The organism is Niallia taxi, from assembly GCF_032818155.1.
In the GTDB taxonomy this organism is placed as follows: Bacteria; Bacillota; Bacilli; order Bacillales; family Cytobacillaceae; genus Niallia; species Niallia taxi_A.
On sequence record NZ_CP102589.1, the window covers coordinates 535343 to 593013 of the forward strand.

At 39.0% G+C, this 57671-nt stretch carries 51 protein-coding genes and 2 riboswitches (2 of these 53 running past the window's edge); of the genes, 35 read left to right on the forward strand and 16 right to left on the reverse strand.

Annotated elements, in window-relative coordinates:
• Positions 1-2207, forward strand: the 3' portion of a protein-coding gene (locus NQZ71_RS02730; protein WP_317011256.1) for a DEAD/DEAH box helicase. 271 nt of this gene lie to the left of the window's left edge; the window shows 2207 of its 2478 coding nt (coding positions 272-2478); its start codon lies beyond the left edge, outside the window; the stop codon is at positions 2205-2207.
• Positions 2208-2251: 44 nt separating this feature from the next.
• Here the strand turns inward: NQZ71_RS02730 and NQZ71_RS02735 are convergent, their stop codons facing one another.
• The gene (locus tag NQZ71_RS02735) at positions 2252-3688 is read right to left on the reverse strand and encodes an NAD(P)-binding domain-containing protein (protein WP_317011257.1); all 1437 of its coding nucleotides are present in this window, start codon (positions 3686-3688) and stop codon (positions 2252-2254) included.
• Between the two features lie 502 nt (positions 3689-4190).
• Between NQZ71_RS02735 and NQZ71_RS02740 the strand changes: the two genes are divergently transcribed.
• On the forward strand, positions 4191-4634 hold the full coding sequence (locus NQZ71_RS02740) for a hypothetical protein (protein ID WP_144455164.1): 444 nt from the start codon (positions 4191-4193) through the stop codon (positions 4632-4634).
• Positions 4622-4909, forward strand: a complete 288-nt coding sequence (locus tag NQZ71_RS02745; protein WP_144455023.1) for a YxcD family protein — start codon at positions 4622-4624, stop codon at positions 4907-4909. The genes NQZ71_RS02740 and NQZ71_RS02745 overlap by 13 nt, the downstream gene beginning before the upstream one ends.
• A gap of 43 nt (positions 4910-4952) precedes the next feature.
• On the opposite strand, the gene NQZ71_RS02750 is transcribed toward NQZ71_RS02745, so the two are convergent.
• Complete coding sequence (locus tag NQZ71_RS02750) at positions 4953-5990, reverse strand: PTS sugar transporter subunit IIC (protein WP_260055210.1); 1038 nt, start codon at positions 5988-5990, stop codon at positions 4953-4955.
• Positions 5991-6220: 230 nt separating this feature from the next.
• Between NQZ71_RS02750 and NQZ71_RS02755 the strand changes: the two genes are divergently transcribed.
• Positions 6221-7441: a sensor histidine kinase gene (locus tag NQZ71_RS02755; protein ID WP_144455025.1), complete on the forward strand. Its 1221-nt coding sequence runs from the start codon at positions 6221-6223 to the stop codon at positions 7439-7441.
• Between the two features lie 131 nt (positions 7442-7572).
• Positions 7573-9131, forward strand: a protein-coding gene (locus NQZ71_RS02760; RefSeq protein WP_317010862.1) for an IS3 family transposase whose coding sequence is annotated in 2 segments (ribosomal slippage) — positions 7573-8224 and positions 8224-9131 — 1560 coding nt in all. Because the reading frame shifts where the segments join, the coding sequence is not laid out codon by codon here.
• Positions 9132-9576: 445 nt separating this feature from the next.
• Here the strand turns inward: NQZ71_RS02760 and NQZ71_RS02765 are convergent.
• From NQZ71_RS02765 to NQZ71_RS02785, 5 genes are all read right to left on the reverse strand, one after another.
• Positions 9577-10701: a 5-methyltetrahydropteroyltriglutamate--homocysteine S-methyltransferase gene (locus NQZ71_RS02765; protein WP_275008209.1), complete on the reverse strand. Its 1125-nt coding sequence runs from the start codon at positions 10699-10701 to the stop codon at positions 9577-9579.
• Positions 10702-10812: 111 nt separating this feature from the next.
• Positions 10813-10916: riboswitch (SAM riboswitch) on the reverse strand.
• Positions 10917-11018: 102 nt separating this feature from the next.
• Positions 11019-12029, reverse strand: coding sequence for a FecCD family ABC transporter permease (locus NQZ71_RS02770; RefSeq protein WP_127738877.1), 1011 nt, complete (start codon positions 12027-12029; stop codon positions 11019-11021).
• On the reverse strand, positions 12026-13024 hold the full coding sequence (locus tag NQZ71_RS02775; RefSeq protein ID WP_317011258.1) for a FecCD family ABC transporter permease: 999 nt from the start codon (positions 13022-13024) through the stop codon (positions 12026-12028). Before NQZ71_RS02775 ends, NQZ71_RS02770 begins: the two co-directional genes overlap by 4 nt.
• Before the next feature lie 83 nt (positions 13025-13107).
• Positions 13108-14031, reverse strand: a complete 924-nt coding sequence (locus tag NQZ71_RS02780) for an iron-hydroxamate ABC transporter substrate-binding protein (protein WP_317011259.1) — start codon at positions 14029-14031, stop codon at positions 13108-13110.
• The gene (locus NQZ71_RS02785) at positions 13982-14827 is read right to left on the reverse strand and encodes an ABC transporter ATP-binding protein (RefSeq protein WP_317011260.1); all 846 of its coding nucleotides are present in this window, start codon (positions 14825-14827) and stop codon (positions 13982-13984) included. The genes NQZ71_RS02780 and NQZ71_RS02785 overlap by 50 nt, the downstream gene beginning before the upstream one ends.
• A gap of 188 nt (positions 14828-15015) precedes the next feature.
• Between NQZ71_RS02785 and NQZ71_RS02790 the strand changes: the two genes are divergently transcribed.
• The gene (locus NQZ71_RS02790) at positions 15016-16098 is read left to right on the forward strand and encodes an NAD(P)/FAD-dependent oxidoreductase (RefSeq protein ID WP_317011261.1); all 1083 of its coding nucleotides are present in this window, start codon (positions 15016-15018) and stop codon (positions 16096-16098) included.
• Between the two features lie 42 nt (positions 16099-16140).
• Here the strand turns inward: NQZ71_RS02790 and NQZ71_RS02795 are convergent, their stop codons facing one another.
• Positions 16141-16920: a hypothetical protein gene (locus tag NQZ71_RS02795; protein ID WP_317011262.1), complete on the reverse strand. Its 780-nt coding sequence runs from the start codon at positions 16918-16920 to the stop codon at positions 16141-16143.
• Between the two features lie 700 nt (positions 16921-17620).
• Here NQZ71_RS02795 and NQZ71_RS02800 point away from each other — a divergent pair.
• The 6 genes from NQZ71_RS02800 to rfbB all read left to right on the forward strand — a co-directional run bounded on the left by NQZ71_RS02800 (position 17621) and on the right by rfbB (position 23429).
• Positions 17621-18790 carry an ABC transporter substrate-binding protein gene (locus NQZ71_RS02800; protein WP_186304052.1) on the forward strand — a complete coding sequence of 390 codons (1170 nt, stop codon included), beginning with the start codon at positions 17621-17623 and terminating at the stop codon, positions 18788-18790.
• A gap of 87 nt (positions 18791-18877) precedes the next feature.
• The gene (locus NQZ71_RS02805) at positions 18878-19753 is read left to right on the forward strand and encodes a branched-chain amino acid ABC transporter permease (protein ID WP_144455033.1); all 876 of its coding nucleotides are present in this window, start codon (positions 18878-18880) and stop codon (positions 19751-19753) included.
• A 9-nt stretch (positions 19754-19762) separates the two neighbouring features.
• Positions 19763-20701, forward strand: a complete 939-nt coding sequence (locus tag NQZ71_RS02810; RefSeq protein WP_127738884.1) for a branched-chain amino acid ABC transporter permease — start codon at positions 19763-19765, stop codon at positions 20699-20701.
• A complete protein-coding gene (locus NQZ71_RS02815) occupies positions 20691-21473 on the forward strand; it encodes an ABC transporter ATP-binding protein (protein WP_127738885.1) in 783 nt (260 codons plus the stop codon). Before NQZ71_RS02810 ends, NQZ71_RS02815 begins: the two co-directional genes overlap by 11 nt.
• On the forward strand, positions 21473-22180 hold the full coding sequence (locus tag NQZ71_RS02820) for an ABC transporter ATP-binding protein (protein ID WP_144455034.1): 708 nt from the start codon (positions 21473-21475) through the stop codon (positions 22178-22180). Before NQZ71_RS02815 ends, NQZ71_RS02820 begins: the two co-directional genes overlap by 1 nt.
• Before the next feature lie 256 nt (positions 22181-22436).
• On the forward strand, positions 22437-23429 hold the full coding sequence (gene rfbB, locus NQZ71_RS02825) for a dTDP-glucose 4,6-dehydratase (RefSeq protein WP_317011263.1): 993 nt from the start codon (positions 22437-22439) through the stop codon (positions 23427-23429).
• 78 nt (positions 23430-23507) lie between these two features.
• Here the strand turns inward: rfbB and NQZ71_RS02830 are convergent, their stop codons facing one another.
• Positions 23508-24704: an NAD(P)/FAD-dependent oxidoreductase gene (locus tag NQZ71_RS02830; protein WP_275008229.1), complete on the reverse strand. Its 1197-nt coding sequence runs from the start codon at positions 24702-24704 to the stop codon at positions 23508-23510.
• Between the two features lie 111 nt (positions 24705-24815).
• Here NQZ71_RS02830 and NQZ71_RS02835 point away from each other — a divergent pair, with 111 nt between their 5' ends.
• Positions 24816-25154 (forward strand): MGMT family protein, encoded by a 339-nt coding sequence (locus NQZ71_RS02835; RefSeq protein WP_144455037.1) that lies wholly within the window; start codon positions 24816-24818, stop codon positions 25152-25154.
• 40 nt (positions 25155-25194) lie between these two features.
• Here NQZ71_RS02835 and NQZ71_RS02840 read toward each other — a convergent pair whose 3' ends face one another.
• The 3 genes from NQZ71_RS02840 to NQZ71_RS02850 form a co-directional block, all read right to left on the reverse strand.
• A complete protein-coding gene (locus tag NQZ71_RS02840; RefSeq protein WP_144455038.1) occupies positions 25195-26286 on the reverse strand; it encodes an alpha/beta fold hydrolase in 1092 nt (363 codons plus the stop codon).
• Between the two features lie 211 nt (positions 26287-26497).
• Entirely contained in the window at positions 26498-27445 is a 948-nt protein-coding gene (locus NQZ71_RS02845) for an L-lactate dehydrogenase (RefSeq protein ID WP_260055750.1), read from the reverse strand.
• Positions 27446-27472: 27 nt separating this feature from the next.
• Positions 27473-29089, reverse strand: a complete 1617-nt coding sequence (locus NQZ71_RS02850; RefSeq protein WP_317011265.1) for a lactate permease LctP family transporter — start codon at positions 29087-29089, stop codon at positions 27473-27475.
• Positions 29090-29400: 311 nt separating this feature from the next.
• Positions 29401-29502: riboswitch (TPP riboswitch) on the forward strand.
• 125 nt (positions 29503-29627) lie between these two features.
• On the opposite strand from NQZ71_RS02850, the gene tenA reads away from it, so the two are divergent.
• From tenA to treP, 5 genes are all read left to right on the forward strand, one after another.
• Complete coding sequence (gene tenA / locus NQZ71_RS02855; protein WP_317011266.1) at positions 29628-30311, forward strand: thiaminase II; 684 nt, start codon at positions 29628-29630, stop codon at positions 30309-30311.
• Positions 30311-30907 (forward strand): ECF transporter S component, encoded by a 597-nt coding sequence (locus NQZ71_RS02860; RefSeq protein ID WP_275008236.1) that lies wholly within the window; start codon positions 30311-30313, stop codon positions 30905-30907. Before tenA ends, NQZ71_RS02860 begins: the two co-directional genes overlap by 1 nt.
• Entirely contained in the window at positions 30885-32504 is a 1620-nt protein-coding gene (locus NQZ71_RS02865; protein WP_317011267.1) for an ABC transporter ATP-binding protein, read from the forward strand. The genes NQZ71_RS02860 and NQZ71_RS02865 overlap by 23 nt, the downstream gene beginning before the upstream one ends.
• Positions 32470-33201: an energy-coupling factor transporter transmembrane component T family protein gene (locus NQZ71_RS02870; protein ID WP_275008240.1), complete on the forward strand. Its 732-nt coding sequence runs from the start codon at positions 32470-32472 to the stop codon at positions 33199-33201. The genes NQZ71_RS02865 and NQZ71_RS02870 overlap by 35 nt, the downstream gene beginning before the upstream one ends.
• 289 nt (positions 33202-33490) lie before the next feature.
• Positions 33491-34924 carry a PTS system trehalose-specific EIIBC component gene (gene treP / locus NQZ71_RS02875; RefSeq protein WP_144455045.1) on the forward strand — a complete coding sequence of 478 codons (1434 nt, stop codon included), beginning with the start codon at positions 33491-33493 and terminating at the stop codon, positions 34922-34924.
• A 41-nt stretch (positions 34925-34965) separates the two neighbouring features.
• Here treP and NQZ71_RS02880 read toward each other — a convergent pair whose 3' ends face one another.
• A complete protein-coding gene (locus NQZ71_RS02880; protein WP_260055746.1) occupies positions 34966-35904 on the reverse strand; it encodes a Gfo/Idh/MocA family protein in 939 nt (312 codons plus the stop codon).
• Between the two features lie 138 nt (positions 35905-36042).
• Between NQZ71_RS02880 and NQZ71_RS02885 the strand changes: the two genes are divergently transcribed.
• On the forward strand, positions 36043-37374 hold the full coding sequence (locus NQZ71_RS02885) for an MATE family efflux transporter (protein ID WP_317011268.1): 1332 nt from the start codon (positions 36043-36045) through the stop codon (positions 37372-37374).
• Positions 37375-37410: 36 nt separating this feature from the next.
• Here the strand turns inward: NQZ71_RS02885 and NQZ71_RS02890 are convergent, their stop codons facing one another.
• Entirely contained in the window at positions 37411-38754 is a 1344-nt protein-coding gene (locus tag NQZ71_RS02890) for an MATE family efflux transporter (RefSeq protein WP_260055755.1), read from the reverse strand.
• Positions 38755-39107: 353 nt separating this feature from the next.
• Here NQZ71_RS02890 and NQZ71_RS02895 point away from each other — a divergent pair, with 353 nt between their 5' ends.
• From NQZ71_RS02895 to NQZ71_RS02945, 11 genes are all read left to right on the forward strand, one after another.
• Positions 39108-40313 carry an MFS transporter gene (locus tag NQZ71_RS02895; protein ID WP_144455048.1) on the forward strand — a complete coding sequence of 402 codons (1206 nt, stop codon included), beginning with the start codon at positions 39108-39110 and terminating at the stop codon, positions 40311-40313.
• A gap of 481 nt (positions 40314-40794) precedes the next feature.
• Positions 40795-41811, forward strand: coding sequence for a PTS sugar transporter subunit IIC (locus NQZ71_RS02900; RefSeq protein WP_144455049.1), 1017 nt, complete (start codon positions 40795-40797; stop codon positions 41809-41811).
• 282 nt (positions 41812-42093) lie between these two features.
• Positions 42094-43464, forward strand: coding sequence for an FAD-dependent oxidoreductase (locus NQZ71_RS02905; RefSeq protein ID WP_317011269.1), 1371 nt, complete (start codon positions 42094-42096; stop codon positions 43462-43464).
• 434 nt (positions 43465-43898) lie between these two features.
• Positions 43899-44294, forward strand: coding sequence for a helix-turn-helix domain-containing protein (locus NQZ71_RS02910; protein ID WP_144455051.1), 396 nt, complete (start codon positions 43899-43901; stop codon positions 44292-44294).
• Positions 44295-44524: 230 nt separating this feature from the next.
• Complete coding sequence (locus tag NQZ71_RS02915) at positions 44525-45133, forward strand: DNA-3-methyladenine glycosylase (RefSeq protein ID WP_186304061.1); 609 nt, start codon at positions 44525-44527, stop codon at positions 45131-45133.
• 158 nt (positions 45134-45291) lie between these two features.
• Positions 45292-47205, forward strand: a complete 1914-nt coding sequence (locus tag NQZ71_RS02920; protein ID WP_317011270.1) for a BglG family transcription antiterminator — start codon at positions 45292-45294, stop codon at positions 47203-47205.
• A 190-nt stretch (positions 47206-47395) separates the two neighbouring features.
• A complete protein-coding gene (locus tag NQZ71_RS02925; RefSeq protein ID WP_144455167.1) occupies positions 47396-48727 on the forward strand; it encodes a PTS sugar transporter subunit IIC in 1332 nt (443 codons plus the stop codon).
• A 2-nt stretch (positions 48728-48729) separates the two neighbouring features.
• Positions 48730-49779 carry a mannonate dehydratase gene (uxuA, locus tag NQZ71_RS02930; protein ID WP_260055741.1) on the forward strand — a complete coding sequence of 350 codons (1050 nt, stop codon included), beginning with the start codon at positions 48730-48732 and terminating at the stop codon, positions 49777-49779.
• Entirely contained in the window at positions 49779-51221 is a 1443-nt protein-coding gene (locus NQZ71_RS02935; RefSeq protein WP_317011271.1) for a glycoside hydrolase family 1 protein, read from the forward strand. The genes uxuA and NQZ71_RS02935 overlap by 1 nt, the downstream gene beginning before the upstream one ends.
• Before the next feature lie 18 nt (positions 51222-51239).
• Positions 51240-51560, forward strand: coding sequence for a PTS sugar transporter subunit IIB (locus NQZ71_RS02940; protein ID WP_144455056.1), 321 nt, complete (start codon positions 51240-51242; stop codon positions 51558-51560).
• Between the two features lie 17 nt (positions 51561-51577).
• Positions 51578-51916, forward strand: coding sequence for a PTS sugar transporter subunit IIA (locus NQZ71_RS02945; RefSeq protein WP_144455057.1), 339 nt, complete (start codon positions 51578-51580; stop codon positions 51914-51916).
• Positions 51917-51978: 62 nt separating this feature from the next.
• Here the strand turns inward: NQZ71_RS02945 and NQZ71_RS02950 are convergent, their stop codons facing one another.
• Both NQZ71_RS02950 and NQZ71_RS02955 read right to left on the reverse strand, forming a co-directional pair.
• Entirely contained in the window at positions 51979-52947 is a 969-nt protein-coding gene (locus NQZ71_RS02950; RefSeq protein WP_260055739.1) for a bile acid:sodium symporter family protein, read from the reverse strand.
• Between the two features lie 33 nt (positions 52948-52980).
• Positions 52981-53655 carry an NAD-dependent epimerase/dehydratase family protein gene (locus NQZ71_RS02955; RefSeq protein ID WP_144455059.1) on the reverse strand — a complete coding sequence of 225 codons (675 nt, stop codon included), beginning with the start codon at positions 53653-53655 and terminating at the stop codon, positions 52981-52983.
• 171 nt (positions 53656-53826) lie between these two features.
• On the opposite strand from NQZ71_RS02955, the gene NQZ71_RS02960 reads away from it, so the two are divergent.
• The 5 genes from NQZ71_RS02960 to NQZ71_RS02980 form a co-directional block, all read left to right on the forward strand.
• Entirely contained in the window at positions 53827-54585 is a 759-nt protein-coding gene (locus NQZ71_RS02960) for an ABC transporter ATP-binding protein (protein ID WP_260055737.1), read from the forward strand.
• Between the two features lie 20 nt (positions 54586-54605).
• Complete coding sequence (locus NQZ71_RS02965) at positions 54606-55424, forward strand: ABC transporter permease (RefSeq protein ID WP_144455061.1); 819 nt, start codon at positions 54606-54608, stop codon at positions 55422-55424.
• A 212-nt stretch (positions 55425-55636) separates the two neighbouring features.
• Positions 55637-56614, forward strand: a complete 978-nt coding sequence (locus NQZ71_RS02970) for an ABC transporter substrate-binding protein (protein WP_317011719.1) — start codon at positions 55637-55639, stop codon at positions 56612-56614.
• Positions 56615-56768: 154 nt separating this feature from the next.
• Positions 56769-57473 (forward strand): chitin disaccharide deacetylase, encoded by a 705-nt coding sequence (gene chbG / locus NQZ71_RS02975; protein ID WP_144455062.1) that lies wholly within the window; start codon positions 56769-56771, stop codon positions 57471-57473.
• Positions 57474-57645: 172 nt separating this feature from the next.
• Positions 57646-57671, forward strand: the beginning of a protein-coding gene (locus tag NQZ71_RS02980) for a PucR family transcriptional regulator (protein ID WP_317011272.1). Its footprint extends 1216 nt past the window's final position; 26 of the gene's 1242 nt are visible here — the first part of the coding sequence; it begins with the start codon at positions 57646-57648; the stop codon falls past the right edge of the window.

Consider the following 57671-nt stretch of genomic DNA (forward strand, 5'->3'; position numbering starts at 1 on the left):
TGTTCAGGCAGGAATCAAGAGACGTAAAGCCATATAATTTTGAAGGATGGCTGGACAGTCTTTATGCAAGGAAAGAGGAAGAATGGCAGGCTTTTTATGCAAATGTTAGAGCTAAATATCTTGAATGGAAAGAAAATGCAGAAATTCGTGAAAAAAACCGAAAGCTTAACAGTAAGTTTGCTTATAATATCGAGCAGATTTTAGGAGAACATTACGAGGATCTATATGTATATGTGCGTTATTTAATCGGTTGTCATTTGGAGATAGAAATAGAGGGGAATGGCATTGTTTTATCATCAGATGATGTTTCATTTGAGGAGTATTTATATAATGAGTTAGATATGCCTTATAATCAGTTTTATTTTGTGGAGGACAGGACAGCGGCATATGAAGATATGATTGCTGCTTACTTAGATGATTTTGGACCAAATTGGCTTAAACAAAATTTGCCACAGCATTTGTTGGAGGAATATCAGCAGGTCACAAATAAGCCTGTACACTTAACCTACTTAAGAGAAATTGCCGCAGATTTTAGTCGGGATATTGCTTCAGACTTTTTCGCTGATCTTCTTGAGGAAAGGCTTGAGGATCTTACAAAATTAATTGATGTTCCCTTTGATTTAGAACATCATCGTAATATTTATATAAAAGACAGGACAACGAGAGAGCAGCGCGAACGAGAAGATAGAGAAGAGAAAAGAAAGCGCAAAGAGAAGGAAAAAAAGATGCTCGAGGATATATTCGGATCTGAATATAGCCCACCTGCTGGCCGGGACATTCAATATAAGCTGCATGTTGGAGAAACAAATACTGGAAAAACCTTTCAAGCGATACAAAGGATGAAGGAGGCGGCCAGCGGTCTGTATCTTGCACCATTGAGATTGTTAGCACTGGAAATATATGAGAGGCTCAACAGAGATGGTGTGCCTTGTTCTTTAATTACAGGAGAAGAGGAAAAGCTGGAAGAGGGTGGAAACCACCTTTCATGTACAGTCGAAATGCTTCGAGAGAAGGATTTTTATGAAGTAGTAGTTATTGATGAGGCCCAAATGATCGCTGATAAGGACAGGGGCTTTTCCTGGTACAGAGCAATTACTAAGGCTAATGCAAAGGAAGTTCATATTATCTGCAGCTTTCATGCGAAAACGATGATAATAGATCTGCTAGGCGATTCTGATGTAGAAGTGAAGGAGTATGAAAGGGAAACGCCGTTACAAGTAGAAACAGCTTCATTCAAGTTAAATGACACACGAAAAGGCGATGCCCTTGTCTGCTTCTCAAGAAGAGGCGTTCTTGAAACTGCATCGCAGATTCAAAAGATGGGAAGACAGACGAGCATGATATATGGAAGCATGCCGCCTGAAACGAGAAAAAAACAGATGCATCGCTTTATCAATGGAGAAACGTCTGTTATTGTTTGTACGGATGCAATTGGAATGGGGTTAAATCTCCCAATCAAACGGGTGGTTTTTTTGGAAAATGATAAATTTGATGGTACGAAACGAAGAACCCTTACTTCTCAAGAGGTCAAACAAATTGCAGGAAGGGCAGGCAGAAGAGGTCTATACGAAGTAGGGAAAGTAGCCTTTGCGAGTGAGACTAAGATGATGAAGGGCTTGCTGGAGAAAAAAGACGAGGAAATCCATGGCTTCACAATCGCCCCGACATCTGCAGTTTTAAAAAGATTTCAAAAGTATTCAAGCAGTTTAAGTTTGTTTTTCTACCTATGGGAGAACTTTAAAAATCCAGAAGGAACGAAAAAGGCAACCTTAGCAGATGAAATGCTATTATACGATATAATCAAGGATACTATGGTGGAAGCAAGGTTTTCAATGGATGATCTATTTGCCTTTTTGCGGCTTCCATTTTCTGCGAACGAGCCTTTGCTAAGAGCACAGTGGAAAGCGAAGATGCTGTCTATTGTTGAAGATAGTGAATTGCCAGAGCCGGTCATTAATAAGTCCAGTTTAGAGGAGTTGGAATTGTCCTACAAATCAGTTGGTCTCCATTTGCTCTTTTTATATAAGATAGGAAAAACAACGGAGGCCCATTATTGGGAAAGAATACGGGAGGAGATAAGCGATCTTATCCATGAGCAATTAAAATCTGGGGTAAAATTGCGCCGTAATGTATGTGAAAATTGTGGGAAGGAGCTCCCGCATCGCTTTAAGCATAAGATATGTAATGAATGTTTTTTCATAAGATAAACAGAGCCAAAGGATGGGCCAGTAACCACCCTTGGCTCTTTCCTTTATTTCATTGGAGAGGCTGACTCCTTTCTTGGCCATTCCCCTACAAATTCTTCCACATGATAAGATAAGAAATCATGGAGCTTCTCACTTCGGTCATCTAAAAACAACTGATCCGCTATAGCTGTGACAATTCTTGGTATGCCATAGCGCATGCCAGAAAGAGCGGATGCAGCCAAACCACAGCTGATGAGAGCAGAATAATTAAAAGAAAAAAGACCGTAAAGCATTGCTTCTCCAGCTTTGTCCTTACTTATAAAGGAAAAACCGTTAGAGAGATAAGGATGTGCATCAATTAAAGAATTAGCAATATCATCAGGTGCTTTGTAGTAATCCTTCCAGCGAGCGATATACTTTTCTACTGATTTCAGCTCGGGCCGTAGGGCAGGATCAGTGATTAATCCAGTACTAACTATTAAGAAGTCAAAGCTGTCCTTTTCATACGGTGTGGTTACACTAGCACGTCCCTGGTCTTCTTCAACATGCAGCCAAGGAGCCCCTAAATGAAGACGGAAACCTGGCCAATTGCTGGCTCTTTCAAAAATGTCATTAGTAGGAGGCTGATTATGTTTGAAAAAATGTGCCATACTAGCATATTTTTCTTCATCAGAAAAGGCGGGAAAGCGTTCAATCATGCCTGACACTTCCATTTGTCTAATTGGATTAATGCGCGGCAGCTCCTTTCTGCGAACGAATACATGCACTTCACTTGCCCCTTTTGAAAGTGCATAGTTAGCATTATCGAAGGCTGATGCACCTCCTCCTAAAATGGCAAGTTTTTTTCCTTTGAGCTTATTGAAATCGATGGATTCGGAAGTATGGGAGTAAAGGCTTTTCGGTAAAGACTCTGAAATGAAGCGAGGAACATGCCATTCACCTCCTCCTTGAATTCCTGTTGCAAGGATAACCTTTCGTGCTAAAAGCTTTTCTTTAGTAGCTCCATTATTACAAACATGAAGACAATGAAGACCTTCATTAAGTGGTTCAATGTGCTGAAGTTTTGTGTTATTAATGACAGGCAAATTTAAAATATTACGATACCAGCGTAAGTAATCCATCCAGCTTCCTCGTGGTATTTTATCTAGCTGCTCCCATCCTTGTAATCCAACCTGTGCTTCCCACCAAGCACGGAAGGTTAAGGAAGGAACGCCAAGGTCTATTGATGTTAGATGTTTAGGTGTGCGCAATGTAACCATTCTTGCATAAGTATCCCAAGGTCCTTCATAGCCTTCCGGATTTTCATCGATGACAAGAATATTGCTGATACGTTCCCGCAAAAGACCAAATGCAATTCCTAAGCCAGATTGTCCACCGCCAACAATGATTGCATCATATACATGCCCATCTGTATGAGAACGAGGTTGTATCCAATCTGTTCCACCAAAGTTTATATAAGATAGGTCTGTTTTCACTCGTTCATTTAAAGCCTCTAAGCTCATTCTATCCTCATCCTTCCTTAATCATGTCAATTGTATAGTCATGTGAGGTTTTATAACATGAGTTACCTTGAAAATATATTATCATCTTTGTTTGTTTATTGTATTGATAATATATCTAAAATTTCACTCTTTTTTTAGTCAATCCGCCACTAATCCCAAAAATAAGGAAAGAATTTGACGTTAGCCTAACTTTTTAGTAAAATAAAATCATCATAGAGCTAATGCTCATGAACATTTTCATACTCCAAAGGGGAGTAGCTAACAGTTACGTCGTCAATACGTGGCAGTATTTATGCCACCGGCCAAACTGGCAACATGAATTGTTGTTTGCGAGACCTTTGCCGAAATGGTAAAGGGATAAATATGTCTATTATTCAAACCTTTACCGCAAAAGCTGGTAGAGGTTTTTTGTTTTTCTTAAAAGGGGGAATAATAAAAAGAACGTTAAATGGAAAGACCAAACAACACAATACAATACAAAAATGGAGGAATTAAAATAATGATGAAAAAACTTTTAACTGCGGTGTTAACACTAGGTCTTATCTTTTCACCTGTTGGAAACGTTGTATTTCATGATCAGACAACAACAGTAGAGGCGAAATCTTATAAATCAGGAAAGAGAAGCTTTAACACAAATAACAGCAATACAAATACAAACACAAACACAAACTCTTTTTTCCAGAAAAAGCAAACGAACAATACAACAGCAAATACTAAATCTAATCGAGGATTCTTCTCCGGTGGAGGCTTGATGAGAGGGTTAATGATCGGTGGTTTGGCAGGATTGCTGTTTGGGGGGCTCTTCGCAAACATGGGAGTATTAGGCTCTATTTTAGGCCTGATTGTCAATGTGCTTGCAATTGTTATCTTAATTAGTGTCATCAGAAAAATCTTTGTTTACTTCAAAAAGAAAAAAAGAGAGGAAGCAGATAATTGGAGAAGCTAATTATTCCAGAGCAGGATATAATAAATGCGCTCTGTGTTTATATCTCGAGGAAAAAACAAGTCCGTCCAGAAGAGGTGGAAGTGGAGTTAATGTATGATGATGATTATGGCTTTTCAGCAGAGTCCTATGTAAATGGACGAAAACAAGTGCTGATTGCCCAAAACATCATTGAAGCATTACGATTATGGATGGAAGAATATATGAATATCGATCCTTACATTGGCATTAAATTAGTGCTTGATGATGAGGAAGGGATTATTGCTGTAACAAGATAATAAAGCTAAAGAGTCGTCAAGGAAATCTTGACGACTCTTTTTATTAATCAAAATGAAGTTTATAGTCATCTGCTTTTATAAGCTTCAGCTTTTTTGCAAATAAATAGATAAGAGCGATATTAAGAAAAATCGGAATGATAAAAAATACGCCGATCATAATGGTAATATTTTTGGAGGTCCATCCACCATCTGCAAGGTGCATATAATTTAACGGGCCTACAAGTCCGGATAGTCCAAAGCCTGCACTGTATGGTGTTCCTTGGATATTAAGGAAACCTGCAAGTGCGCCTAATACTGCTGAAGTGATGAGCATTGGCACCAATATTTTTGGTTTCATAAAAAAATTTCTCATCTGAATTTTGGGCGAGCCGAGCACATGGGCGAGTGCTGTTCCCAGTGCATTCGCTTTGTAGCTTGCAATAGCAAGACCAACACCTGCTGCGACAATTCCAAGATTAGCAGCACCGGAACCAATGCCGGATAAAGAAATGACGGTCGCAAGTCCAACTGTCGATACTGGTGACAAAATGATTACACAGAAGATGACAGCAATGACAGCGCCCATTAGGACTGGCTGGAGGGTTGTGACATGCTGGACACCAACACCGATAAGTCCTGTTGAGTTTTTTATGTATGGCAATATGAGATAACCAGCCATGCCTGGGATTAAAATACTCAAGGTTGGGAGAAGCAGAATGGCATAAGCTTTTAACCTGTCCCCCACTAGCTGGACAAAAATAACAGTTAAAGCAGCCGTCAGTCCTGTGTTAATAACAACCCCGATTCCGTTTAAGGTAAATAATCCGTCAGCTGTCTTTTGCACGACACCACTTCCAACCATTGCGGCAATCCCAACACTTGCTGTTTGAATGGATGTTAGTTTAAAGGAGATACCAACCATTACACCGATAAGCACAGGCAATAGGCTCATGACGAATGCGGTAATATCATAAACATGCTGAAGGAATGGCATATATGGTATTAAGAGTTTTAGAATCTCTCCTAATAATGCATTTGGAATTAGTGAAACAACAATCCCAATGCTAATACCAGTCAATAACTTATTGAAAAATTCTTTCATTCCTGTATTCTCCCATCCCTTGTTTTTTTGTGTAATTATATGAAAAATCTGGATATGCGTCAATAAAAATTTTTAATGCTTCAACGCATAAATGTATAAAAGTAACAAAAGTGAAAATAACGTGAATAATAGTAGAAAAATCAAAAAGAAATATTTGGAAAGACGTATTCAAGCTCTTCCCAGTTTGGTAGACTATGTATGTACAGAAATTAACTAAAAGGTGCATAAACATGAATTCATACAAGGATTTTAATGTAAAGGTTTATTATGGAGTTATAGCTTTTATCATCATGTTCATGGTTTCAGGAATGGTTGCAAGCTTCTTCATGGAAACAGCAGGGCTGCGTGTTGGAAATTATTTTAATGCAGTGGAAGTTGTTTTATTATCTGTGCTTTTGCTGTTGTATCCAAAGATTTCCGGATGGTGGCTTAATTTCTTGATCATCATTGTAGGAACTTCCTATTTTTATACGATTTTTTATGTGTATCCTGACACATGGTCATCATTTATATTTGTGTGTTTTATACCGGCTATTTCTATTTTGTTTTTTGATAAACAGCTGTTCATCTTTTCCATGGTAATGAATATTTGCCTTTACTTTTTAGGCTATGCCTATATTCTATTTATGGATAAGGCAGAGACATTTGGGCTGTTAGGAGTAAATGTGCCAGGTAATATCATTAACTTCCTCGGAAGCCAAGCACTTTTATATTGTATATTTTTATTGACATATGAACGGATTAAGAAACAGCAATTATATTATAAACAGCTACAGCAATCGGAAAGGCTTAAGACTACAGGTCAATTGGCAGCGGCAGTTGCCCATGAGATCAGAAACCCATTGACGGTTGTTAAAGGCTTCCTGCAGCTATACCAGCAGGAGGAGAAAATGGACGAAGGTTCAAAACGCAATTACAGTCTTATGATTGATGAGTTAAATACAGCTGAGCATGTCCTTTCACAGTTCTTAATGCTGGCAAAGCCAGATAATGATATAAAATTGGAAAAGGTCGAAGTAGAATCTTTGCTTCAAAGTGTGACAGATCTCGTGAAATCGTATGGGATTCTTCGAGATAATAATATCTTTCTCCGTCATGTAGAGAAGGATTGCTACATTCTTGTTAATATAATTGAGTTTAAACAGCTTATGATTAATTTATTGAAAAATGCGATGGAGGCATCGCCATATGGTGAGCCAATTTTCATTGAATCAGAAATTCAAAAGGATATGGTGGAAATAAAGGTGACTGACCATGGCTGTGGAATGTCAGAGGAGGAAGTCCAATCATTAGGAACACCATTTTATTCTTTAAAAAGCAAAGGGACAGGCTTGGGCATGATGATATGCTTCAATATTGTTGAGAAATACAACGGCAAAATTAACATTGAAAGTAAAAAAGGGGAAGGAACAGCTGTGAAGATACAGTTTCCGATTGTGAAGAACCCTTAAATGGAAAAGAGGCTGGGACATAAGTATGTGAACCAGCGTAGAGACCGAACTGCTTAATCAACCATGATAAGCTCCCCTATAGGTAGACAGGTTAAAAAATAAAATCTGGATACTATGGGGGAGTATTTTTTATGTCTCGAAAGTTTTACTCTGCAGAAGAAAAATATGAAATAGTGAAGGCGTTTGATGAATCACTTTCTTCACTTAAAGTGGCATCCATTTATAAAGTACATCATGCCACCGTTTTGGAATGGAAATATAAGTTTGATACCTTTGGCTTAGAAGGATTAAAGGAGTCTTCCGCATGGAAAAAATATTCGGAAGAACTAAAGTTATCCGCCATAAAAGAGTATTTGTCCGGTGGTTCTTCGATTCGTGAGGTTTCTAGAATGTATGAAATATCCCATCCCTCTGTCCTCAGAAGTTGGATTAGGAAGTATAATAGTCATAGTGAATTAAAAGATGCGTCACAAGGAAGGACGGGCTCTATGACTAATGAAAGCAAACTAACTTGGGAAGAACGATTACATATTGTACTTGATTGCTTGGGGAACGGAAAAAATTATCAAGAAGCAGCGGATACGTATCAAGTTTCTTATCAACAAGTTTATCACTGGGTAAAGAAGTATGAAGATGGCGGAGAAGAAGCGTTGAAAGATAGACGTGGTAAAAGGAAAGAGGAATCAAAGCTAACTCCAGAAGAAAAATTCAAGCTTCAAATGAAAAAGCTAGAAAGAGAAAATGAACGGTTACGTGCGGAGAATTTGTATTTAAAAAAGTTGGAGGAGATAGAAAGGAGGAGAAAATAAAGCCTATCCGATTCGAGGATAAATATATCGCTATCCAGGAGCTTCACAGGGAAGAAAACATAAGTATTTCTTTACTTTGTGAAATAGTCAAAATAGCACGATCCGCCTATTATAAATGGCTGAATCGTCTCCCTACTTCCCAGGATTTACTGAATGAAAAAATCATAAAAGAAATGAAGATTCTTCATGAAAAAGTGGATAGTACCTTCGGTTATCGTCAGATGACGCTTCACATGAATAGACAGTTTAAAGAGAAACTTAATCATAAAAGAATCTATCGACTAATGAAAGTGGCTGGCTTACGCTCGATTATCCGCATCAAGAAGAAACGTTATAAACACTTTACTCCTAAACAGGTGGCGGAAAATAGACTAAATCGAGAATTTACTGCGGAAAAACCAAATGAAAAATGGGTTACAGATGTAACGGAATTTAAGTATGGCCAATCAAGGAAGGCTTATTTAAGTGCGATTCGTGACCTTTATGATGGCTCCATTGTAAGTTTTGTTATAGGACATTCCAATAATAATAGACTTGTATTTAAGACGCTAGACCAAGCAACTGCACTATTATTAGAGGAGGAACATCCACTTATCCATAGTGATCGTGGGTATCAATATACCTCCAAAGGATTTAAGCAAAGGATAGATGCGGCGAAAATGACGCAGAGTATGTCAAGAGTTGGTCGATGTATTGATAATGGACCGATGGAATCTTTTTGGGGAACACTGAAATGTGAGAAGTATTATATACATAAATATAAGACATTTGAGGAACTTGAACATGCGATAGAGGAGTATATTCATTTTTATAATTATGAAAGATATCAAAAACGATTAAACGGCTTAAGCCCTATGGAATATAGAGCTCAAGCTGTTTAAATCTTTTTTATTATTTCAACTGTCTACTTGACAGGGGGCATTTCACCAATGATTAAATAGTTCGGTTTTTTGTGTTTTTTAGTTTTAATACAATGTTTAGAAATCTTAGTGGAATGGAGCGGAGGCCACTCGACTCCTGCGGGAAATAGAGGAAAGGATGAGACCCCGCAGGCGAAGACGAGGAGGCTCATCTTCCTCCCCGCGGAAAGCGAGTGGGTGCAGCGCAAAGAAACGAACAAACTTTAACTCGAAATTCTATTTAGACACAACCTTCATTTTTCAAATTTAGTTGTAATTCTATATTCGTGTTTAGAAAGCTTATCTTTTGTTTTGTCCCAGCCTCTTTTTATGATTTCACTCATTTTATTCTGGACTGTCATACAATAAATAGGTCATATGCTTTAGCAAAAAGAAAGGAGGCAAATGATTGCCCCCTTAAGCCTTATTATTTTGTAACAGGTTCTTTCGCATTCCATAGCTCTTCTGCTACTTCTACGACTAATCTTAGTTTTTCCCATTGCTGTTCCTCTGTCAGCTTGTTTCCGTGATGTGTGGAAGCAAAACCACATTGTGGGCTTAAGCAAAGCTGCTCTAAAGGCACATGGTTTGCTGCATCGAGAATCCGTGATTTTAAAGCTTCTTTATCTTCAAGCTCACCGAATTTGGATGTAACAACACCTAAAACTACCTTTGCTCCGTCATGAGGGATATGCTCAAGTGGTTTAAAGTCGCCAGAGCGCTCATCATCGTATTCAAGGAAAAAGCCGTCCACTTTCTCTTTTGCAAGCAGTGTTGGTGCGATTAATGAATAGCTGCCCTCAAAAGCCCATGTAGATTGGTAATTACCTCTACATAAATGTGTTGTAACAATAAGGTCTTCTGGTTTATCCTCAAGAATGCTGTTAATCACGAAAAGTGCTAATTCAATCCAATGCTCTCTGCTGTACTCGCCATCATTGAATATATGCTCAGGAGAAGAAAGTCTGGCAATATAAACATCATCCAATTGCAAATAGCGAACGCCGGCATCATAAAATGCTTTAATTGCATCACGATAAGTTTGGATTACATCCTTTGTGAAATCTTCCAGATTCGGATAAATGGACTCATCACGGATTGTGCCATAGAAAAGCTGGTTTGGGCTAGGAATTGTTTGTTTTGCAACAGCACGGTCTCCAACAATTTCAGTAAATACTTTAAAATCCTCAATGAATGGATGATTTGGATTAAAAGAAATTTTTCCGTTGTTACGAATATTGTATCTTTCTGTTTCCACTCCATCAAACTTGTAACCAGTCTCTGGTACATAGCCCTCAATTCCGTTCAAGTGCTCCAGAAAGTCTAGGTGCCACCATGTACGTCTGAATTCTCCGTCTGTGACAGCTTTTAGACCAACTTCAATTTGTTTATCAACAATCCTTTTAATTTCTGCTGTTTCGACAGCGCGAAGTTCATCGCTTGTAATTGTACCCTCTTTATATTCTCGTCTTGCTTTATGTAGGCTTTCAGGTCGTAATAGGCTGCCAACGTGATCTGCTCTGAATGGTCCTTTGTTAAGTAGGTTTGTCATAATTAATTCCCGCTTTCGTTAAGTATTTTTCTAAATGAAAGAAGATAAGCCTCTAAGACGCAGAAAGCCCCTTCTTTGTAAATAAGAAGAGGCGAACATTCACATTGGCTCTTCTTATCTCCAAGCATTAAGCTTCTGGAATTAGCACAGTATTCTTGTTAGAATCTGTTGCTGAGGTATCGCAGGGCCAGTCCCTCCACCTCTCTCGATAAGAAATGAAATTATTTGTTAGGTTTTGAAATATCTGTTTACTAGATTAATTGGAAAAATAGAAATAGTCAAGAAAAATAAATTATTATATTAAGATATCATTTTACCTACTTTTTCTTAAAGAGCAGATACATGAAATATGGTGCACCAATAATAGCTGCCATAATTCCTGCTGGAATTCCGTCAGGATCAAGGATGTTTTTGCCGATTGTATCCGCTGCAAGCAAAAATAATCCTCCTACCAAAAGTGCGATAGGTAAGTATAGCTTATGTCTCGGCCCAACTAAAGCTTTAGCAATATGCGGTCCCATCAGTCCGATAAAAGAGATGCTTCCAGTTGCAGAAACTGCAGCAGCAGCCATAGCAACCGCTACAATGGCTAAACTGATTCTTTCCTTTTGGATAGATGCGCCAATACCGACTGCAACAGGCTCGCTGAAAGTAAGAACATCGAGCTTATTTGCTTTGTATAAAGTAAAGGGAATGCATATGATCAGCCATGGAAGCATTGCAATAATATATGGCCAGTCTGTGCCCCACACATTGCCTGCAAGCCATTTTGAAATAAATTCTACCTTTTCTCTTTCGGCAGAGTTAATTAAAACTACCATGATTCCTGATAAAGCCATGGAAAAGCCGACACCAACTAGCACAAGGCGAGTCGGTTGGAAGCCAAGATTTTTATCATATGAAAAAATATAAATAAGCAGGGCTGAACCAACAGCACCAATGAATGCACAGACAGGAATCATATAAATAAATGATCCAGCATCAATTGGGAAAAACAAGAAGAAGATAGCAACGGCTACACCAGCACCAGCATTTATGCCAATGATGCCTGGGTCTGCCAAATCATTTCTCGTGATTCCCTGCAGGATTGCTCCAGACAGGGAAAGTGCAATACCTGCCAAAAGTGTAACAATAATTCTCGGAAGTCTGACAGAATAAAGAATAAATTCCTCTGTGAACGAGCCATTACCAAACAAGGTTGGCAGCAGCCGGGATGGCGCAAAAGCTGCAGAGCCCACACTCAAGCTGATTCCAATTGTTAAGAAAATAAGCACCGCAAGCACTACAATAGTCCATTTTTGTTTTCTCAGCAAAGCAGTCGATATCATGCGAATTTATTCCCTCCTTTTTTAATGATTAATAAAAAGAAAGGTAAGCCTAAAATACTGATTATTGCTGCTACAGGAGTTTCATATGGAGCATTCAGTGTTCTGGCAACAGTATCTGCTAACAGCATAAATATCCCGCCGGCTATAGCAGTAATAGGAAGGAGGAAGCGGTAATCTGTTCCTGCAGCCCAACGGACCATATGTGGCACCATCAGCCCAATGAATGCCATATTTCCGACTAATGCTACAGCAGCACCAGCAAGAATAGTGATGACAATGAAAAGTAATGTTTTGACTAGAGCAGTTTTCTGTCCGAGCCCGACAGCAACATCCTCACTTAAACTCAAGATAGTAACCTGGCGTGACAAAAGGAAGGAGATAATAATTCCAATTATAATTGCCGGAAGAATCACTTTTAATTGCCCCCAGGATGTTCCGATAAGTCCGCCAGAAGTCCACATAGACACATTTTTGTTAATGTGAAAAAACAGACTAATTCCTTCAGCAATAGCTGTGAGAAAAGCTGTTACGGCAGACCCTGCAAGTACAAGCTTCAGCGGGGAATTGCCGCCCTTTCGAAGCATACCAATGCCAACAACTAAAATGGTGCCGATAGCAGCACCGACAAAGCAAATTAACATTATACTGAAATAATTTAACGAAGGAATAAGTGCCATAGACAGTGCCAATGCAAAATTTGCGCCTGCAGTTAGTCCAAGCAAACCAGGATCTGCAAGTGGGTTCTTCGTTATGCCCTGCATAATAGCTCCTGAAACGGCTAAGGCAGCACCAACTGCCATTGCGGCAATTTCCCTAGGAAGGCGAATCTCCCGTAAAATACTGCTGTTTTGATTGGCATGTTCTGAAGTCATGGCAATCCATAAGTCTTTTAATGATGTATCAGCAGCTCCAAAAACCATGGAGATAATAAATGCTATAAGCAACAGAGAAATACCTATTATAAGTTTCCATACAAAAGAAATAGATTTGGTCATGTTATATCATCTTTCCTGTTTAGATTTGGATAAACAATATGCTGCGCACAAGGTGCACAGCATTCAAAGTTAGCATGAAATGTTTAGTTTGCTAGAAAATGCTCTTTGAAGAATTCCAATTGATAATCCAATGTTAGAGGATCATTGAAGTAGAATTCATTTGCATTTGCTGTAAACACATGATTATTTTTAACTGCTGGTATATTTTTATAGGAGTCTGTTTCTTGATAGGAGTTATCTTGGTCTGCGTATTCGCTAATAATCAAGTAATCTCCAACATATTCAGGCAGTACTTCTGTTGATAAAGCATAGTAACCATCAGTAAGTGCCATTTCTTTTACTTTTTCCGGCATTTTCAGCTTCATTGCTTGATAGAGGATTTCTGTTCCACGACCCCAATTGTCGCCGAATACATACATTTGCTTATTAAAGTTCTCGATGACAGAGACTGTTGCATCTTCTCCTATTTTTTCCTTTATTTCTGTTCCAGCTTTTTCAGCTCGTTGCTTAAAATCATCAATCCAAGCTTGCGCTTCTTTTTCTTTATTTAGCACCTTTCCAATTTCAAGATGCTGTGTTAAATAGTCTACCTTTCCATATGTAAAGGTTACAGTAGGTGCTATTTCTTTTAATTTATCGGCGTTTTTAATAGTAGATAATCCAATTATTAAGTCAGGCTTTAATTCAATTATTTTTTCCAGATTCTCATCTGATACTTCTGCCACATCTTTTAGTTTGGAATCAAATCTTGGGTTGAGCTTTGACCAGGAATCGACGCCAACGACGTTAACTCCTAATGACATTACGCTTCCAGCAAAGGAGGACAATACAACTACACGTTGCGGGTCTGCTGGAACCTCAACAGGTCCATTTTCTGATTGGTACGTAATCGTTTCTGATTTTTTGTCCGCTTCTTTAGTATTACTGCTAGTTTCAGCTGCTTTATTTCCACAAGCACTAACTAGTAGCAACAAGATTAGAATCATTGGCATTAAGAACTTCTTCATTATTCTGTTCTCCTTTTATTAGGTGGTAAGTTAAGCAAATCGGTTTGTTTGTGCGAGGGTCTTCCCCTATTTCTGCATCAATTTGAAAAACTTTTCTTAAAATATCCTTTGTCAGGATATCAGTTGGGCTCCCTGCCTTAACTACCTCGCCATCTTTCATTGCGATAATATAGTCAGCAAACCTTGCTGCTTGATTCAAATCATGGAGAACCATTACAATTGTTCTGCCCTGTTCTTCATTAAGCTTTTGCAATAATTCAAGCACTTCTAACTGATGTGCCATATCTAGGTAAGTTGTCGGTTCATCAAGAAAAATAATATCTGTTTCCTGTGCTAGAGCCATGGCAATCCAAGCACGCTGCCTTTGACCACCAGATAGTGCATCGACAGATCTGTCTTTAAATTCCATCGTGTTGGTGGATTCTAATGCCCAGTCAATCGCTTCAATATCATGCTTTGTTAGTTTCCCGAATCCTTTTTGATGGGGAAAACGTCCGTAGGATACTAGCTCCCCGACTGTTAAGCCTGCAACACTCTCAGGTGTTTGGGGAAGGATTGCCATTTCTTTTGCAAGCTGTTTCGTATGTATTTTGCTAATATGCTTGCCATCCAATAAGACAGAACCCGATTGGTGTGGGATAATCCTTGTCATTGCTTTTAATAATGTGGATTTTCCACATCCGTTCGATCCGATAATTGTGGTGATTTTGCCATCTGGAATAACTACATCAAGATTTTTTACTATTAGTCTTTCGCCATAACTGATGCTTATATCCTCTGTATATAAACGCCCCATCGTATCCTCCCGTGATATTTTTTATGATAAATAAGTGAGAATGATAATCATTTTTGAACAAGTAAATCTTATTATCGTTTCATATTTCTGTCAATATTCCATTGTAAAAAATTTAAAAACAGGTTATGATACTAATTGAGAATGAGAATCAATTTAAATTTAATCCCAAACCATAGGAGTGAAGTGATATGGAAAATACAGAAATATTCGATGTGACGATTATTGGTGGTGGACCAGCAGGACTTTACTCTGCTTTTTATAGTGGTTTAAGAGAAATGAAGACAAAAATCGTTGAATTTTTGCCGCATTTGGGAGGAAAGCTCCATCTGTATCCTGAAAAGATGATTTGGGATGTAGGCGGCGTTACGCCACTTCCAGGAGAAAAGCTAAGAGAACAACTTGTGCAGCAAGGGTTGACATTTAATCCGGAAGTTGCCTTAAATACAAAGATTACATCTATACGCAAAAACGCGGAAGGATGTTTTATATTAGAATCAACCAATGGTGAGCTGCACTATTCGAAAACAGTAATTGTTGCGGTGGGCAGCGGCATACTTACCCCTCAAAAAATAAAAATAGAAGGTGCTGAAAGATTCGAGGTTTCTAACCTGAACTATACTGTTAAATCACTGCTGCAATTCAGGGATAAAACTGTAGTTATCTCAGGTGGAGGCAATTCAGCGATAGATTGGGCACTTGAACTAGAGCCAGTTGCGAAAAAAGTATATATAACATGCCGAAAAGACAGCTTTAGAGGACATGAGGCTAAAGCGACACAGCTTATGGAAAGTAAGGTAGAAATCTTGTTCCATACTTCCATCACGAAGCTTATCGCGAAGGATGGTCATGATACAATTGATTCAGTTGAAGTAACAAATGATCAAACAGAAGAAATAGCACTGATCGATGTTGATGAAGTTGTCATTAATCATGGCTACGAAATGGATTCCTCTTTATTGAAGAACAGTGAATTGGATATAGAGATGCGCGAAGAATATTATATTTCAGGTACGGCTAATAGTGAGACATCTGTTGCAGGACTTTTTGCTGCTGGAGATATTTTGAAGCATGATGGAAAAGTTCATTTAATTGCAGGTGCTTTCCAAGATGCAGCGAACGCAGTAAATAAGGCAAAGTTGTTTATTCAGCCTGAGGCTAATACAAGCGGAATGGTTTCTTCTCATAACGAGGTATTTAAAGAACGCAATAAAGATATTGTTAAAAATATGATGCAGTGTGATGATTGTACACAAATGAAGGTAAAAATATAAATAAAAATAGAAAATCCACTGTCAGTGACAGCGGATTTTTTTCTATTCTGCAGAAACGGCCATTTTTAATGCATCAACAGGCTTTCCTGTTGTCGATAGTTCGTAAATAGTGTCTCCGTCTTCCCAAATTATCCTTGTTTCAGCATTGTCTTCTCCAGCTGGATAGCTAACCTCAACAAAGCCATTATCATTTGGTGCAGGGAGAGAATGGGACTCTAAATATTCAACCATCTCCTTGCCGACTGCTTCTATATCCCGATTGTCAGCAGAAACAGTTTTAACTTGCATAACCCATCTGCCTTCCTTCCATTGTAGATAAGTGCTTCCAGCAGCACCCTCTATCATTCCTTTAATACCGTATCCTAAATCGACAGACATATCCTCTGGAATATCCTTCTCGTTGAATGTTGGGAACGTATTACTAGCTTCACTAGTAACATTGGCTGAAAATTTTGCCAGTGGCTGTACATTTTCATTTGAAGTTAATGAAGGATCATTTATATCCTTCTTTGTTTCAGAAGAATAGAAGCTGACATTATAGCTGTCTAATGTGTTATCGTCGATATTAACGGCCACATAATTACCGGTTGCTACCGGAACGGTTTGTGGAAGTACCGCCTTTTGCATTATTAGCTGGTTCTTGACGTCAGCTATCCATTCACTGTTTGTATTGTCCTGTGAAGCAGCAGGCTTGTTCGTTGTTTGCTCTGCCTGTACTTGATTGCTGTCAGCAGACACCTTGTCGTTATTAGCCTGTTCATTTGCATTACAGCTTGTGAGAAAAAGGAGACTACCTGTGACCATTATGGGAAAAATCTTCATATTAATTCTCCCTTCTTTTTTTCTTGTTACTTTTTTATTCCCTATCCTTACAAAAAAATGAGTGAATTTTTTAAAAAACTTAAAAAAATAATAGAATAGGAAGCAGGCCTATTCATAGATTATGTAATGAGATATTACAAATTAAGGTTTCCGAATGAAAGTTAGTAAATATATTAGTAAGTTTATATTTTAGCATAGTATCTATGTATTTATAGGAGAAAGCAGATTATCTTAAAACGACCTTTAAAAGTGAATTGAAATTTATGTTAGAATTTCTTCGTTATTTATATTGTAGAAGTAGAAAATTGTAGAAATTTCCCGTTTTTTTGTGTGAAACAAGTCCTAAATAACGTTATGTGTTAATAAATATTACATGAGTTTGGCATAATCAGGGTATTGCTTTATATATAGAAATGCGGTTAATATAATAATCACATTAGTAAAATTATTCAAAAAACTTTTGGCGAATATGAATAATTGGAAGCTAATGAAATGATAGAAAGTGCCGATAAGAGGGAAGTAAAGCTAATTAGAAACAAAACTGTCACAAATTTTCAGATTTATTTAACTAGTTAAAAATTATACTGGACAGCAAAGACAGCAGTGTACTAGAATAGCAAATATGTTTCAAAGAAATAGAGAAAGAGCTTTGGAGATTTTGTTATTTTCAGAATACTTAAACAAAATGGGGGATTCAAACATGAAAAAGAAGCTTAGTTATTTGTTAGCAACATCTGCTTTAGCGGCAGGAATCTTGGCTGGATGTAGTCCAAAAGGTGAAGGCGGCGCTAGCAGTGATGAAATAAAAATCGGTGTTAACTTGGAGCTTTCTGGCCAGGTAGCATCATATGGTCAGTCGTTAGAAAGCGGTATTGATTTGGCAATTGAAGAAATCAATGCAGACGGCGGAATCGACGGCAAAAAAATCGTTCCAGTAAAGGTTGATAATAAATCAGATCTTACTGAAGCAACAAATGGTGCTCTTAAACTAATTGATCAAGATAAAGTATCTGCAATTATCGGGGCTGCAACAAGCGGTGATACAGTTGCTCAAGTACAAATTGCAAATGATAAAAAGACAGTATTGCTTACTCCATCAGGAACGGCTCCAAATGTGACGGTAAACGATGATGGCTCTGTCAATGATTATGCATTCAGAACATCCTTTATCGATCCGTTCCAAGGAAATGTAGCAGCAAACTTCGCTTCGGAAAAACTGAATATTAAAAAAGCTGCAATTTTTGCTGACAGTGCCAGCGACTATGCGAAAGGTTTAGCGGCTGCGTTTAAAGAAACCTTCGAAGCAAATGGGGGAGAAATTGTATCAGAAGAAGCTTATGTGGCAAAGGATACAGATTTCAGCTCAACACTGACAAATATTAAAGCGAAAAAACCAGAGTTCGTATTTATCCCAGGTTATTATGAAGAGGTTGGACTAATCATCAAGCAAGCTCGTGAAATGGGTATCACTGTTCCATTTATGGGAGCTGACGGCTGGGATTCACCGAAGCTTATCGAACTTGCTGGTGCAGAAAACTTAAACAACACATTTATCACAAACCATTACTCTTCTGAGGATCCAGATGAAAGCATTCAAAAATTCGTTACAGCATTTAATGACAAGTACAGCAAGAGCCCTGACGCATTCAATGCACTTGGCTATGACTCTGTATACTTATTGAAGGATGCTATTGAAAGAGCTGGAAGCACAGATTCGGAAAAAGTGAAAGATGCATTAGCTGAAACAAAAGACCTGTCCTTGATCACTGGTGTAGTTACAATTGATGAAAATCATAACCCAATCAAATCGGCAACAGTGCTTGAATATAAGGATGGAAAGCAAGTCTTTAACTCAAAGGTTAATCCTTAATAGTTCAAAAAATGGGGGGGAGCATCCTCCCTATTTTTATATTTTAGGAGAAAAAAAGGTTAGTTTTGGAAAAAGGAGTGAGAGAACATGGAATGGATACAGCAGCTTGTCAACGGCATCTCTCTTGGCAGCATTTACGCACTTATTGCATTAGGTTATACGATGGTTTACGGAATTATTAAACTGATAAACTTCGCCCATGGAGATGTCTTTATGATTGGCGCCTTTATTGGCTTTTATTCGATTACTGGATGGGGGCTTAGCTTCTTTCCTGCCTTGCTTGTATCGATGGCAGCTTGTGCTGTTTTCGGAGTAATCATTGAAAGAATTGCTTACAAGAGGCTTCGTAATGCTACGAGGATAGCGGCGTTAATTACAGCTATCGGCGTATCCTTATTAATAGAATATGTATTTATTTACTTTAGGGGAGCCGGTCTTGTTGCTTACCCGAATGTATTGCCAACAAAAACTTTTGACTTCTTTGGTGCTCAAATCAGCAGCAAGTCATTATTAATCCTAGGAACATCTGTAACATTAATGCTTATATTGCAATTTATCGTTCATAAAACAAAAACAGGAAAAGCAATGCGTGCCGTTTCTCATGATATGGATGCAGCAAGACTTATGGGAATAAATGTAGACAGAACTATTTCTGCTACGTTTGCGATTGGATCGGCATTAGCAGGTGCTGCCGGAGTTATCTTCGGTGCATATTACACAAAAATTGAACCATTAATGGGAGTCATTCCAGGCCTGAAGGCGTTCGTTGCTGCAGTACTAGGCGGCATCGGCATCATACCAGGAGCAATGATCGGAGGGCTTATATTAGGCCTTGTCGAAACGGTTGTAAGTGCATTAGGCTTCTCGCTTTGGAGAGATGCTGCTGCATTTATCATTTTAATTTTGATTCTTATCTTCAGGCCTGCAGGCATTTTAGGCAAGAATACGAAAGAGAAAGTGTAGGTGAGAACGATGAAAAAATCAAAAAGTTTTTGGGTATTTTTGGTGCTTTCCATTATTGCCTACAGTGTAATCCAATATTTAATAACATATCAAGTAATTGACTCTGTATACAGCAATATGATTATCTTAACAGCAATTAATATTATGCTGGCAGTTAGTTTGCATCTTGTAATTGGGATAACTGGTCAGTTCTCTATTGGACATGCCGGATTCCTTGCTGTTGGTGCGTATGTATCAGCAATTGTAACGATGAAATTACAGCTTCCTTTCCCTGTAGCAATTATAGCAGGTGGTGTGGTTGCTGCTTTAGCTGGATTATTGGTTGGGATTCCGACCTTGAGATTAAGAGGAGATTATCTAGCGATTGCCACACTCGGATTTGCAGAAATTATTCGTATATTCTTTTTAAATATTGATTATGTTGGTGGAGCTGCTGGTATGCAGGTTTCTCACTTAACTACATGGACATATGCATTTATTTGCTTGTTCATCACTGTTTTGGTCATTGTAAACTTCACGAACTCACGACATGGCCGTGCCGCAATCTCCATTAGAGAAAATGAGATTGCAGCAGACGCAATGGGAATAAACACGACTTATTATAAAGTTGCTGCATTTGCAATTGGCTCTTTGTTCGCTGGGGTTGCCGGAGCATTGCAGGCACATAATTTCTATATTATCAGTCCAACCAACTTTGGTTTTTTAAAGTCCTTTGACATTCTTATTTATGTTGTTTTAGGCGGATTAGGAAGCTTGTCCGGTTCCGTGATAGCAGCTGTCTTCTTAACGATTATTTCAACATTTCTGCAGGACTATCCATCAACACGGATGATTATTTACAGCCTTGTTCTTGTTATTGTGATGCTGTATCGTCCGAAAGGATTGATGGGTACGATGGAGATCACTGATTTATTCAAGCGGAAAGGAGGCGGCTCAAATGACAAATAATACAGCTCTATTGCAAGTGAAGGGTGCAGGCATTCAATTTGGTGGTCTAAAGGCAGTATCAGAAATCAATATAGAGCTTAACCGCGGCGAATTGATTGGCTTAATAGGACCGAATGGTGCAGGGAAAACAACAACCTTCAACATGCTAACAGGTGTGTATGCACCAACAGAAGGAGAAATTGTGTTTGATGGGAAAAAGCTGACGGGTCTAAAGCCGTTCCAAGTAACAAGACGCGGTATCAGCAGAACCTTCCAGAATATTCGTCTTTTCAATGAGTTAACTGTCCTTGATAATGTTAAGGTTGCTTATCATTCCTTAGCAAAGCATTCCATGATAAGCAGCATTCTTCGCCTTCCTTCCCATTTTGCTGGTGAGAAGGAAATGGAGGAAAAGTCAATTGAGTTCCTGAAAATCTTTCAGCTTGAACGTTATAAAGATGAAAAGGCAAAAAACCTGCCGTACGGCCAACAGCGGAGACTGGAAATTGCCAGAGCACTTGCTGCAGGACCTAAATTGCTTTTGCTTGATGAGCCTGCAGCCGGCATGAATCCTCAAGAAACACATGAGCTCATGGAGCTGATTGCATTTATTAGAAAGCAGTTTGACTTAACAATTCTTTTGATTGAGCATGATATGCCGCTTGTTATGGGAATCTGTGAGCGCATTTATGTTTTGGATCATGGACAGCTGATAGCAGCAGGAACTCCTGATGTAATCCGCAATCATCCAAAGGTAATTGAGGCATATTTAGGCGAGGAGGTTTCAGAATAATGCTGAAAGTAGAAGACATCAATGTTTATTATGGAAATATCCAAGCATTAAAGGGAGTCAGCCTCGAGGTGAACGAAGGTGAAATTGTAACGCTTATCGGAGCAAACGGTGCAGGAAAAAGCACCCTTCTCAAAACATTGTCAGGACTGTTAAAACCGAAAAAAGGCAGCATCCAGTATTTGGGTAAGCCTATTTCAGGAAAAGCTGCTCAAACAATTGTTAAAGCAGGTATTTCCCACGTACCAGAAGGACGCAGAGTTTTCGCCAACATGACAGTTGAAGAAAATCTTGAATTAGGCGCCTATTTGCGTAATGATAAAAATGAGATAAAAAAAGACCTAGAAAAGGTATATGAGGTGTTTCCAAGATTACAGGAACGGAAAAAGCAGTTGTCTGGAACGCTTTCAGGCGGTGAGCAGCAGATGCTTGCAATGGGAAGAGCTATCATGGCAAGACCAAAGCTATTATTGCTTGATGAACCATCCATGGGCTTAGCTCCCCTGTTTGTTAAGACAATATTTAAAGTAATTCAGGAAATAAATCAAAGTGGAACAACCATTTTATTAGTAGAACAAAACGCCAATATGGCTCTGTCGATTGCAGACAGAGGCTATGTCATCGAAACAGGCAAGGTTGTGCTGTCAGGCACAGCTGCTGAGCTGCAAGAAAGTGACGACTTAAAGCAAGCCTATCTTGGCGGGCATTGATGATTTTGGTAAGCTGCCTTTAGCGAGGCGGCTTTTTTTTATGGGGAGAAGTAAAAAAAATTTGCATATTTATATAATCCTTAAGTGAATTAAGTGGATAATTGGATAAGAAGTGATTACAAAGTAGTACCATTACCACTTATGTCCTTGTAAAATAAAAAGGGATTAAATGTATTCGTTTTCAGTGCTTGGATGGTGCGATTAACTAGCAGGCGGATAAGACATTAAAAAACAACTTCTAACAGGGGGTTAAATCATGAATTTACTTATAACAGGCGGTGCTGGGTTCATCGGCAGCAATTTCATCCGCTATATGCTTGATGCATATTCTGATATGAATATTGTTAATCTAGACTTACTGACATATGCAGGAAATTTTAATAGCTTAGCTGATTTCGAAAATAATCCTCACCATCATTTTGTCCGAGGCAGCATTACAAATTTTGAGCTTATCACTCATTTGCTGGATGTTCATAACATAGAAGCTATTATCAACTTTGCAGCAGAATCCCATGTTGACAGAAGCATTGTTAATCCAGGTGCCTTTGTGGAAACAAATGTGCAAGGAACATTGACTTTATTGGAGGCAGCAAAGGAGAAACGGGTCGGCAGGTTCATTCATATCTCGACAGATGAAGTTTATGGCAGTCTTGGCAAGGAGGGTTGTTTCACAGAGCATAGCCAGCTTGCCCCGAATAGTCCTTATGCAGCAAGCAAGGCGGCAAGTGATATGCTTGTGCGTTCTTACTATAAGACATATGGTTTAGATGTGAATATAACAAGATGTTCTAATAACTATGGGCCATACCAATTTCCAGAAAAACTTATTCCGTTACTCATTACAAATGGTGTTGATGGGGAGATTCTCCCTGTTTATGGAGACGGAGAAAATATCCGTGATTGGATTCATGTTAAGGATCATTGTGCTGCTATTGACTGTGTGCTGCGAAAAGGAAAAAAGGGTGAAGTATATAATATAGGCGGAAGAACAGAGATGACCAATAATGAAATAGCCCATCTTATCATGGATAGGTTGAACCTTCCAGAAGACAGGCTAAAGTATGTGGAAGACCGTCCAGGCCATGATTACCGTTATGCTATTGATCCTATGAAGATAGAGCAGGAGCTTGGCTGGAGGCCTGCCTATACATTTGCAGCCGGTATGAAAGAGACGGTAGACTGGTATCTAACAAATGAATCATGGTGGCGTCCTTTGAAGGAAATACATGCGGGCAGCAAAAATGGTTAGAAATCAAGGTAACTATTGGTTTTTAGTAGTTGTTAATAAAAGCACACTAAAAGGAATAAAAGTGTGCTTCTCCATTATTTACCGCTGATAAATGGATAGGTCAGGATGGCTGCCCTTTGTGATTACATCACGAAGTATCTTCGCTAATGCCATACTGTAGACAAGCCCATTATCACCATAAGCCATCAAAAAATAACAGTTTGGAAACTCCTCATATTCTCCAATTAACGGCAGTCCATCATGTGTTCCTCCATAAAAAGCACCTAAATAGTATTCAGCGTGGATGTCCAATTCAGGAAATAGCTTTTTGCATTCTTTGATAAGCTTTTCTTTTCGGCTGATGATTTTTGAATCTCGCTTATCGGCATTCGCTGTATTTTCGTCAAAGCCGCCTATGATAATGCGGTTATCAAGCGTTGTTCTCATATAGATGTAAGGGCGGGCCGTTTCCCATATCAATGTCCGCTTATGCCAGCTTGAGAAATCTTCGATGGGGTTTGTAACGACAGCATAGGAGCTTGCCAGCACACTGTTTTTTTCATTTCTAAATTCAAGATTTTCATAGCCTGCAGCGAAAATCACATGCTTTGCAGTAATAGAATGGCCTTTGTCTGTGTATAAGACTGCCTGATTATTTTCTAGCTTCTTACCGTTGATCCTCGTGTTCTCATAAATAGCTACACCTTTTTTTACTGCACCATCGATTAGAGCATGATTGAATTTAAATGGGTTAAGCTCACCATCATTATACGTATAAAGTGCCTTGTATTTCCCGAAACCGTATTTCTCTTTTATTTCCTGTTCGGACAGCAAAACTGCCTGAAAACCATGCTTTTGAAGATAGGCATACTCTTTTTCCAGTTTTTCGATATCCTCTGGATAGCTTGCATAATAAAGGCTGTCTCTCCGTTTAAAGTCAGAGGATATATCAAGTGCATTTGCCGCACCTTCTATGTCATTGATTGCTTCTTCACATAATTTCAAATGCCTTATAGCCATATCTTCACCGAAGCTGTTCACAAGCTCAAATAGCATCTTATCGCCAAGATACTGAATAAGTGCTGTGTTTGTTGTGGTGCTGCCTTCCCCTACTCTCCGTTTGTCGACTACTGCAACCTTCAGTCCTGTATCCTTTAAGTAATGGGCACATTGGGCACCAGAGCTGCCCGCACCTATAATAAGAACATCACAGCTTATATCCTCGCCAAGACTAGGATACACAGGGGATTCAGGGAAGGTAGTTGGCCAATAGTAGTTTCCAGATTGCAATTTCATTGCATATTTCCCCTCTCATGTTTAATCTGATACTATTAAAATCAATCTAAATTAGCATGTCCTAAAATTTTCAGTTTTACTAATCGAAAAATAAGTAAAGAGGCAGAAGATATGACACCATTTACAAAAAAGGTAATAGAAATCATTCAATCGATTCCAACAGGGAAAGTAATGACATATGGACAAATTGCAAGGATAGCTGGAAGTCCGAGAGGTGCGAGGCAAGTGGTCAGAATACTGCACAGCTCCAGCCAAAAATACCAGCTTCCTTGGCATCGAGTAGTTAATGCACAAGGAGCCATAGTGATAAAAGCCGAGGAAGGAAATTCACTTCAGAAGCATCTGCTTGAGGACGAGGGCGTCATTTTTTATAGAGAAGGTGAATTGGAGCTGAATAAGTATCAGCATTTCCCTCTCGAAGAATGGGAAAGAGACTATTTTGAGGAATAAAGAAGGCGAAAAAACTCCAAAACTTAGTTGTTTTGGAGTCTCAATGGTCCATTAATGTGACCTTGTTCATTTCTCGTAAGCCCTTCTGTAAAGCCTGGCTGAATTGATCAGGTTTATCCATCATGACATTATGTCCTGCGTTTGCGATGGAAATCATGTTTTTGTATGGTGCCTTAATAAGCGGGTAGTATTGTTCAAATAAATACTTAAAATGTAAGTCATACTGCCCTACTATGTATATAACAGGTACAGAATAGCTTGAAGATTGCTCTCTAATATCATGCTTTATTGCATATTCGGATAGAGGTGCCTGAAGCTTTTCCTTCCTTAGAAAATAGCTTAAGTGTCTTAAAGAAAAATATGGAGAAACTGCCCCTGCCTTTAAAAAGGCAAAGGAATCAGACATATATGAAATATAATTTTTTGCTATTTTATACATTTTAACAACGGCTGCTTCTGTCGCCTTTAAGCTGTCATGGAGCCCTTTTTGCAGTCGCTCTAGTATTTCCGCATCCTTCTCAGATCCTTGAACGAGAGCTTTTTTTCGGATTTCCGCAGCCATAAGAGCTGCCCCATCATTTAAATGGACGATTTGAGAAATACCAACATATGCTTTAGTCAGCTCTGGATAGCGCTGCACAAATAGACTTCCAATCGTCGTTCCCCATGAGTGACCCATAATGATGATTCTGTCCTGATTAAATCGTTTTGAGAGATACAGGACAATTTCATGAATATCCTCAACAACCTGGTCTGCAGAGAGAGAAGCAATAATTGTGTCTGCCTTTTTCTTGTTAAGAAAATAAGTTCTGCCAGTATTGCGCTGATCCCAGTTAACAACTGTATAATCATGTTCCCAGCCATATTGGTATTTATGCAGCACAGGCGTCATTGGTGTACCTGGACCACCATGAAGAAAAAGAATAATAGGATTGCTGATATTTTGTCCTCTTATATAAAGATATTGTTGGATACCGCCTATCTCCATTATCACCTCTTGATCAATCCCATGTTGTGAGTGAATTCTATGCTTTCGACGTATCGAATTTGCTAGAATCCACCGGAACAGCAATAAGATAAAAAGAAGAAGGAGGAACATATCCAATATTGTTATGAAATTTATTTTCGGCAATTGGTCGTCCCTCCTTATTTAATGGTTATTAAAATGTATTCCTCCTAGACATTACCAGAATAAAATCAAACAGACAATAACTTTTCCAGCTTTTCACAAAGGTCTCAAGAGGATGGTATCTAAATAGCATGGTCATTTTTTTTGAAAACTATAACAGATAAAAGACCTCCAATGCTAAGCGCAATGGAGATCAAATCTTCTTTATCTCATTTTATATAACAGTAGACATTGTCTCTTTTAAAACTTTTACAGAATGGTCGAACTGCTTTTGTTCCTCTTGGTTTAATGGAATTTCAAGGACTTCTCTTATCCCATCTACATTAATTACGGCTGGAACTCCGATATATACATCCTTATGTCCATACTGTCCATCCAGATGAACAGATACTGGTAAGATAGAATTTTCATTTCCTAATATAGCTTTTGTGATGCGGACAAGAGACATTCCAATTCCATAGTAGGTTGCTCCTTTTCGCTCGATAATATGGTATGCTGCGTCTCGTACATTGACGAAAATATCATCTAGATCCTTTTGGCTGTATTTGCTGTTTTTTGCAATTAATGTTTCGACTTCCTCTAAGCCAACTGTAGTGCGACTCCATACAGGCAATTCTGTATCACCATGTTCGCCAATAATAGCAGCATGAACGTTTCTAGTATCTACATTAAAGTATTCGCCAAGCATGTAACGGAATCTAGCAGTATCTAGTGTTGTACCAGATCCGATTACCCTTTCTTTAGGCAATCCAGATTCTTTCCAAGTCACATATGTCAGAATGTCTACAGGGTTTGTAGCAATAAGGAAGATGCCGTTAAAACCGCTGTCCATTACATTTTTGACAATTGTTTTGAAAATAGCTGTGTTTTTTGCAACAAGATCAAGGCGAGTTTCACCTGGTTTTTGCGGCAATCCAGCAGTGATGACAACTAAATCGGCCTTTTGGCAATCAGCATATTGGCCGCTCCATACTTTCACAGGAGTTGGTGCAAAGGGAATACCATGGTTCAAGTCCATTGCTTCACCCTCAGCTCTTAATTCATTCACATCAATCAGAACTAGTTCCTCCGCAACACCTTGATTAATAAATGAATAAGCGTAGCTACATCCAACTGCTCCAGTTCCGATTAAGACAACACGATTAATATTTTGTTTTTTCATGATTAATTCTCCTCTTTAATTATTATTTTAAAATAATATCCAGCTAACTAGACCGACTAATACTAATAAACTAACACTATATTTGATGGTAACCTTGAACAAGTCGCTATCCCTTCCCGCAAGTCCAACGGCTGCGGCTGCAACAGCAATAGACTGGGGTGATATCATTTTGGCCATTGTTCCGCCAATGACATTCACTGCAACCATTGTTTCTGGTGCAATTCCAATTTGGGTAGCAGTGACAGCTTGCAGTGGTGCAAATAGAGAACCACTGTTGACAACAGATCCTGTTAGGAAAACTCCTAACCAACCTAACAAAGGTGCAAATAAAGGAAATATATCACCTGTTGATGCGAAAGCAAGACCTAATGTAGAAGACATGCCAGAATAAGTACAGATATAGGCAAATCCAAGGACACTGCAAATAGTCAGCACAGGTGTTAAAAGCTCTTTTGCTGTTTCCTTTGTCGTTTCCACAAGCAGTTTTTTGCTGCATTTAAACAATATGCTAGCAACAATAATTGTGATGACAATAGCTGTTGTTGTAGATGAAAATAAATCAAGCTTAAAAACGGCTGCATATGGTGTTGCTTCTGGAACGATAGGTGGAAGCTTTATAACATTATTATTCAAGAATGGAATTGGAAGAAGAAATACTAATTTTTCCAATGGTCCATCTGTAATAAACAAGTTTTTGAATATAGATAAGTTGAATATTGTCACAATGATTGTTAAAAAGATAAATGGAAGCCATGCATATGCAATCGCAGATAGAGAGTACTTCACCGTTGTATCTGTTTTTTCCTCTTTATTAACACGATAAATCTCTTTAGGCTGCCATTTTTGCAAGAAAAGTGCTAATGCCACGAGACTTACGATTGCAGCAAAAATATTTGCTAGTTCAGCACCAATGAAATAAAGCACTAAGGCCTGTGTTATGGCAAAGGAGATACTAGCTACAAACACTGCCGGGTATGTTTGCTTGATTCCCTTCCAGCCGTCAATGATAAAAATAAGCAGAAATGCGACGATGACAGCAAGAATGGGAATGATGATGGCTGTATATCTGCCGACTGCTAGTCCATCAAGGCCTGTTAGCAATGCTGGAACTGTTACAGGAATTCCCATTGCTCCATATGCTCCTCCAGCAATATTGGCGATTAAGCAAAGACTTGCTGCATATATTGGGCTAAAGCCTAGTCCAACTAATATTGCTGCTGTTATTGCAACAGGAGCCCCGAAACCAGCAGCACCCTCTAAAAAGGCTCCAAATGAGAATGCGACAATTAAAACCTGTAAGCGCTGATCTGATGTGATAAAAGAAATACTATTTTCGATAATGGCAAACTTTCCTGTTTTTACAGTAATCTTATAAAGGAAGATTGCTGCGAATACAATGGAGGCGACTGGCCAAATGCCGGCAAGTGCTCCGTATAGTGCTGACATGAGTGCAAAAACAAAAGGCATTTTATATATGAAAACAGCAACAATACCTGCGACGATAATACTCAATGCTCCTGCTACATATCCTTTTAATTTAAATACGGTCAACATGAGGATGAAAAATAATATTGGGATAGCTGCAATGATGGCTGAGATCCATAAATTATTCAATGGATCATAAACTTGGTTCCATGCTGTCATGCTTTCTCAGCTCCTCTGGAATAAATTATTTTGTTTACAATTTCATTATAGTGGTTACTTTGTGAAAAACATCACATAATTATGTCTGTTTTGTGAATACGATATGTAAAACGCTTTCTTAATAAAAAGTTGTTCACTAGTTTGTAACATTTCAGTTCCCTTCCTTGTTAAAATAAAACATATTTTTTATATTTTTAGCCATTTCATGCTGAATATTCTAGATAAGCATAAAAGGTACTTATGTCTGATTTTTTAGAATAATCAGTTGACAGTTAGTAGCTATTTATGTAAAGTATAGGTAAATTAATAGGAAAATCCACTAGGGGAGCCAATTGAGGCTGAGACAAGAAGTTCTTGGACCCTTCGAACCTGATCTAGTTCGTACTAGCGTAGGAAAGTGGAGTCGGTATCTATTTAGTTTAAATGCGTTTATTTGACTATTTATAGGCCACTCCATTTTTGGAGTGGCCTTTTTGCGGTTTTGAAATGTAACAAGGTCACTTTATTTTCCTATTAATAAAAAAGGAGGAGATAAGTGATGAGTTTTTCTAAACAATTACGACAAGAGGCAGATCCGATTTTTGAGGCTATTTTTGCACACCCCTTTGTAAGAGGAATCGCAAATGGAGACTTGCAGGCAGAACAGCTTATCCATTATGTGAAGCAGGATTTTGAGTACCTGAACTCCTTTATGCAAATTTATGGAACAGCTATTTCCAAGTGTGATAACAGAAAGGAAATGCAAATGTTTAATGAGCAAATTTCTTTTGTCCTGCACAGTGAGATTCACCCTCATAATAATTTCTGTGAAGTAGCTGGTGTTACATATGAGCAGCTGCAAGGGTTCCCATTATCACCAAGTGCACACCATTATATCCGTCATATGCTAACAGTGGCCCAGTCAGGAGGAATACCAGATATTCTTGCCGTACTGCTTCCATGTCCATGGACATATGCAGAGATTGGCAAGAGGCTGCTTGAAGAGGTAAAGCCAGACTCAAGACATCCCTTCAATGAGTGGATTCGTTTTTATGGCGGCGGGTCGATGGGGATTACTGACACATTTTGTGAGCGTCTAGATGAATTGGCTGAGAGCTTAAGTGAGCAGCAAAAGCAAAAGCTGACAGAGTACTTTTTGATAAGCTGCCATATGGAATACAAGTTTTGGGACATGGCGTATACACTTGAGGACTGGCCTGTGAAGATAGAGGTTAAAGCATAATGGAATGGAAGATAAAAGAAGTTGTGCTGATGGTTGTTTTGTCTGTTGCTTGCGGAGTCCTCTATTTAGGCTGGTCTACATTATATTTGCCGGTTTCTGCATTAGTCGGTCCTGTTGGAGCTAACCTTATGTTTGGAATTTGGGTAATAGCAAGCCCGATTGTTGCCTATATCATTCAGAAGCCTGGCGCTGCATTTATTGCTGAAGTTGCAGCAGCAGCGGTAGAACTGCTCACTGGCAGTCACTTCGGATTGTCTGCGTTGCTGATTGGTGTCTTGCAGGGACTTGGTGCAGAATTAGCTTTTGCTGTCTTTCGCTATAAGCAATATCATGTTTCTGTTTTAATGCTGTCAGGCGCAATGGCGGCAGTAGGAAGCATGCTGTATAGCCTTATTGCCAATGGCTTCGGTTATTATACAACTGGCACATTACTGCTGACATTCATTATTCAAATTATCAGCGGCATGCTGCTTGGCGGGCTACTCGCGAAAGGCATAGTGGATGCTTTATTAGCAACAGGTGTACTCGATCATTTTGCTATAAATAAACAGGATACCCAAAAGGATGATAACGATGAGTTCATTGTTAGGATGTAAAAACCTTACTGTCCAGTTTTCTGGTCAAATGAAGCCTGTTCTTAATATTGTTTCATTAGATTTCCAGCCTGGAGAGAATGTGTTAATTCTTGGTCCGAGTGGCAGTGGCAAATCGACACTTTTGTCTGTCCTTGCCGGAATCATTCCAAACCATATTGAGGCAAAGGTTAAAGGCGAGGTAATCCGAAAGCAAAAAGTGGGTATCTTGTTTCAAGATCCTGATACGCAGTTTTGTATGCAGCATGTAGATGAGGAAATTGCCTTTAGTCTTGAGAATAGAAATGTTCCAACAGAGGAGATGGTCTTAAAGATAAAAGCACTGCTGGATATGGTCGGACTTAAGGTCGGGCTTCATGGGAAAATCGATGCATTGTCAGGAGGTATGAAGCAGCGTCTTGCGTTAGCTTGTGTGCTCGCATTAGAGCCTGACGTGCTGTTTTTAGATGAACCTACTGCACAACTTGACCCTGCTAGCAGGAAGGAGTTATTTAAGCTGTTGAAGCAGCTCGCAAGTTCGACTGGAAAAACAATGATCATGGTGGAGCATGTCCTTGACGGCTGCATGGAGTGGATGGATCGGGTCATCCTGTTAAATAAGCATGGCGAAGTAATTGGTGACGGTCACCCCCAATATATACTGGCGAAGTATAAAAGCCAAATGGAGGAAGCAGGAATATGGCGACCAGAAGTTTATCCATATGAGTGGCATGAAATTATTCGTAACAAGAATCATCCTTTAAGTAAACAATTAAACGAAAAGTATTTGCAAAGTAAGATGAAAAAAGAGGCATTACAGCATAATACTGATTCACTTATGTCTGCAGCGGCTGTAACTATTTCCTATGAAAGGAAGACCGTTCTCCGTGATGTAAACTTCCAGTTTGGAAAGGGAGAGTGGATTTCGATTATAGGTAAGAATGGAAGCGGGAAAAGCAGCTTGATAAAGGTACTGGCAAAGCTGAAAAAGATTAGCAAGGGCAGTGTTGTTTTCAAGGATATCCATTTGAAGAGGTGGAAGGAGAGCCAGTTATACGAGAAAATCGGATTTGTTTTCCAAAATCCAGAATGGCAGTTCATTACTAAAACAGTTTATGAAGAGATACTTTTCTCCGGAGAACAGCAAAATGTGAGACAGGAGTCAGCCGAAGCAAAAGCATTGGAGCTGCTGAAGGAATTTGGGCTTTTAAATTATTTAAACAGGAATCCTTTTAACCTGAGCTTTGGTCAAAAAAGAAGATTAAGTGTAGCGACAATGCTTCTTCTCAATCAGGAAGTTCTCTTGCTTGATGAACCGACCTTCGGACAGGATAAGCACTCGGCAGAGAGGCTGTTATGCTTATTGAAAAAGCGACAAGAGCTTGGGACAACAATCGTAATGGTCACACATGACATGAATATTGTTGATCGATATTCAAATAGGGTAATTTTATTTGATGAAAAAAGTCTTTGCTTTGATGGTCACCCTTTTTCCTTATTTTCAGATGATAAGCTGCTGGAGAAAACAGGACTTATTCCACCATTACATTATGCTTACGAACGAGCAGTGAAGGAGGAGTATTTACTTGGAAAGCAATCAATCCTGCTTGTCCCAAATTAATCCGAGTTATAAGCTGATAGCTCATATTATTGTTATGGTTATGCTCATGTTTATAGGGAACCCAATAAAAACATTAGTATTCTGGATCGCATTCTTACTGTTAGGGTTAGCGATAGGAGGGTGGACAGTAAGGTATTTGTTAAAAGTAATGGTTCCTTACTGCTTGTTTTTTGTGCTTGTTTTCTGGATGCTTGCTGCGTTCGGGAAGGGAGATAACGAAATTTGGCAGTGGGCATGGTTTCGGATAACAGAGGAAAGTATCGGTAATGGGCTGACCATTTCCTTAAGAATGCTTGCTTTCGTTACAATCGGCCTGCTCTTTACCTCAACTACTAATCTTCACTTATTTATGATGAGTTTGATCCACCAGCTAAAGGTATCTCCGAAATGGGCATATGGTTTTATGGCAGGCTTCCGCTGTATTCCGATGTTTCAAGCAGAGCTTGTGCAGTTGAAGGATGCGCACCGTATAAGAGGCTACAAGCAAAGAAGAGGCTGGCAGTCATTCAAAAGATATGCTATCCCACTTCTTACAAATGCTATTCGAAAGTCTGAACGAATGGCAATTGCTATGGAAGCACGAGGGTTTACCGGAAGCAGGGACAGAAGCTATTACAAAACAACAGCAATTACACCAATAGACGTTCTTTATGTCAGTCTGCTTCTTCTGTTTGCTATTTCGATGGTTTTTCTTTAAGTACCAAAAAGTGAAAATCCAAGGACTAAAGAGGGTATATTACCTTAAAGTTCTTGGATTTTTTAGTAGTAAATTTTCAAAAAGAGGTTTATTACAAGGAATATTAACATAGTTTATTAACGTAAAAATGGAAATAAAATCTAATGAAAAAAGAATTGACACAACATGTATATACAACATATAATTGAAAGCGTAAACAGTTTACTTGTATATACATGTTTATGAAATCGCAATCATATTAGAATAGATAGAACAGCTTTTGTTTATGGAAAAAAAGGGAGGATGAACTATGAGCAAGTATACAGAACCAGCAAAACAGCTTCTTGAGCATGTTGGTGGAAGCGATAACATTTCTGTTGTTACTCATTGTGCAACAAGAATGAGATTCGTATTGAAAGAGCCATCAAAGGCGGATATTAAAAAGGTAGAGGAAATCGGTCTTGTTAAAGGGACATTTACACAAGCTGGTCAATTTCAGGTTATTATCGGAAATGAAGTGTCTTCCTTTTACAATGATTTTATTAGCATTGCAGGGGTAAACGATACATCCAAGGATGATGCAAAGCAAGCAGCAAAGCAAAACATGAACTTTCTGCAAAGAATGATTGCTCACTTGGCAGACATCTTTACACCATTAATTCCAGCTATCGTTGTTGGGGGTCTGATTTTAGGTTTCCGAAACATCATCGGTGAAATCAAAATGGTTGAAGACGGTACAAAAACATTAGTGGAAGTTTCCCAATTTTGGGCAGGAACAAACGATTTTCTTTGGTTAATTGGTGAAGCGATATTTCACTTCCTTCCAGTTGGTATAACCTGGGCGGTTACTCGGAAAATGGGTGCAACACAAATATTGGGAATTGTCCTAGGTATTACACTTGTTTCACCACAGTTGCTTAATGCTTATGCTGTGGCGAGCACACAAGAAATTCCATTTTGGGATTTTGGCTTTGCTCATGTTGACAAGATTGGTTATCAAGCACAAGTGCTTCCGGCAATATTTGCAGGACTGCTGTTCTCCTTCTTGGAGCTGCGTTTGCGCAAAATCATCCCTAATGCTATCAGCATGATTGTTGTGCCATTCCTAGCATTAGTACCGACAGTTCTTATCGCCCACACTGTGTTGGGTCCTATCGGCTGGCAAATCGGTTCATTCATCTCTGATGTTGTATATTCTGGTTTGACTTCTTCACTAGGTTGGCTGTTCGCAGCAGTGTTTGGCTTTGCTTATGCACCGCTTGTTATTACAGGCTTACATCATATGACAAATGCAATCGACTTGCAGCTTATGAGCGAATTTAATGGCACAAACCTGTGGCCAATGATTGCGTTATCTAATATCGCACAAGGTTCTGCTGTATTGGCAATGATCTACATTAATCGCAAGGATGAAAGAGAAAAGCAAGTTTCCATTCCAGCAACCATCTCCTGTTATTTAGGAGTTACAGAGCCGGCAATGTTCGGTATAAACTTGAAATATGGCTACCCATTCTTGGCAGCAATGATCGGTTCCATGGTTGCAGGTGTGATTTCGGTTGGTTCACATGTTATGGCAAACTCAATTGGAGTCGGAGGACTTCCGGGAATTCTATCTATCCAGCCACAGCATATGGTTACCTTTGCAATCGCAATGGTTGTCGCAATCGTTATTCCGTTTGTATTAACTATCATTTTTGCTAAAGCAAACATGGGCAAAATCTCTTTAAAAAAATCAAGAGCTTAAAAGGAAAAAGCAGCTGAGCTTTCAGCTGCTTTTTTCCTGTTTTAATTTCTTAAACCCTCGAGTACAACTTGAGCTTGATACCCATCATAAAAATCTGGTAAATCTGCATCCTTGTTTTGGAGAGCTTTTGCCAATTCATCAATTAAAGAAGAAACAGGTGTGTTTTCTTCTAGCTTTTCGAAGTCACTGCCAAGCTTTGCTCCATAAAGGTCAGACCAGTTATGAAGTGCAAGTGTCCCTTCTGTGCCGTAAGCAGTGAATGTTACTTCTTCTTTTCCTGCTATTTGGCTGATTCCGTCAATAAATAATGGTGTGCCATCCGCTAATTCTAAAACTGCTAGTATGCCATTTTCAGACAGGCTAGCATCTTCCGGGAAGCTGATATTGCGGTGGACTAATTGAACAGGACCAAATATCTTTTGAATTTGCTGAATCCAGTGCACACCCACCTCCAGCACAAATCCGCCTTGCTCTCTGCGTCCAACCCAATTGTTTTGCTGCCATGCCCGCGGCCATTGCGGAAAATGCATTTTCAGCTCCAGCCTGCGTAAGTTACCGATATAGCCATTTTTTATATACGAAGCAAAAGTAGCGTTGCCCGCACTGTAGTTAAGAGGGAAATTCATTGCATGGATGATGCCCTTTTCCTTCGCCTGCTTATAAAGGCTTTCCGCTTCCTCCAATGAATTCGCCAAAGGTTTTTCACATAAAACATGCTTTTGTTTTGCGATACAATCTGAAACTATATCAAAGTGGAACTTTGGGGGAACTGCCACATACACTAAATCTATTTCTGCTTTTGCAAGGAGCTCTTTATAATCTGCAAAGCCTTGGACGCCTCCAAGTGCCTGGACTGTATCGTTAAGCAGTTCCTCTAAAGGATCACAAACAGCTGCAATCTCCATTTCTGGATGTTCCGTAAAGTTTGTAATAAGCCGCTGACCAATTGCTCCTAATCCGATAATTGCTACTTTTAACATAAACATCTCTCCTATATGTAAACTATCAATAGTTTACCAGTTTTTAGACTATTCTGTCTTGGTTGTGAAAAATATTTCGATAGAAAAAAATGAGAGTGCTATAATAATTGGAAAAACAGGATGGAAAGGAGTAGTGGGGTGACACATCGTTATTTTTTATCACTGGCACTGCCGTTAATTTTTGCAACGATTACTGTCCCGCTGCTTGGTGCTGTTGATACAGCAGTTGTTGGTCAGCTTCCAGACCCGGCCTATATTGGCGGGGTTGCTGTTGGAACGGTCATTTTTAACAGTATTTATTGGCTGTTCGGTTTCTTGAGGGTTAGCACATCAGGGTTTGCCTCCCAAGCATTAGGAGCAGATGATGAGATGCAAAGCTCGATGGCCTTTTTGCGTCCTGTCTGTATTGGTCTTATCATCGGACTCGTAATTTTACTTTTTCAAGAGGTAATTTTTAATCTGTCCATTTCTTTTTTAGGTGTGCAGGGAAATGTGAAAGCAATTAGCTCCGTATACTTTCATATTCGGATATGGGCAGCGCCCTTTGCATTAATGAATTATGCTGTTTTAGGCTGGCTATTAGGAATGGAACAAATTAAGGCTACGGTGCTGATCCAAGTACTGATGAATATTCTTAATATTGTGCTGGCGGTTGTGCTCGTCCTTGTGTTTCATTTAGGGGTAGCAGGTGTTGCAATTGCTGTGTTATGTGCAGAGGTTTTTGCCTTTGTGTTTGGGGTTATCCTGCTTGTGCGAAGCGGTAAGCTGAAAGTAAGCATGAGCACAAAGGAACTGTTCAGAAATCTATATGATAAGGATCCTTTAAAAAGGATGATGATAGTGAACAGAGATTTGTTTATCCGTACCATTTGTCTGTTGGCTGTATTCAATACCTTTACAGCAAAAGGAGCGGTATATGGGGAAGAGGTTCTGGCAGCAAATGCCATACTCATTCAAATACATTACATCATGGCATACTTTTATGATGGGCTTGCAAATGCAGCGAGTATTTTGACAGGAAAAGCAGTTGGGCAAAGGAATGGTCAGCTTTATGAAGCAACTGTTCAGAAATCATATTTTTGGTCTTTTACCTTTTCTGCTGCAATCAGTCTTGCATTTTTCCTTTGTAAGGATGCTGCGATTCCATTGTTCACGGTCGTAGAGGAGGTAGTTCTCATCACGAAGCAGTATGAAGGCTGGCTTATATTGTTTCCTCTTGCTTCAAGCATAGGGTTAGTATTTTACGGGATTTTTGCAGGTGCCGCGGAGGCAGGGCTTGTGAGGAACAGCATGCTAGTGTCTGTTGGGGTTTTCTTAGCAATCCTTTTCCCCGCAACTCACTATTGGGGCAACCATGGATTATGGCTTTCCTTCATTGTTTTCAGCCTGTTTCGCTCCATCCTGCTAGTGCGCTATATGCCGGCATTGGAGAAAAGGCTGCCATTTATGAACAAACAGACTTCAGCATAAAGAAACCACCGCATAATAGATGCGGTGGTCCTTTTTTTAAATATGACTTTTTGCTGTATTTTTAACACGTACCCGCTCCCACGGCTTTGACAGCCAGCGCTTGCAGGCGAAAATTCCTCTGAACCATTCATCAATACCTTGGGCCAGCCAAACACCAAGTAAGCCTAAGCCGAATGTTATACCAAGCGTGTAGCTAAGTGTAACGGCAATGCCCCACATGGAGATGATTCCAATGATAACTGGGAAGCGCACATCTCCTGCAGATTTTAAAGAACTCATCAAAACAATGTTCATTGCTCTTCCAGGCTCTGTAAATACAACCGCCCACAGGATTGGCACACCGACTGCAAGAATTTGGTAGTTATCTGTAAACAGCTCTAATATTGGTGAGCCAATAAGTGCCATCACGATAGCAGCCGTTAATGACGCAACCATGGCAATTCGTAATGTTTTAATGCCACGCTTAAGCGCACGGTCATACTGCTTTCCGCCGATATATCTTGCAACAAGGAGCTGTGTCCCTTCTGCAATAGCAACAGTGAATAAATAACAAATCATGGAGATATTAGAAATATATACTCTCGCTGCTAAGGAAGCATCTCCTAATGATGCAACAATTGCAGTGATGATTAATTGGGAAAATTGGTAGGAAAGATTTTCTCCTGCAGATGGTATCCCAATATATAGCATATCCCTAATATCCTGCTTGTTGATTTTAATGATGTCCTGTACTTTAAATGTCAACGCAATTCTTTTGTAAACTAAGTAAAGCAAAACAAAAACGGCAAATGCCCTTGCAATTACAATTGTCCAAGAAACCCCAATTACTCCTGTAATCGGCATACCGAATAACCCAAAAATGCTAAAAGCATAACCAATGACACTGATGATATTCATCATAATACTGACGATCATTGATTCTTTCGTAAAACCGTGGCTGCGTAAGATAGCGCTAAGTGCAAGTGAAAGAGATTCTAAGAAGAGGGAAGCACCACATATGCGGATAAATATAAGCCCGTAATTTAAAACTTCTCCTTGTATATCAAATAATCGTAACAAAGGCTCACCGAAGACTAAAACGAGGATGGCAACAATCACTCCGAACCAGACATTAAGGCCGACAGCAGATCTTGCAAATTGTCTTGCCTGGCTAAGTTCATTAGCTCCTAGTCTTTGCCCGATTAAAATCATGGCTGCAATGGAAGTGACGTTGAAAACGAGAATAAATATCCCTAGCAGCTGGTTAGCCACACCGACTCCGGATGCCGCATTATCTGAATAATGGCTAAGCATAAGTGTGGCAATAACACCCATACCCATATGCAATGCGAGTTCTATAAACAGAGGCCAAGAAATGTTAAAAAGAGTCTGTTCATGCATTTTTTTTGCTGTAACGTTCAAACTTTATATCCCCTTTACTTTTAAAGATTATTGGCAAATATAAGAACCATTTTATGCTTATTTGTAAGAAAGTAAAGAGGAAAACATCATTTTTTTTTGGAAAATTTTACTCTGTTTTGCATAGAGTAATAGGTTTGTTCTTATTGAAGAAATAGAGCGTTTTCATTTGAGTTTTAGGGTATTTTGAATAAATATTCTGATAAATAACAAAAGAAAATTACTCACTTTGTAAAAATGTAATGATTACTGTCATGACACATGTTAATATAGTAGAGTGTTATCATAAATTACTTTTAGACGGAGAAACTATAGAAAAGACTTAGGAGGCTAGTATGAAAAAAGAAGTATCAAATAAGAAGCTGCTCGGGATAGCAGGGCTAGGCTGGCTGTTTGACGCAATGGATGTCGGCATGCTTTCCTTTATTATTGCTGCACTCCAAGCAGATTGGGGCTTATCAGTGAAAGAGATGGGCTGGATTGGCAGTATAAACTCTATTGGGATGGCTGTGGGTGCATTCTTGTTTGGCATCATGGCAGACAGAGTAGGAAGAAAAAATGTTTTTATAATTACATTATTACTATTTTCTATCGGGAGTGGATTATCTGCATTCGCAACATCTCTCTGGCTATTCCTTGTCCTGCGTTTTTTAATTGGCATGGGGTTGGGAGGAGAGCTCCCAGTAGCATCAACACTTGTCTCTGAAAGTGTGCCTAACGAGAAGCGTGGTAGAGTAGTTGTTTTACTGGAAAGCTTCTGGGCATTTGGCTGGCTTCTTGCAGCAGTTATTTCTTATTTCATCATACCGAACTTTGATAATGGCTGGAGAATTGCTTTGTTAATCAGTGTCCTGCCAGCAATTTACGCCTTATATTTAAGATGGAATCTTCCAGACTCACCAAAGTACTTAGAGGTAGAGAAAAAGAAAAGACTGACAGCTTGGGAAAGCATTAAAACTGTCTGGTCAAAGGATAATGCGAAAAACACTGCAATGCTGTGGGTGCTTTGGTTTTGTGTCGTATTCTCCTATTATGGAATGTTCCTGTGGCTGCCAAGTGTGATGGTTTTGAAAGGCTTCAGCTTGATTAAGAGCTTCGAATACGTATTGATCATGACATTGGCACAGCTGCCTGGGTATGCACTAGCAGCATACTTAATTGAAAAGGCTGGCCGGAAATTTGTACTTGTTGTGTTCTTGATTGGTACAGCAATAAGTGCCTATATGTTTGGCACAGCAGAAAGCACAGCGTTGCTTATGACCTCAGGAATTTTGTTATCGTTCTTTAATTTAGGTGCTTGGGGAGCGTTGTATGCATATACACCTGAGCAGTATAAAACAAATGTCCGAGGTACAGGAGCGGGCATGGCAGCATCCTTTGGAAGAATTGGAGGGGTGCTTGGTCCATTGCTTGTCCCATATCTAGTAGCCCAGAATATATCAATTGCAGGCATATTCACTATTTTCTGTATCGCAGTTCTTATAGGAGCAGCAGCAGTTTTCTTCTTTGGAAGAGAAACAAAAAATACGGACATCGCATAATCGGAATAGGTTTTTTTTCCCTATTCTTTTTTTTATTTCTAAAAAACTGCAAATGTGAAAAAAATAACTATATATTCCTGCGTAAAGCTAAAAAATACCAGTAAAAATGAACAATATAGCAAAAAATGAGGAGAAATTCTTCCGAATTGGTTAAAAATGAGAACGCTTCACTATATTCAGAAATAAAATAATTATTTACATTTTCAGAATATTGGTGATATTATTGCTTCACAATAACTTGTTTTAGGAGGAGAATATCATGAAAGCAAAAGCAAATACAATTTTCACTTTATCACTCATTATTATTCTCATACTCAGCACGTAGGATTAAATGAACCCCCCATTACAATAATAGGGAATCGTTTAGTCCAGTTTTTGTTGTTTCAAACAACGGCGCTAAACGTGATGTACGATTGGTGCCTTTCCGAATAGCGGACAGGCTTTTTTATTGGAGATAAATAAGACAAGGGAGAAGAGAGAAATGAATAAAAAAACTTTTATGGATGGTTTATATAAAGCATCAGCAGGAATGTCGAACGCAGTATTGGTTACGTTAGGGTTAGGCTTGCTGCTAGAATCAATCGGAAAAGCGTTAGGATGGGACACTCTTACTCACATTGGATCTGTAGCGAAAGTCCTGTTGGCACCTGCTTTCGGTGCAGGGATTGCCTATCAGCTTGGTGGTAATACATTAGTAATTTTCAGTGCAATGGTTTGTAGTACAATTGGTGGAAATGCCATGCATTTAACAGAATCAGGCATGGTACTTGTTACAGGACAACCAATAAGTGCTGTACTAGCTGCTGTAATTGCAACAATCGTTGGTAAAAAGATCGTCGGCAAAACAATTCTGGATATGATTGCAATTCCGGCAGGGGCAATTCTAGTCGGCGGATTTGCAGGTGTAGGCTTGGCATATGTTACAACACCGTTATTAGAATGGATCAGCGCTGAAATTACTTCTTCTGTTCAAGGTTCACCGTTAGTAGCATCAATGGTAATTTCATTAGTTTGGAGCATTTTGTTAATGACACCTGCTTCCTCTGCAGCACTGGCAATTGCCTTGCAGATGGACCCTGTTTCAAGTGCAGCAGCATTAATTGGCTGTACAGTGCAGTTTGTTGGTTTTACAGCAATGTCACTTCGTCAAAACGACATGGGCGGCTTCTTGGCGCAATCCATCATCACGCCAAAGGTACAGTTCCCAAACCTGGTGAAAAACCCATTGTTAATCATTCCTCCATTTGTTGCAGCAGTCATTTGTGCACCAATTGCAACATTAGGATTTGGATTCACAGCAACATATGAATTAGCTGGTCTTGGATTAAACTCCTTGATTGCTCCAATCAGCATTTTGGCAACACAAGGAGCAACTGGTTTCTTAACATATATGGCATTAGGTGTAGTGCTTCCAATCGTCATCACATTGCCTTTATACTATGTCATCCTAAGAGTCGGCTGGGCAAAAACAGGAGACTTGGCAATGAAAGTTCAATAATATATAGAAGAAAAGAGCCTTCGACTTAACGAAGGCTTTTTTTCTTTCGCAAAAAAGTCTAAAAAAATAAGATGGATGAAAGCATCTAATAAGGAAAAGATAAACCTGTAGAAATATATGTGAAATAAATCACAAAAAGGCTTGCATACGAAAAAATAGTATGTATAATAAAGGTATGAACAAATTGTGAATGACATCACATAGTTTGTGATTTTTTTCACTTAATATGTGAATTAGTTCACAAAAAATACAAAAATTCTTTTACAAAGGAGCTTCTAAACCATGAAAGTAATTGTAATTGGATGTACACACGCAGGAACAGCTGCTGTTAAAACGTTAGCAAATGTAAATAATAATATAGATATCACTGTATATGAAAAAAATAATAATGTATCCTTCTTATCTTGTGGAATTGCCTTATATGTAGGTGGAGTTGCGAAGGATGCTAGTCAATTGTTCTACTCTTCACCAGAGGAGCTTAAATCATTAGGCGCAACAATGCATATGGAGCATGAAGTATTGGAAATTGATACAGAAAACAAAAAAGTGTTTGTGAAGGATTTGAACAGTGGGGAAACTCGCACTGATTTCTATGATAAGTTAGTAATGACAACTGGTTCTTGGCCAATCATTCCGCCAATTGAAGGAATAAGACTTGGAAACATTCTTTTATCTAAAAACTATAATCAAGCAAATGATATAATTGCAAAAACAAAAGACGTTAACCATGTTACTGTAATTGGTGCAGGCTATATCGGTGTTGAATTAGTAGAAGCCTTTGAGCAAAACGGAAAAAAGGTAACGCTTATTGATAGTGAAGACCGCATTCTGAACAAGTATTTAGATAAAGAATTTACAGATATTATTGAAGAAGAGCTTAAAGGAAAAGATATTGAGCTGGCATTGCAGCAAACTGTAACGAAGTTCGAGGGAAATGAAGCAGGGAATGTTACAAAGGTTATTACAACTAAAGGTGAATATGAGACAGACCTAGTTATTCTTTGTGTAGGATTCAGACCAAATACTGGCTTGCTTAAAGACAAAGTGGACCTATTGCCAAATGGGGCAATTAAAATTAATGAATATATGCAAACTAGTGATCCAGATATATATGCAGCAGGAGACAGCTGTGCAGTCAACTATAATCCAACAGGTGATAAAGTCTATATTCCACTTGCAACGAATGCAGTGCGCATGGGTACATTGGTAGGATATAATATCGCTGGTCAAAACGTGAAGTATATGGGTACACAAGGAACTTCTGGATTGCATCTATTTGGATTAAGTATGGCATCTACAGGTCTTACAGAACTGACTGCTAAAGCTAATAATATTCCTTATGAAGCAGCAACAATTATTGAAAACGACCGTCCAGAATTCATGCCGACATTTGAAGAGGTGCGCTTAAAAGTGCTTTACCATCAGGAAACGAGAGAAATTTTAGGAGCACAGATTATTTCAAAAGCAGATATGACACAAATGATGAATACATTATCTGTCTGCATTCAAACAAAAATGACAATTGACGAGCTAGCATTTGTTGACTTCTTCTTCCAACCGCATTTCAATAAACCATGGAACACATTGAACCAAGCAGGTTTGGCAGCAGTAGCAAAACAAGCTGAAAAAGTAAAAGAGCCAACAGGTGTTTAAGAATAGAATAGTTTAATTAGAAGGCCGCTATAAACTACATTAGTTTGTTGGCGGTCTTTTTGTATTGTTAAAGATTTGCCCACTCACTTAGCTGACACTTAAGCATTACGGACCATTCAATAGCAGACCTGATAGTGATGTTTTACATTAACACTGTGGAAATTTTAATAGTCGTAAAACACGTAATTGATACTATTTTTAAGAAGTCTCATATGCTACCAATAGTAGATATGCAGTTAATTTTATAAGATATTTAACAATATGAGAAGCGGTCTTTTTGGACTAAAATGAACTATTTAGATTAAAAGTCCTACTGATTTTGACAATATTCGCAACATACTGTGTGGAGTATTTATATTTACTATATAAATTGTTAAGGTGGTTTTGTTAGTGGGAACAAAGGTATTTAAGAATATTTCTTCAAAGGGAGGAAAATGTTGAAACTTATTATCGAAGAGGATTTTAAAAAGTTGACATATTACCAGACGAAAGAGCAATTAAGAAAATCGGTGAGTAAATATAAAAAGTTTATTTTAACTAAATCGTTGCGGCCAGACTTGAGTTATAACCTTCTGAGAGTATTAGATTATTTATTAGATCAATCCGTTTCGCCAATAGGTGTTTATGTAAAAGGAAGAAAACAAGTGGCGGAAGATTTAAGGCTAAGCATCAGCACCGTTTATAATCATTTCAACAGGCTGTTAATGCTTGGCATAATTGAACAATATAAATTTGCAGATGTTAATAGTACGAAGAGACCAACGTTTATTTATGTTGTTATTCCAAAGGATTTAAACACTGTTTTGAAGGGGAAATGGAAAAGGCATTAGAGTTTTACCATGTATACTGTATTGCTTCTTTAATTACTAGCAAAATTTATTAAACGGCAAAACCCTTTGACTTTAGTATTTTAAATTAAAATAATTGAAAATTTTGATTTTAACAATAACGCTGCTGATATGAATGGCAGCTTTTTTTGTATAGTACTCATCCTTTTCTTTTTCTTTATAGAAAAAATATAATAAAGAAACTAAGAATGAAAAGATTGGAGATCACTATGATTGATTATGTTCATAATAAGACAGAGGTTATTGCGAAGGAGCTTTTAGGAAAATTATTAATCCATGAAACGCCTGATGGAGTTTATTCAGGCTATATTGTTGAGACAGAGGCCTATATTGGCATAGAGGATATGGCGTGCCATACATATGAGGGGAAGCGAACGCCAAAGGTTGAGTCCATGTATCAAACGGGAGGAACTATTTATATTTATACGATGCATACGCATGCAATGCTTAATATTGTGACAAAAAAGCAAAATGATCCACAAGCAGTTCTTATTCGGGCAATTGAGCCTGCCTGTGGATTAGACAGAATGGTAAGAAACAGGAGTACCACGGGAGTTGCTGTTTGCAATGGACCTGGTAAATTAACGAAGGCAATGGCAATAACAAAGGAATTGAATGGGATGAAGATAGATGCCTCTGCACTTACGATTGATGGGACGCTCGGCAAGATACCTGCTAGCATTGTGGCTTCTGCCAGAGTCGGCATCCCCAATAAAGGAGACTGGACGTTAAAACCATTGCGATTCTTTGTAGAAGGAAATCCCTATGTTTCTGGAATGAGAAAAAGAGATTATAAAGCACTAGCGGATTGCTGGTCTTAATGAAAGTACACATTTTCTAAAAAAGAAAAAATGAAACAGTTGTCCAGATAGCGCTTTCACTAGTCTTCTTCTTCAGCTATGATGTTAATAGGAAAATACTAATTGAACATATAGCTTATAGAAAAAGAAGATGTAGTTGATGAAAGGGTGTAATCGGAATGCTTTCATTACGTCAACAAAAACTGCTGCATTTATTGATGCAGGAGGAAGAAGCACTGACAGGAGCAGATTTGGCGTCTGTTTTGCAGGTCACATCAAGGACAATAAGAAGTGATGTGAAAATGCTCGCAGATAAACTTCAAGAAAATGGCGCTAACATTGTTTTAAAAAGAGGGCAAGGCTATGAGTTGATAATTGAAGATTATAAATATTTCCGTCCTTTTTTACAGGATGCAATAGTCAGAAACGAGGATTACGCAGTTCCGGCAGATCCAGCGGAAAGAATGGATTATATGCTGAGGCGTTTGCTCTTGTCAGATGAGTATATCAAGGTAGAGCAGCTAGTGAAGGAGCTGTATATAAGCGAAACATCAGTTAAAAATGGACTGAGGGAAGTAAAGAAAGTCTTGAGGCGCTTCAGCTTGGATTTGGATAAGCGGCCAAATTATGGACTGAAAATAACTGGTCCTGAAGCAAAAATGCGCATTTGTATGGCTGAATTTGTTTTCCATTCTGAACGCCAGTCTTATCAGGCATTACCTTCACAAGAATTAGAGATAATAGGCGATATTTTAACGGAAAGAACAAAAGAGGCAGCAATTTTGCTCTCCGATATAGGCAAATCTAATTTAATCACACACATTGCCATAGCGTGTAAACGTATTTTTCATGATAATTATGTTTCAATGCCTAAAAAAGAGCTCGAAGCAATAATGGCAGAAAAGGAATATAAAGTTGCTAAGGCAATTGTAATTGATTTGCAGAAAGCGTTAGGGACAGTATTTCCTGAGGAAGAGATTGCTTATATAGCGATTCATTTGCTAGGCTCGAAAATCATCTCCTACCAGCCGACTGCTGAGATTAATATCCTTGATATGATTGAAAGAGAAATTCTCGAACTTTCCAAAAAACTATTAAATGAAACAGAAAATATTATGCAGCTTGGCATTTCGGATGATGAGGAACTTATTTATGGTTTGTGCCTGCATTTAAAGCCGGCCATTAACCGGTATAAATATGGCTTGAGTATTCGTAATCCACTATTAAAGGAAATTATGAAAAACTATCCTGTAGCATTTGACGCGGCAATTTTAATGGGAAAAACGCTGAAGCTGGAAACAGGAATGGCTATAAACCAAGAAGAGATTGGTTATATGGCATTACATGTAGGTGCGGCAATGGAACGGAAAAAGTCAAAGGGAAGGGCGAAGCGCTGTCTGATTGTCTGCGCTACAGGAGTTGCAAGCGCACAATTGCTGTTCCATAGACTTCACGCTACATTTGGGAGCCGGCTGCAAATAGTAGGTACTGCTAATGTGTTTGATTTACATAAATATGATTTAGGGTCACTCGATTTTATTATTACCACGATCCCGATAAAGAGAAAATTAACTGTACCAATCATCGATGTGAACACGATTTTAAGAGATGAGGATATTGAGAAGCTAGAAAACCTCGTGATTGAAAATATTGGAAGTGTCATCAAGTATATTAGACAAGATCTTACCTTTTTCCAACAGGATTTAAAGTCAAAGGAGGAGGTGCTCCATTTTCTTTGCAGTAACCTGGAAAGGCTGGAGGATATTCCGGCTGATTTCCAAGAGCTTGTGGAGGAAAGGGAGAGGATTGCGCCGACAAGCTATGGAACAATGGTAGCTATACCACATCCAATAAGGCCTGTAACGAAAAATACATTATGGGCTGTTTGCACATTAAAAAAGCCAATTCAATGGGGAGACAGCCGCGTACAGTTTATTTGCCTTTTAAGTGTGCAAAAGGAATATAAAAAGGATCTGCAAAAGATGTATCAGCTTTTAGTGAAAATCTCAGGGAATGCGGCTCTTGTCGAAAGGCTCGTAAAAGTTAATTCTTACGAAGAATTTGTTAGTATTTTGCTTCCTTTAGAGGAGTAGCACGGACGGCGCATGCTGTCCTATTTTTTTTATCTCGAGACACTTATTTCCACGTAAAGTTGGAAAAAGTGTGTATGTAAATGAAAGCGCTTTTTAGATAAACTGATAACCAAGAGCAATCGTAATCATATTTTCTAGCTACAAGGATGTTACCAAAAAATTTCTTCTTAAATGAAATGGAGGTTTTATGATGAGCTTTAAAGAAAATGCAGCAGATGTTTTAGGCAATGTCGCCTATAAGATTACCAATCAGAAATATATCATGGCAATCAAGAAAGCATTTGTTACCTTAATGCCTGTCATTATTACAGGAGCCTTTGCTGTACTTGTGGCAAATATGATTTTAGGTACAGAAAGTGGCTTAGCGCATTTTGAAATGTTTGCCTTCCTGGCTGAATACAAGCCAATTATGACGGCCATTCAATATGCTACATTGAATTTCCTGACAATCGGTGCTGTTTTTTTAATAGGGATCGAGCTTGGCCGCATAAATGGTCACAAATCTCTCTTTCCAGGGATACTCGCTATCATGTCGTATATCTCTGTTGTGCCCACAACGATAGAACTGCTTGTTAACGAAGAAAATCAGCTTGTGACAGATGTTTTGGCAAGACAATTCTCTGATCCAAAAAGTTTATTTCTCGGGATGATCATTGCCATTGTTTCCGTGGAAATATACAGCAAGCTGGCGAATGTAGAGAAATTAAAGATTAAGATGCCTGACAGTGTTCCTTATAATGTAGCTACCTCCTTTTCAGCATTAATTCCATCTATCTTGACGGTAACGATTGTCGCAACATTTGGCTTCATATTCTATAAAGTTACTGGCATATATCTTTATGAAGCAATCTACAATGTTGTGCAGAAGCCGCTTGAAAGTGTTATGCAAGGACTTCCAGGTATATTGATTCTTATGTTTGTTGCTCAATTCTTCTGGGTGATAGGAATACATGGAAACCAAATGATTAAACCAATCAGAGAACCGCTTTTGCTAGCTTCCATAACAGTCAATATGACAGCCTTCCAAGAAGGAAAAGAAATTCCGAACATCATTACAATGCCGTTTTGGGATGTATATATGAGCATTGGTGGATCTGGAGTGACGATTGGTTTGCTGATTGCGATCTTTATTGTTTCGAAACGAGAGGAAATGAGAAGTATTGCTAAGTTATCTTTTGGTCCAGGGATTTTCAATATCAATGAACCCGTTATTTTTGGACTTCCAGTCATGCTTAATCCAATTATGGCAATACCGTTTGTTATCACACCGCTAGTAACTGGGACTATTGGATATATTGCCACCGCAACTGGCTTCGCTGGTAAGGCAGTCGTGATGGTTCCATGGACGACACCACCAATTATCAATGCTTGGCTGTCAACGGCTGGCAGCATGGGAGCAGTCGTTACACAGTTGATTTGTATTGCTGCATCTGTGTTCATCTATTTGCCGTTTGTTTTAATGGCTAATAAAGTGACACAGCAAACAGGAGAAGAAGGTGAAAATACAAGGAAGGTGATATAAGCATGAAGATGTCTTTTAGATGGTATGGGAAGCAAGACAGCATCTCTCTTGAGCATATTCGGCAAATTCCTAATATGAAAAACATTGTCAGTGCCGTTTATGATGTTCCGCCAGGAGAAGCATGGCCTGAGGAAAGCATTCAAGAGCTGTACCGAGATATAACAGCAGCAGGATTGGAGTTTAAGGTAGTGGAAAGCGTGCCTGTTCATGAAGATATTAAATTAGGTCTTCAAAATAGAGATACGTATATTGATAACTATATAGATACTATTGCAAGACTTTCAAAAATCGGCATTGAAGTTATTTGCTATAACTTCATGCCTGTATTCGACTGGACGAGAACACAGCTTGATAAGCAGCTGGAGGATGGTTCTACAGCATTAGTTTATTACAAGGAACAGCTAAAAAAGATGGATCCAGTTTACAGCGACTTGTCACTGCCAGGCTGGGATACGTCCTACACAAGAGAAGAGCTTCAAGCATTAATCAGCAAATATACGGAGCTGGGAGAAGCTGGTCTTTGGAGTAATCTAGAATATTTCTTAAATAGAGTTATCCCAGCGGCAGAGGAGCATGGCATAAAGATGGCCATTCATCCAGATGATCCGCCTTGGAGTATCTTTGGTCTCCCTCGCATTATTACAAACGAGGCAAATCTTGATCGGTTTTTAAATTTATATGACAGTGAGGCAAACGGAATCACCCTATGCTCAGGCTCGTTAGGCTGTACTAGTGATAACGATATGGTGAAGCTTGCAGCAAAATATACCAGCCTTAATCGAGTGCCTTTTGCTCATTTGCGCAACATAAAAATCCATGAAAACGGTGATTTTGAAGAGTCAGCACATATTTCGAGCTATGGAAGTCTTGATATGGCTGCTATCTTACAAGCACTCTATAAAAACGGCTTTACAGGTTATATAAGACCAGATCATGGCAGAATGATCTGGGGGGAAACTGGAAAACCAGGATATGGGCTATATGACAGGGCAATAGGGAGCACGTATCTTTCAGGTATATGGGAAATGCTTGAAAAATCAGGAGGTAAGTAATGTCGAACAAGTTAAAAGTGAACATACCAGATGATTTCATAATTGGTGCAGCAGCCTCTGCCTGGCAAACAGAGGGCTGGTCTGGAAAAAAGGAATCACAGGATTCCTATCTGGATTTATGGTACAAAAATAACAAGAATGTCTGGCATAACGGGTATGGGCCAGGAGTAGCTACTAACTTTTTTAATAGATATAAAGAAGATATCGGAATAATGGCAGATATTGGGCTTACGCATTATCGGACATCAATTAATTGGTCCCGCTTTTTGAGTGATTATGAAGAAGCGGAAGTTGATGAGGATTATGCGGCATATATCGATAAGGTAATTGATGAGCTCTTGGAAAAAGGTGTGGAACCCATGATTTGCTTGGAGCATTATGAAGTGCCAGCATACTTGTTTGAGAAATATGGAGGCTGGAATTCTACGCATGTGGTTGACCTTTTCGTCAAATATGCTGATAAAGTGCTTGATCGCTTTGGGCATAAGGTTAAGCATTGGTTTACCTTCAATGAACCGATTGTGGTGCAAACAAGGGTGTACTTGGATGCTATTCGCTATCCCTTTGAACAAAACTCAAAGAAATGGATGCAGTGGAACTTTCATAAAGCATTAGCAACAGCTAAAGTAGTGGAGCTTTTTAAGCAGAAGGGTCTCAAAGAGAAGACTGGGGCAAAGATTGGCGTTATTTTAAATCCGGAAGTGACATATGCGCGCTCCTCTGCTCCACATGATCAGCAGGCCGCACAAGTATATGATTTATTTTTTAACCGGATATTCATGGACCCTTCCATTAAGGGTGAATACCCACAGCAGCTTTTTGACTTGATGGTGGAGCATGATATTGCCTTTGATTATACACAAGAGGACTTAGAAGTAATCAAGGAGAATACGGTTGATTATGTGGGGATTAACCTTTATTACCCGCATCGTGTGAAAGCAAGGACGAACGCATGGAATGAAGGAGCCCCATTCCATCCTTCCTTTTATTACGAAATGTTTGATATGCCCGGCAAGAAAATGAATCCTTTTCGTGGCTGGGAAATATATCCGCAAATAATGTACGATATGGCAATTAGGATGAAAGAGGAATATGGCAATATAGAATGGTTTATCGCAGAAAATGGCATGGGTGTCGAAAATGAGGCACGCTATAAGGATGACGAAGGTCGCATTCAGGATGATTATAGAATCGAATTTATAAGTGAGCATATGAAGTGGCTTTTGAAGGCAGTGGAGGAAGGTTCTAATTGTAAGGGCTATATGCTGTGGGCATTTACAGATAATGTTTCCCCTATGAATGCATTTAAAAACCGTTACGGACTTGTAGAAATTAACCTAGAGGACAACAGAAACAGGAAGAAAAAAAAGTCAGCCTTATGGTATAAATCCATCATTGCTAATCGAGCATTAGAGGTTGAAGATGACGATATCGTTAAATAAAGAAGGGCAGGGATTAACATGAGAAAAATTATATTGGCATGTGCAGCGGGCATGTCCACCTCCATTGTCGTTTCCAAAATGAAGGCAGCCATTAAAGCACGAGGAGAAGAAATAGAAGTTTATGCCATTCCAGAGGGTGCAATAGAGGATGAGCTTGCAACCTCAAGTAAAGGGATTATTGCCATTCTTCTTGGACCACAGGTGCGGTTCATGAAACAGGCGGCGGTAAATACAGCAAAGCCGTATGGCATTCCAGTTGATGTTATTGATGTAAGACTGTATGGAACAGCAGATGGAGAAAAAATTCTCGACCATGCATTAAAATTGAATCAAAAATAAGCTGTCGGAGGGAAAAAATGGAATTGTTAGAGGAAATGCAGGCGGCAGCTTTTCAAATCATAACATATTCAGGGGAAGCAAGAAGCAGCTATGTTGAGGCAATTCGTACGGCAAGGGCAGGGGAAATAGATGAAGCGAGGGAGATAATTAAGACTGGTGAACGGTCCTATAATAAGATACATAAAGTTCACGCATCCTTCGTCCAAAGGGAGGCAAGTGGTGAGTCTCTGCCATTTTCCTTAATCCTCATGCATGCAGAGGACCAAATGCTGACAACAGAAACATTGAAAATTATGGCAAGTGAAATGGTGGAAATGTGTGCCGTCTTTTTAACAAATGGGAAAAAGGCCGAATAGATCGGCCCCATATAATATTAGCTTTGTCTATGAACACGAGATATTAATTATCTCGTGTTTTTTTAAGAGATTTTTTTGACCTCCATAAGTGCTGGTTTTTGGTAAATCAAGCGAATCGCTTGGCCATACAGTGCCGCGAGGATTTGCTGGAAAAGCATGCCGATAACTACAGGAACAGCAACCTGGGGCGGGAAGAAGCTGACTGCCATAACCGCACCAGCACTGATGTTTCTCATGCCGCCTGTATAGATCATTGCAATCGTCTCATCCTTTTGCCGTTTTGTTAGAACACCGAGTAACCATGAGAAAAAGTATCCTGACAATGCTACGAAAAACATAGTCAAGCCCACATATATGAATTTCAAATCGATTTGCCGCAAATAAGGAGCGACAACAGAGCTATTGATTGCCACAACAGCTGCTAATCCCAGCTTTGAAAAAGGTGCAAGTGTTTTGTTCCAATGCAAGGCCTTTTCCTTAGAATAAAACTGGTTGATCGCCATACCCGCAATGGAAGGAATAACAATCATGACAAGCAGCCCCCTCATCATACCCCAAACGTCTAACTGAACAGCTTCTCCTACAAAAATACTCATGCTTAATGGAACTAAAAAAGGGGAAAGAAGCGTGTCCGCCAGAATGATGGCTAAGGTAAGGGGGACATTTCCTTTATACATGGATACCCAAATAACGCTTGTAATTCCCGTTGGAATAACAGTGGCAAGTGTTAACCCAGTAATAGTATAAGGATCATTACCAAAGAATAAATGACCAATTACAAATGCCCAAATTGGGGTGATAACATGAAGTACTGCCAGTGTCAGTAATAAAGATAATGGATGAAATATAGTGTGCTTCATTGATTTAAAGTTTGAGTTAAGGCTGCCTGTGAATGTCATGGCCGCAAAAACCCACGGAACAAGAAAGGAAAAGTTATTTAAAAAGGAGGATAGCAGCACACCCACTACTACACTAACTGGAGTAAGCAATGGCATCCATTTTCCAAGAAAAGCATTCATACTTTGAAGCATGTAACAGGACTCCTATCAAAGTTATTTAGTGAATTAAAACGAGCTTCTTTTCATGCGGGCATGTCTTTCGATCTCATCTGATTCAAGTATATGTACGCCAAGGTTGTTTATTTCGGCAATCTTGCTCATCGAAGCTGCGACAGCTTTAGCTGAAATGCCCCGATACTTCCGCAATGGACCGATAAGGAGAAAGCTTAGAGGTGGCAGAAGATAGGCGCTTAATTTCTCGCCAAATCTGAACTCCTCTCTTTTGCCAAGAAGCAGGGAAGGACGAAATATTGCTAAGGATGGATAGCCAATTGTCTTGAGGCTTTCCTCAAGCCTTCCTTTTAGACTGCTGTAAAATATTTTCGAGTTTCGGTTAGCTCCAATCGAACTGATGACAAGCATTTGCCTCGCTCCCATCTCAAATGCCAAGCGTGCGATTTCTACAGGATAATGCAAATCGATCTTTTCCATATCTGCTTGGCTTCCAGCTTTTTTTATGGTTGTTCCGATACAGCAAAAAACATCATCAGCTTCAAGGCTTTCTTTGTATGCTGCGAGATTGTTAAAATCGGCAACTACTTCCGTGATGGCAGGATGCTCAAAGCTTTTCCTTCTTGTGAGGACGGTTATCTGCTTATATGTGTTTTCTTCTACAAGTAATTGCACAAGCTCCCTGCCGACAAGCCCTGTAGCTCCAATTATTAAAGCGTTTTTTTCCATTTAGATGTTCCTCTCTAATTAATTCTTACATATAGTATAGCAAATTATTACAATCAGCTTTTGTCAGTCTTGTGAATGTTAAGCAAATGCCTATTGATATCTCGCACATAATGGTCATACCTAGAATAATTATACATTAAGGTAACGGAATGGATAAAAGGAGGGTTGGAAATGCATAAATTAGAAATCAAAAACAGCAGCAAAATATTCAGGAAAAACAATAAGGATTTCTATGCATTAAAGGATACAAGTCTGCAAATAAAGGAAGGAAGCTTTGTCAGCATTATCGGTCCGAGTGGTTGCGGCAAATCAACATTGTTCAATATTATTGCTGGCTTAATCAAGCCTTCTACTGGGGAGGTTCTCCTTGATGGCAAGGATATTGTCGGAAGGAATGGTTATGTTGGTTATATGCTGCAAAAGGATCTACTCCTTCCTTGGAGGACTATAATGCATAATGTCATTTTAGGTCTGGAAATAAAGGGGATTTCTAAAAAGGAAGCGATAAGTCAAGCAGCACCTCTTCTGGAAAGATACGGATTGGGCGGTTTCGAAAATCATTATCCTGATGAATTATCTGGCGGAATGAGGCAAAGGGCCGCGTTGCTCAGAACATTGCTGTATGACCAAGACATTATCCTGCTCGATGAACCATTTGGAGCACTTGACGCGCAAACAAGATTATTGATGCAAGAATGGCTTCTGCAAATATGGGTGGATTTCAAGAAAACCATCCTATTTATTACACATGACATAGATGAAGCAATTTTCCTATCTGATGATATATATATTTTAACTCAGAGACCTGGAACTATTAAGGAGAAGGTTACTGTTCCCCTAGCAAGGCCAAGAAATGAGCAAACATTATTAAGTACTGAATTTATTGAATTAAAAGAGCATGTTTTAAAACAACTGAAAACAGAGGAGTAAAGGGAAAGGTGGAATCGACGTTGGCACAGCTCAATCAAAATCCCTTTCCGTATATTGAAGATGAGGAAGCAGCAGCAAAAAGGAGATCGCGCATCACACTATACGGGCAGTGGACACTTGGAATACTGTTAATACTGCTGTGGGAACTATTCGCAAGATGGAAAATAATTGACTCCTATTATTGGAGCAGTCCTTCAACTATTTGGAAAACTGCCTATACAGCATTCACAGAAGGAACTTTGCTGGAGGATCTTCTTTATACGAGCGGATCAACAGTACTTGGCTTTATACTTGGGACCTTTATTGGAGCATTGCTTGGTTTGTCCTTTTGGTGGTCTTATTATTACTCAAGAATTTCCGAGCCTTATTTAATTGCTTTTAATGCCATTCCAAAGCTGGCACTGGCACCAGTTCTCGTTATTCTGTTTGGAATAGGCTTCAGTTCAAAGGTTGTGCTTGCCTTTATGATGACAGTCATTGTCACCGCATTGGCAGCGTACAGCGGCGTAAAGGCCGTTGATAAGGATTTAGAAAAGCTTATGTATTCACTTGGTGCAAAGCGCTGGCATGTATTTACAAAGGTTGTCATTCCGACAAGCATGCCGTGGATTGTCAGTTCATTGAAAATAAATATCGCACTTGCCCTTGCAGGCACAATTGTCGGCGAATTTATCAGCTCTAGGCAAGGGATAGGAAGAATGATTCTTTACGCAGGTCAAATCATGAATATTAATCTTGTCTGGGTAGGAGTTGTTGTATTGTCCTTGCTGTCGATTCTTATGTACTTTGCAACAGTTTGGATTGAGAAGCTGCTGTTAAAGGGAAGAAGCGCTCCATAATGGTTAAAACAGAACAGAAATTTAGAATATAGACAATGCTGGTTTCCATATATTTTAGCGATGACCATACGTTGATAGAACAATTATTTTGCTAACTTTTTTAGGATATGTATTCTTCTGGCGATACGGTATGGCTAATCGCAACTTAGAAGTACAAAGGGGGATTTAAGGTGCGGAAAGGCAAACTATTGCTTATTGCGATGTTAGGCATAATGCTGCTGTTGGCAGGCTGTGCTTCAAAGGATTCAAATGGGGGAACAAAGGATGGTTTAAAGAAAATTGTCATAGCTGAGCCTGTCCATTTGATTGGGTATTTGCCTCTTTATTTAGCCATACAGGAGGGGTATTTTGAGGAAGAGGGACTTGAAGTAGAAGTCATCACAGCTACAGGCGGAGCTCACGTTACATCTTTAGTAAGCGGTGATGCGTGGGGGAATATCGCTGGGCCGGATTCTAACCAGATGGCAAATCCGGGAAGCTCTGATCCAATTCAAGGGGTTGTGAATGTCGTTAACAGAGCAAATGTATATTTGATGGGCAGTTCTGATGAAAAGGTAGACAGTACAAATGAAGCAGAGCTGGCAGCATATTTGGAGGGAAAAACAATTGCAGCAGGCCGTTATGGTGGAAGCCCAAATCTTTTGACAAGATGGCTGCTTCTTGAGCTCGGTTTGGATCCGGATAAGGACGTTAAGCTGGAGGAGCCAGCTGATGCAAGCGCAGTTGTTTCACTTGTTGAATCAGGCCAGGCCCATATTGCAAATGGTGGCGAACCGCAAATAACAGAAGGAATTAATAAAGGAGTTTGGAACGAACCCTTCTATAGCTTCCCGAGTTTAGGGGACTATCCTTATTCTGTTATAAGTGTCAAAAAATCCACAATAGAAAATGAACCAGAAGTGGTCGAGAGCTTTGTAAAGGCAATGCTTAAAGGACTGAAGGCAGTCGATGAAAACCCTGATCTGGCAATGGAAGCATTGAAAAAAGAGTTTCCAACTACATCAGACGATAGCTTGAAGGCCTCTCTTGACCGTGCTTATGCAGATCAGCTATGGAGCAAGGATGGCTTCATCTCTGAGGAAGCATTGGCAAAGCCTATGGATGTTGTTGAGAAAACAGGTGTATATAAAGAAGGCTATAAATACGAAGAGCTTATTGATATGCAATTTGTGGAGAAATTATCTGAGTAGCCATTTATACGACAGAGCTTAAGCCAGGTCTTTTCATAGACCAGGCTTTTTTGTTTGAAATTCTAAATTAAAAGCGCTTTCATTATTGCTGTTTTTATGCAAAAATAGATAACGAAAGTGTGCAAAATAATATATCGGGCAAAGGAGAACTAGAATGATAAAATTACTTGTTAATGCGGATGATTTTGGCTTTTCCAGAGGAGTTAATTACGGGGTTCTCGATACTCACTTAAACGGTATTGTTAATTCTGCAACAATGATGATGAATGCAGAAGGAACAGAGCATGCACTTGAGATTGCTAAGTCGACGCCTACTTTAAAGGTAGGGGTTCATCTTGTTCTCACATTTGGTAAGCCACTAACGAGTGCACCAAGTCTCATAGGTGAAGAAGGCTTTTTCAAAAAACAAAAAGATGTATATGGACATCCTGAAGAAATTTCTCTTGAGGATTTAGAGCAGGAATGGACTGCTCAAATAGAAAAATTTTTGGCTTCGGGACTGAAACCGGCCCATTTGGACAGCCATCACCATGTTCATGGAATTAAAGAGTTCTATCCTGTCATCAAAAGGCTGTCAGAAAAATATAATCTTCCCGTCCGCATTGCTGGTCCCCATTTTACAGATGTAAAAACAGTTACCGATATCTTAATGGTTGACTTTTTTGGTGAGGGAGTGACAGAAGACTATTTTGATAAGCTGCAAGAAAGCGTGGAGGACGGCAAGACGGTGGAAGTAATGACACATCCTGCCTATTTGGATGCAAGACTAAAGGATGGCACCTCATATTATCAAGAAAGATTGGAAGAGACAAGAATTTTGTCAGAAATAACATTGCCGGAAAACGTTAAGCTGCTTTGAAATGAAAGACAGAAATGGGCCTTGTCTTTAGCCCATTTTTTTTCATGGTTTCATTTGGTCAATTATCTTTTGAATATTTCTGAAATTATTGTGTTGTTGTACATAACCTAATTTATATAGAATAGTAGAAAAGCTACAAAAAAACATTCCAACGGAAGAAGGGAGCAGGTCCATGCCTAATCAGCCATCGAATCCTTT

What these genes read in the sequence shown, in the direction of transcription:
- NQZ71_RS02735 (WP_317011257.1), bottom strand. Translation starts at nt 3,688, where the DNA reads ATGAGCTTAGAGGCTTTAAATGAACGAGTGAAAACAGACCTATCTTAT.
- NQZ71_RS02740 (WP_144455164.1), top strand. Translation starts at nt 4,191, where the DNA reads ATGAAAAAACTTTTAACTGCGGTGTTAACACTAGGTCTTATCTTTTCA.
- NQZ71_RS02750 (WP_260055210.1), bottom strand. Translation starts at nt 5,990, where the DNA reads ATGAAAGAATTTTTCAATAAGTTATTGACTGGTATTAGCATTGGGATT.
- NQZ71_RS02755 (WP_144455025.1), top strand. Translation starts at nt 6,221, where the DNA reads ATGAATTCATACAAGGATTTTAATGTAAAGGTTTATTATGGAGTTATA.
- NQZ71_RS02765 (WP_275008209.1), bottom strand. Translation starts at nt 10,701, where the DNA reads ATGACAAACCTACTTAACAAAGGACCATTCAGAGCAGATCACGTTGGC.
- NQZ71_RS02770 (WP_127738877.1), bottom strand. Translation starts at nt 12,029, where the DNA reads ATGATATCGACTGCTTTGCTGAGAAAACAAAAATGGACTATTGTAGTG.
- NQZ71_RS02775 (WP_317011258.1), bottom strand. Translation starts at nt 13,024, where the DNA reads ATGACCAAATCTATTTCTTTTGTATGGAAACTTATAATAGGTATTTCT.
- NQZ71_RS02780 (WP_317011259.1), bottom strand. Translation starts at nt 14,031, where the DNA reads ATGAAGAAGTTCTTAATGCCAATGATTCTAATCTTGTTGCTACTAGTT.
- NQZ71_RS02785 (WP_317011260.1), bottom strand. Translation starts at nt 14,827, where the DNA reads ATGGGGCGTTTATATACAGAGGATATAAGCATCAGTTATGGCGAAAGA.
- NQZ71_RS02790 (WP_317011261.1), top strand. Translation starts at nt 15,016, where the DNA reads ATGGAAAATACAGAAATATTCGATGTGACGATTATTGGTGGTGGACCA.
- NQZ71_RS02795 (WP_317011262.1), bottom strand. Translation starts at nt 16,920, where the DNA reads ATGAAGATTTTTCCCATAATGGTCACAGGTAGTCTCCTTTTTCTCACA.
- NQZ71_RS02800 (WP_186304052.1), top strand. Translation starts at nt 17,621, where the DNA reads ATGAAAAAGAAGCTTAGTTATTTGTTAGCAACATCTGCTTTAGCGGCA.
- NQZ71_RS02805 (WP_144455033.1), top strand. Translation starts at nt 18,878, where the DNA reads ATGGAATGGATACAGCAGCTTGTCAACGGCATCTCTCTTGGCAGCATT.
- NQZ71_RS02810 (WP_127738884.1), top strand. Translation starts at nt 19,763, where the DNA reads ATGAAAAAATCAAAAAGTTTTTGGGTATTTTTGGTGCTTTCCATTATT.
- NQZ71_RS02815 (WP_127738885.1), top strand. Translation starts at nt 20,691, where the DNA reads ATGACAAATAATACAGCTCTATTGCAAGTGAAGGGTGCAGGCATTCAA.
- NQZ71_RS02820 (WP_144455034.1), top strand. Translation starts at nt 21,473, where the DNA reads ATGCTGAAAGTAGAAGACATCAATGTTTATTATGGAAATATCCAAGCA.
- rfbB (WP_317011263.1), top strand. Translation starts at nt 22,437, where the DNA reads ATGAATTTACTTATAACAGGCGGTGCTGGGTTCATCGGCAGCAATTTC.
- NQZ71_RS02830 (WP_275008229.1), bottom strand. Translation starts at nt 24,704, where the DNA reads ATGAAATTGCAATCTGGAAACTACTATTGGCCAACTACCTTCCCTGAA.
- NQZ71_RS02835 (WP_144455037.1), top strand. Translation starts at nt 24,816, where the DNA reads ATGACACCATTTACAAAAAAGGTAATAGAAATCATTCAATCGATTCCA.
- NQZ71_RS02845 (WP_260055750.1), bottom strand. Translation starts at nt 27,445, where the DNA reads ATGAAAAAACAAAATATTAATCGTGTTGTCTTAATCGGAACTGGAGCA.
- NQZ71_RS02850 (WP_317011265.1), bottom strand. Translation starts at nt 29,089, where the DNA reads ATGACAGCATGGAACCAAGTTTATGATCCATTGAATAATTTATGGATC.
- tenA (WP_317011266.1), top strand. Translation starts at nt 29,628, where the DNA reads ATGAGTTTTTCTAAACAATTACGACAAGAGGCAGATCCGATTTTTGAG.
- NQZ71_RS02860 (WP_275008236.1), top strand. Translation starts at nt 30,311, where the DNA reads ATGGAATGGAAGATAAAAGAAGTTGTGCTGATGGTTGTTTTGTCTGTT.
- NQZ71_RS02865 (WP_317011267.1), top strand. Translation starts at nt 30,885, where the DNA reads ATGAGTTCATTGTTAGGATGTAAAAACCTTACTGTCCAGTTTTCTGGT.
- treP (WP_144455045.1), top strand. Translation starts at nt 33,491, where the DNA reads ATGAGCAAGTATACAGAACCAGCAAAACAGCTTCTTGAGCATGTTGGT.
- NQZ71_RS02880 (WP_260055746.1), bottom strand. Translation starts at nt 35,904, where the DNA reads ATGTTAAAAGTAGCAATTATCGGATTAGGAGCAATTGGTCAGCGGCTT.
- NQZ71_RS02890 (WP_260055755.1), bottom strand. Translation starts at nt 38,754, where the DNA reads ATGCATGAACAGACTCTTTTTAACATTTCTTGGCCTCTGTTTATAGAA.
- NQZ71_RS02895 (WP_144455048.1), top strand. Translation starts at nt 39,108, where the DNA reads ATGAAAAAAGAAGTATCAAATAAGAAGCTGCTCGGGATAGCAGGGCTA.
- NQZ71_RS02900 (WP_144455049.1), top strand. Translation starts at nt 40,795, where the DNA reads ATGAATAAAAAAACTTTTATGGATGGTTTATATAAAGCATCAGCAGGA.
- NQZ71_RS02905 (WP_317011269.1), top strand. Translation starts at nt 42,094, where the DNA reads ATGAAAGTAATTGTAATTGGATGTACACACGCAGGAACAGCTGCTGTT.
- NQZ71_RS02910 (WP_144455051.1), top strand. Translation starts at nt 43,899, where the DNA reads ATGTTGAAACTTATTATCGAAGAGGATTTTAAAAAGTTGACATATTAC.
- NQZ71_RS02920 (WP_317011270.1), top strand. Translation starts at nt 45,292, where the DNA reads ATGCTTTCATTACGTCAACAAAAACTGCTGCATTTATTGATGCAGGAG.
- NQZ71_RS02925 (WP_144455167.1), top strand. Translation starts at nt 47,396, where the DNA reads ATGAGCTTTAAAGAAAATGCAGCAGATGTTTTAGGCAATGTCGCCTAT.
- uxuA (WP_260055741.1), top strand. Translation starts at nt 48,730, where the DNA reads ATGAAGATGTCTTTTAGATGGTATGGGAAGCAAGACAGCATCTCTCTT.
- NQZ71_RS02935 (WP_317011271.1), top strand. Translation starts at nt 49,779, where the DNA reads ATGTCGAACAAGTTAAAAGTGAACATACCAGATGATTTCATAATTGGT.
- NQZ71_RS02940 (WP_144455056.1), top strand. Translation starts at nt 51,240, where the DNA reads ATGAGAAAAATTATATTGGCATGTGCAGCGGGCATGTCCACCTCCATT.
- NQZ71_RS02945 (WP_144455057.1), top strand. Translation starts at nt 51,578, where the DNA reads ATGGAATTGTTAGAGGAAATGCAGGCGGCAGCTTTTCAAATCATAACA.
- NQZ71_RS02950 (WP_260055739.1), bottom strand. Translation starts at nt 52,947, where the DNA reads ATGCTTCAAAGTATGAATGCTTTTCTTGGAAAATGGATGCCATTGCTT.
- NQZ71_RS02955 (WP_144455059.1), bottom strand. Translation starts at nt 53,655, where the DNA reads ATGGAAAAAAACGCTTTAATAATTGGAGCTACAGGGCTTGTCGGCAGG.
- NQZ71_RS02960 (WP_260055737.1), top strand. Translation starts at nt 53,827, where the DNA reads ATGCATAAATTAGAAATCAAAAACAGCAGCAAAATATTCAGGAAAAAC.
- NQZ71_RS02970 (WP_317011719.1), top strand. Translation starts at nt 55,637, where the DNA reads ATGCTGCTGTTGGCAGGCTGTGCTTCAAAGGATTCAAATGGGGGAACA.
- chbG (WP_144455062.1), top strand. Translation starts at nt 56,769, where the DNA reads ATGATAAAATTACTTGTTAATGCGGATGATTTTGGCTTTTCCAGAGGA.